The sequence below is a fragment of the Geobacillus sp. BMUD genome, assembly GCF_013096845.1.
GTDB lineage: Bacteria > Bacillota > Bacilli > Bacillales > Anoxybacillaceae > Geobacillus > Geobacillus vulcani.
On sequence record NZ_SDLA01000009.1, the window covers coordinates 1 to 57,671 of the forward strand.

General features: G+C 54.3%; 56 protein-coding genes (1 of these 56 running past the window's edge). 8 read left to right on the forward strand and 48 right to left on the reverse strand.

Annotation, left to right across the window (positions count from 1 at the left end; translation table 11 throughout):
* Positions 1–65: 65 nt before the first annotated feature.
* From ETC05_RS11160 to ETC05_RS18100, 4 genes are all read right to left on the reverse strand, one after another.
* The gene (locus ETC05_RS11160) at positions 66–1,250 is read right to left on the reverse strand and encodes an RNA-guided endonuclease InsQ/TnpB family protein (RefSeq protein ID WP_171661011.1); all 1,185 of its coding nucleotides are present in this window, start codon (positions 1,248–1,250) and stop codon (positions 66–68) included.
* A gap of 129 nt (positions 1,251–1,379) precedes the next feature.
* A complete protein-coding gene (locus ETC05_RS11165) occupies positions 1,380–2,753 on the reverse strand; it encodes a glycoside hydrolase family 1 protein (protein ID WP_171661012.1) in 1,374 nt (457 codons plus the stop codon).
* Positions 2,754–3,007: 254 nt separating this feature from the next.
* Positions 3,008–4,819: a YncE family protein gene (locus ETC05_RS11170; protein WP_171661013.1), complete on the reverse strand. Its 1,812-nt coding sequence runs from the start codon at positions 4,817–4,819 to the stop codon at positions 3,008–3,010.
* A gap of 113 nt (positions 4,820–4,932) precedes the next feature.
* Positions 4,933–5,055, reverse strand: coding sequence for a hypothetical protein (locus tag ETC05_RS18100; protein ID WP_256371119.1), 123 nt, complete (start codon positions 5,053–5,055; stop codon positions 4,933–4,935).
* A 370-nt stretch (positions 5,056–5,425) separates the two neighbouring features.
* Between ETC05_RS18100 and ETC05_RS11175 the strand changes: the two genes are divergently transcribed.
* From ETC05_RS11175 to ETC05_RS11195, 5 genes are all read left to right on the forward strand, one after another.
* Positions 5,426–6,115, forward strand: a complete 690-nt coding sequence (locus tag ETC05_RS11175) for a response regulator transcription factor (protein WP_033844128.1) — start codon at positions 5,426–5,428, stop codon at positions 6,113–6,115.
* Positions 6,112–7,116, forward strand: a complete 1,005-nt coding sequence (locus ETC05_RS11180; protein ID WP_171661014.1) for a sensor histidine kinase — start codon at positions 6,112–6,114, stop codon at positions 7,114–7,116. The genes ETC05_RS11175 and ETC05_RS11180 overlap by 4 nt, the downstream gene beginning before the upstream one ends.
* Before the next feature lie 94 nt (positions 7,117–7,210).
* Positions 7,211–7,966 (forward strand): ABC transporter ATP-binding protein, encoded by a 756-nt coding sequence (locus tag ETC05_RS11185; protein ID WP_171661015.1) that lies wholly within the window; start codon positions 7,211–7,213, stop codon positions 7,964–7,966.
* Positions 7,963–9,888 carry an FtsX-like permease family protein gene (locus tag ETC05_RS11190; RefSeq protein WP_171661016.1) on the forward strand — a complete coding sequence of 642 codons (1,926 nt, stop codon included), beginning with the start codon at positions 7,963–7,965 and terminating at the stop codon, positions 9,886–9,888. Before ETC05_RS11185 ends, ETC05_RS11190 begins: the two co-directional genes overlap by 4 nt.
* A 571-nt stretch (positions 9,889–10,459) precedes the next feature.
* Positions 10,460–10,636, forward strand: coding sequence for a hypothetical protein (locus ETC05_RS11195; RefSeq protein ID WP_171661017.1), 177 nt, complete (start codon positions 10,460–10,462; stop codon positions 10,634–10,636).
* Positions 10,637–10,773: 137 nt separating this feature from the next.
* Here ETC05_RS11195 and gndA read toward each other — a convergent pair whose 3' ends face one another.
* The 6 genes from gndA to mce all read right to left on the reverse strand — a co-directional run bounded on the left by gndA (position 10,774) and on the right by mce (position 16,544).
* The gene (gndA, locus tag ETC05_RS11200; protein WP_171661018.1) at positions 10,774–12,183 is read right to left on the reverse strand and encodes an NADP-dependent phosphogluconate dehydrogenase; all 1,410 of its coding nucleotides are present in this window, start codon (positions 12,181–12,183) and stop codon (positions 10,774–10,776) included.
* A gap of 156 nt (positions 12,184–12,339) precedes the next feature.
* Positions 12,340–12,531 (reverse strand): hypothetical protein, encoded by a 192-nt coding sequence (locus ETC05_RS11205; RefSeq protein ID WP_031408435.1) that lies wholly within the window; start codon positions 12,529–12,531, stop codon positions 12,340–12,342.
* An 82-nt stretch (positions 12,532–12,613) separates the two neighbouring features.
* Positions 12,614–13,099 (reverse strand): chemotaxis protein CheW, encoded by a 486-nt coding sequence (locus tag ETC05_RS11210; protein ID WP_031408433.1) that lies wholly within the window; start codon positions 13,097–13,099, stop codon positions 12,614–12,616.
* A 118-nt stretch (positions 13,100–13,217) separates the two neighbouring features.
* Positions 13,218–14,342: a tripeptidase T gene (locus ETC05_RS11215; RefSeq protein WP_031408431.1), complete on the reverse strand. Its 1,125-nt coding sequence runs from the start codon at positions 14,340–14,342 to the stop codon at positions 13,218–13,220.
* 229 nt (positions 14,343–14,571) lie between these two features.
* Positions 14,572–16,122, reverse strand: a complete 1,551-nt coding sequence (locus tag ETC05_RS11220; RefSeq protein ID WP_031408429.1) for an acyl-CoA carboxylase subunit beta — start codon at positions 16,120–16,122, stop codon at positions 14,572–14,574.
* Positions 16,119–16,544, reverse strand: coding sequence for a methylmalonyl-CoA epimerase (gene mce, locus ETC05_RS11225; protein ID WP_031408427.1), 426 nt, complete (start codon positions 16,542–16,544; stop codon positions 16,119–16,121). The genes ETC05_RS11220 and mce overlap by 4 nt, the downstream gene beginning before the upstream one ends.
* Before the next feature lie 150 nt (positions 16,545–16,694).
* On the opposite strand from mce, the gene prli42 reads away from it, so the two are divergent.
* A complete protein-coding gene (gene prli42 / locus ETC05_RS11230; RefSeq protein ID WP_156961392.1) occupies positions 16,695–16,787 on the forward strand; it encodes a stressosome-associated protein Prli42 in 93 nt (30 codons plus the stop codon).
* Positions 16,788–16,835: 48 nt separating this feature from the next.
* On the opposite strand, the gene ETC05_RS11235 is transcribed toward prli42, so the two are convergent.
* The 19 genes from ETC05_RS11235 to ETC05_RS11330 all read right to left on the reverse strand — a co-directional run bounded on the left by ETC05_RS11235 (position 16,836) and on the right by ETC05_RS11330 (position 39,474).
* A complete protein-coding gene (locus ETC05_RS11235) occupies positions 16,836–17,342 on the reverse strand; it encodes a L,D-transpeptidase (RefSeq protein ID WP_031408425.1) in 507 nt (168 codons plus the stop codon).
* Between the two features lie 69 nt (positions 17,343–17,411).
* Positions 17,412–18,386, reverse strand: a complete 975-nt coding sequence (locus tag ETC05_RS11240) for an aromatic acid exporter family protein (protein WP_031408423.1) — start codon at positions 18,384–18,386, stop codon at positions 17,412–17,414.
* Positions 18,387–18,651: 265 nt separating this feature from the next.
* Entirely contained in the window at positions 18,652–18,807 is a 156-nt protein-coding gene (locus ETC05_RS17700; RefSeq protein ID WP_193363901.1) for a hypothetical protein, read from the reverse strand.
* A gap of 68 nt (positions 18,808–18,875) precedes the next feature.
* Positions 18,876–19,049 carry an AbrB/MazE/SpoVT family DNA-binding domain-containing protein gene (locus ETC05_RS11250; RefSeq protein ID WP_156961391.1) on the reverse strand — a complete coding sequence of 58 codons (174 nt, stop codon included), beginning with the start codon at positions 19,047–19,049 and terminating at the stop codon, positions 18,876–18,878.
* Between the two features lie 215 nt (positions 19,050–19,264).
* Positions 19,265–19,702 carry a BrxA/BrxB family bacilliredoxin gene (locus tag ETC05_RS11255; RefSeq protein WP_031408422.1) on the reverse strand — a complete coding sequence of 146 codons (438 nt, stop codon included), beginning with the start codon at positions 19,700–19,702 and terminating at the stop codon, positions 19,265–19,267.
* 32 nt (positions 19,703–19,734) lie between these two features.
* Positions 19,735–20,883, reverse strand: a complete 1,149-nt coding sequence (gene meaB / locus ETC05_RS11260; RefSeq protein WP_171661019.1) for a methylmalonyl Co-A mutase-associated GTPase MeaB — start codon at positions 20,881–20,883, stop codon at positions 19,735–19,737.
* Positions 20,880–23,075 carry a methylmalonyl-CoA mutase gene (scpA, locus tag ETC05_RS11265; protein WP_171661020.1) on the reverse strand — a complete coding sequence of 732 codons (2,196 nt, stop codon included), beginning with the start codon at positions 23,073–23,075 and terminating at the stop codon, positions 20,880–20,882. Before scpA ends, meaB begins: the two co-directional genes overlap by 4 nt.
* On the reverse strand, positions 23,059–25,107 hold the full coding sequence (locus ETC05_RS11270; protein WP_171661021.1) for a methylmalonyl-CoA mutase family protein: 2,049 nt from the start codon (positions 25,105–25,107) through the stop codon (positions 23,059–23,061). Before ETC05_RS11270 ends, scpA begins: the two co-directional genes overlap by 17 nt.
* A 716-nt stretch (positions 25,108–25,823) precedes the next feature.
* Positions 25,824–27,275, reverse strand: a complete 1,452-nt coding sequence (locus tag ETC05_RS11280) for a sensor histidine kinase (RefSeq protein ID WP_051870816.1) — start codon at positions 27,273–27,275, stop codon at positions 25,824–25,826.
* 3 nt (positions 27,276–27,278) lie between these two features.
* Complete coding sequence (locus ETC05_RS11285) at positions 27,279–27,953, reverse strand: response regulator transcription factor (RefSeq protein ID WP_031408409.1); 675 nt, start codon at positions 27,951–27,953, stop codon at positions 27,279–27,281.
* Positions 27,950–28,927: a hypothetical protein gene (locus ETC05_RS11290; RefSeq protein WP_171661022.1), complete on the reverse strand. Its 978-nt coding sequence runs from the start codon at positions 28,925–28,927 to the stop codon at positions 27,950–27,952. The genes ETC05_RS11285 and ETC05_RS11290 overlap by 4 nt, the downstream gene beginning before the upstream one ends.
* A 121-nt stretch (positions 28,928–29,048) precedes the next feature.
* Positions 29,049–30,386, reverse strand: a complete 1,338-nt coding sequence (locus ETC05_RS11295) for a dihydrolipoamide acetyltransferase family protein (protein WP_171661023.1) — start codon at positions 30,384–30,386, stop codon at positions 29,049–29,051.
* Positions 30,387–30,559: 173 nt separating this feature from the next.
* The gene (locus ETC05_RS11300; protein WP_031408404.1) at positions 30,560–31,543 is read right to left on the reverse strand and encodes an alpha-ketoacid dehydrogenase subunit beta; all 984 of its coding nucleotides are present in this window, start codon (positions 31,541–31,543) and stop codon (positions 30,560–30,562) included.
* Between the two features lie 17 nt (positions 31,544–31,560).
* Positions 31,561–32,556, reverse strand: a complete 996-nt coding sequence (locus tag ETC05_RS11305; protein WP_171661024.1) for a thiamine pyrophosphate-dependent dehydrogenase E1 component subunit alpha — start codon at positions 32,554–32,556, stop codon at positions 31,561–31,563.
* Positions 32,557–32,625: 69 nt separating this feature from the next.
* Positions 32,626–34,047, reverse strand: coding sequence for a dihydrolipoyl dehydrogenase (gene lpdA / locus ETC05_RS11310; RefSeq protein ID WP_171661025.1), 1,422 nt, complete (start codon positions 34,045–34,047; stop codon positions 32,626–32,628).
* A 30-nt stretch (positions 34,048–34,077) separates the two neighbouring features.
* Positions 34,078–35,190: a butyrate kinase gene (buk, locus tag ETC05_RS11315; protein WP_171661026.1), complete on the reverse strand. Its 1,113-nt coding sequence runs from the start codon at positions 35,188–35,190 to the stop codon at positions 34,078–34,080.
* A 55-nt stretch (positions 35,191–35,245) separates the two neighbouring features.
* Positions 35,246–36,349, reverse strand: coding sequence for a leucine dehydrogenase (locus ETC05_RS11320; protein WP_031408396.1), 1,104 nt, complete (start codon positions 36,347–36,349; stop codon positions 35,246–35,248).
* A gap of 21 nt (positions 36,350–36,370) precedes the next feature.
* A complete protein-coding gene (gene yqiS / locus ETC05_RS11325; RefSeq protein ID WP_031408394.1) occupies positions 36,371–37,270 on the reverse strand; it encodes a phosphate butyryltransferase in 900 nt (299 codons plus the stop codon).
* A 140-nt stretch (positions 37,271–37,410) separates the two neighbouring features.
* A complete protein-coding gene (locus ETC05_RS11330) occupies positions 37,411–39,474 on the reverse strand; it encodes a sigma-54 interaction domain-containing protein (RefSeq protein WP_171661027.1) in 2,064 nt (687 codons plus the stop codon).
* A gap of 138 nt (positions 39,475–39,612) precedes the next feature.
* On the opposite strand from ETC05_RS11330, the gene ETC05_RS11335 reads away from it, so the two are divergent.
* Positions 39,613–39,861 (forward strand): DUF2627 domain-containing protein, encoded by a 249-nt coding sequence (locus tag ETC05_RS11335; RefSeq protein WP_031408390.1) that lies wholly within the window; start codon positions 39,613–39,615, stop codon positions 39,859–39,861.
* A gap of 75 nt (positions 39,862–39,936) precedes the next feature.
* Here the strand turns inward: ETC05_RS11335 and ETC05_RS11340 are convergent, their stop codons facing one another.
* Positions 39,937–40,665, reverse strand: a complete 729-nt coding sequence (locus ETC05_RS11340) for a glycerophosphodiester phosphodiesterase (protein ID WP_171661028.1) — start codon at positions 40,663–40,665, stop codon at positions 39,937–39,939.
* Between the two features lie 107 nt (positions 40,666–40,772).
* Here ETC05_RS11340 and ETC05_RS11345 point away from each other — a divergent pair, with 107 nt between their 5' ends.
* On the forward strand, positions 40,773–40,925 hold the full coding sequence (locus ETC05_RS11345; RefSeq protein ID WP_071880182.1) for a YycC family protein: 153 nt from the start codon (positions 40,773–40,775) through the stop codon (positions 40,923–40,925).
* A gap of 191 nt (positions 40,926–41,116) precedes the next feature.
* Here the strand turns inward: ETC05_RS11345 and spo0A are convergent, their stop codons facing one another.
* From spo0A to spoIIIAE, 18 genes are all read right to left on the reverse strand, one after another.
* Positions 41,117–41,938, reverse strand: coding sequence for a sporulation transcription factor Spo0A (gene spo0A / locus ETC05_RS11350; protein ID WP_171661029.1), 822 nt, complete (start codon positions 41,936–41,938; stop codon positions 41,117–41,119).
* A 393-nt stretch (positions 41,939–42,331) separates the two neighbouring features.
* Positions 42,332–43,627 (reverse strand): SpoIVB peptidase, encoded by a 1,296-nt coding sequence (gene spoIVB, locus ETC05_RS11355; RefSeq protein ID WP_171661030.1) that lies wholly within the window; start codon positions 43,625–43,627, stop codon positions 42,332–42,334.
* A gap of 276 nt (positions 43,628–43,903) precedes the next feature.
* Positions 43,904–45,625, reverse strand: a complete 1,722-nt coding sequence (gene recN / locus ETC05_RS11360; RefSeq protein WP_171661031.1) for a DNA repair protein RecN — start codon at positions 45,623–45,625, stop codon at positions 43,904–43,906.
* A gap of 127 nt (positions 45,626–45,752) precedes the next feature.
* On the reverse strand, positions 45,753–46,202 hold the full coding sequence (ahrC, locus tag ETC05_RS11365; protein ID WP_031408380.1) for a transcriptional regulator AhrC/ArgR: 450 nt from the start codon (positions 46,200–46,202) through the stop codon (positions 45,753–45,755).
* 54 nt (positions 46,203–46,256) lie between these two features.
* Entirely contained in the window at positions 46,257–47,105 is an 849-nt protein-coding gene (locus tag ETC05_RS11370; RefSeq protein WP_171661032.1) for a TlyA family RNA methyltransferase, read from the reverse strand.
* A 3-nt stretch (positions 47,106–47,108) separates the two neighbouring features.
* Positions 47,109–49,001 (reverse strand): 1-deoxy-D-xylulose-5-phosphate synthase, encoded by a 1,893-nt coding sequence (gene dxs / locus ETC05_RS11375; protein WP_171661033.1) that lies wholly within the window; start codon positions 48,999–49,001, stop codon positions 47,109–47,111.
* A 246-nt stretch (positions 49,002–49,247) separates the two neighbouring features.
* Positions 49,248–50,141 carry a polyprenyl synthetase family protein gene (locus tag ETC05_RS11380; RefSeq protein ID WP_031408373.1) on the reverse strand — a complete coding sequence of 298 codons (894 nt, stop codon included), beginning with the start codon at positions 50,139–50,141 and terminating at the stop codon, positions 49,248–49,250.
* Between the two features lie 3 nt (positions 50,142–50,144).
* A complete protein-coding gene (locus ETC05_RS11385; protein ID WP_171661034.1) occupies positions 50,145–50,375 on the reverse strand; it encodes an exodeoxyribonuclease VII small subunit in 231 nt (76 codons plus the stop codon).
* Complete coding sequence (gene xseA / locus ETC05_RS11390; protein WP_171661035.1) at positions 50,372–51,718, reverse strand: exodeoxyribonuclease VII large subunit; 1,347 nt, start codon at positions 51,716–51,718, stop codon at positions 50,372–50,374. Before xseA ends, ETC05_RS11385 begins: the two co-directional genes overlap by 4 nt.
* Before the next feature lie 12 nt (positions 51,719–51,730).
* Positions 51,731–52,585 carry a bifunctional methylenetetrahydrofolate dehydrogenase/methenyltetrahydrofolate cyclohydrolase FolD gene (gene folD, locus ETC05_RS11395; protein WP_171661036.1) on the reverse strand — a complete coding sequence of 285 codons (855 nt, stop codon included), beginning with the start codon at positions 52,583–52,585 and terminating at the stop codon, positions 51,731–51,733.
* Positions 52,586–52,644: 59 nt separating this feature from the next.
* Entirely contained in the window at positions 52,645–53,037 is a 393-nt protein-coding gene (nusB, locus tag ETC05_RS11400) for a transcription antitermination factor NusB (RefSeq protein WP_011231879.1), read from the reverse strand.
* 192 nt (positions 53,038–53,229) lie between these two features.
* On the reverse strand, positions 53,230–53,631 hold the full coding sequence (locus ETC05_RS11405; protein ID WP_031408363.1) for an Asp23/Gls24 family envelope stress response protein: 402 nt from the start codon (positions 53,629–53,631) through the stop codon (positions 53,230–53,232).
* A 10-nt stretch (positions 53,632–53,641) separates the two neighbouring features.
* Positions 53,642–54,997: an acetyl-CoA carboxylase biotin carboxylase subunit gene (gene accC / locus ETC05_RS11410; RefSeq protein ID WP_031408362.1), complete on the reverse strand. Its 1,356-nt coding sequence runs from the start codon at positions 54,995–54,997 to the stop codon at positions 53,642–53,644.
* A 15-nt stretch (positions 54,998–55,012) separates the two neighbouring features.
* Positions 55,013–55,546 (reverse strand): acetyl-CoA carboxylase biotin carboxyl carrier protein, encoded by a 534-nt coding sequence (gene accB, locus ETC05_RS11415; protein ID WP_031408360.1) that lies wholly within the window; start codon positions 55,544–55,546, stop codon positions 55,013–55,015.
* Positions 55,547–55,690: 144 nt separating this feature from the next.
* Positions 55,691–56,242 (reverse strand): SpoIIIAH-like family protein, encoded by a 552-nt coding sequence (locus tag ETC05_RS11420; RefSeq protein WP_031408358.1) that lies wholly within the window; start codon positions 56,240–56,242, stop codon positions 55,691–55,693.
* A 22-nt stretch (positions 56,243–56,264) separates the two neighbouring features.
* A complete protein-coding gene (gene spoIIIAG / locus ETC05_RS11425) occupies positions 56,265–56,903 on the reverse strand; it encodes a stage III sporulation protein AG (RefSeq protein WP_031408356.1) in 639 nt (212 codons plus the stop codon).
* 7 nt (positions 56,904–56,910) lie between these two features.
* Positions 56,911–57,522 (reverse strand): stage III sporulation protein AF, encoded by a 612-nt coding sequence (spoIIIAF, locus tag ETC05_RS11430; RefSeq protein WP_031408353.1) that lies wholly within the window; start codon positions 57,520–57,522, stop codon positions 56,911–56,913.
* A 10-nt stretch (positions 57,523–57,532) separates the two neighbouring features.
* On the reverse strand, positions 57,533–57,671 hold the end of the coding sequence (gene spoIIIAE / locus ETC05_RS11435) for a stage III sporulation protein AE (protein WP_031408351.1). The gene runs 1,025 nt beyond the window's last position; 139 of the gene's 1,164 nt are visible here — the last part of the coding sequence; its start codon lies beyond the right edge, outside the window; its stop codon occupies positions 57,533–57,535.

Sequence of the window (57,671 nt, forward strand, 5' to 3'; positions counted from 1 at the left end):
GTGGTGCTCCGAAGGCTTCAATTCCCCACTAACGAATGGGTACATGTCAATAACCGCTTTTCGTGCTAGGCTATTGACTTACCATATTTTTTTAAGTTTCTACTTGCGTTCACATCCCTGTCTATTTGATTTCCACATTCATCACATATAAACGTTCTTTCTGACAAAGAAAGTTTCTCTTTTACAGCCCCACAATGGCTGCAAGTTTTAGACGAAGGGAAGAATCGATCGGTAAGTATAAACTTGATCCCATTCCAAGCACACTTATATTCCATTTGCCTTTTAAACTCGTGGAATGTTTGTTCTTGGACGGCTTTCGATAGCTTTCTGTTCTTTACCATTCCATGAGTATTTAAGCTCTCCATGACTACATACTCTGGCTTGGTTTTCACCAAAGATGTAGTGATTTGATGAATATAATTGTGCCTGATGTGTTTCAGCCTTCGATACGTCTTTCGAACAAGGAATTCCAACTTCTTTATATTGTTTGTTTTTCTGTAACGGAATTCACCTCCTTCTGTTTTTATTTTATTTTTCTCATATTTCCTTGATCGCTTACGTTGCAACCGTTTCAGCCTTTTCTCCAACTTCTTCACTTTGTTTGATTTGTTTATATTGCGAAACTTCTGCCCGTTGCTAACGACAGCTAAATCTTTTACCCCTAAATCGATGCCTATGCCATCAGTATCATTTGGACTTTTGTTTTCGACTTGTTCTACTCCTACAGTGAGCCACCAGTTTATTCCATCAAACGTGATTCTTGGGTTGAGATATTTTATATTACTCCCTGTTGGGATTCTGTCTTTTTCAGCTAACTTAACATAGTTAAATTTCTGCCTATTCTTTTTCTTTGATGTGGTTAACTTTTCCAATTTTACATGCGTTTTTGTGATTTTTGTTTTTGCCGTATCTTGATAAAAACTTGGTTTGCTTCTCTTTTTTGACTTAAATTTTGGAAACTTCGTCCTGCCTTCAAAGAAGTTTTTGTACGCTTGACAGGCATCTTTAATTGCTTGTTTTGTTATATTGTTTGAATAATGATTAAGCCAATCATATTGTTTCTGCTTTTTTAATTGCGTCAATATTTTTCTCAATTCACTATCGTTTAAAAACGTTCCACCATTTTTATAGTTTTCTTGTTGTGTAGCCAATGCCCAATTGTATGCCCATCGGGATACACCTGCGCACTCAAATAACTTTGTTCTTTGCTTATTGTTTGGCAAAAGCATGACTTTATAAGTCTTGATCATCTTTTACTAACTCCTGAATCATTTTCTTGGCTTTACCTATGTCAGTTATAATTTCAAACCGATTTATCACCTATATACATAGTTTTTATAAATTGTATATAGAGTTTTACGAAATTTTATAAATTTATTTCAACTGTGTGTCACCTCCCCATTCGTGCGAATGACGCGCTGGAACCAGTAGAAGCTTTTTTTCTTATAACGTTTCAAATCGCGCAAGTTTTGATCATCGCGGTTGACGAAAATGACGCCGTAGCGCTTGCGCATCTCGCCTTGCGAGCTTAACAGATCGGTCGCTCCCCACATCAAATAGCCGATCACCTCGACCCCTTCTTCGATCGCCAGTTTCATTTGTTCAATATGGCGGCGCATATAGTCGATCCGCTCGTCATCGTCGACCGTGCCGTTCTCGTTTAGCTCCTCCTCAAGCCCGATGCCGTTTTCGGTGATGAAAATGGGCATCTGGTAGCGGGCGTACACGTCTTTTAAGGCAATCCGCAAGCCGAGCGGATCGATCGCCCAGCCCCATTTCGTCTTCGGCAAGTGGGGGTTCGGCGCAAGCCCTTTGATGATCCGCTCATCTTGTTCCTGATGGCGGACGATTTGGCTTTGATAGTAGCTAAATGACAAAAAATCGACCGTCTGCGTGCGCAGCAATTCCTCATCGCCTGCCTCAAGCGGCAAGCGGATCCCCTTTTTCTCCAGCCGATTCGTCACATAGCGCGGATAAACGCCGCGGGCGAACACATCAAAGAAGAAATCAATGAACAGCTCTTTCGCTTGCACGTTCGCCAAAGCGTCTTCCGGGCGGCATGTCGCCGGATACGTTGTCAAATACGTCGCCATCCCGCCGATCTTCGCCTCCGGAGCGATCTCGCGCAGCGCCTTCACCGCCTTGGCGTGGGCGAGAAAGACGTGATGGCAGACGCGGTAGGCAAACGCTTCCGGGTCTTCATCATCCGGGCAGATCGCCCCCCATAAATGCGGTTGTTCGAGCACTAAGTTTTGTTCGTTGAACGTCAGCCAATAGTTCACTTTCCCACGGTAGCGCGCAAACACGGTGCGCGCGTACCGCTCAAACAAGTCAACGACCTTCCGCGAGGCAAAGCCGTTGTATTTCTTCGCCAACGCCAGCGGCAAATCAAAATGGTACAGCGTAATGACCGGTTCGATGCCGTTCGCCCTCAATTCATCAAACACGGCGTCATAAAACGCCAAGCCCGCTTCATTCGGCTCCCCTTCCCCATCCGGAAAAATGCGCGTCCAAGCGATGCTCGTCCGGTAGGCGGTAAAGCCAAGCTCCTTGAACAAAGCGATGTCTTCTTTGTAGCGATGGTAAAAGTCAACCGCCACTTTCCAGTCGGAATGGCCTTCCGGAATCGAGCGCGCATCAACGATCGACAACCCCTTGCCTCCTTCATTCCACGCCCCTTCCGTCTGAAATGACGTCACCGCCCCGCCCCATAAAAAGCCATCGGGGATGATCGATTTGCGCTGTTGTGACATGGAACGACCCTCCTATCTGTGAACGGACGTGTTTTCGTGATTGAACGCCTTCAACACCATCCTTGCATGGCATCGTTTAAAACTAGACGACATGAGGCGACTGCATTTTGATGCGCCCTTGACTGCTTGTATGGTATCATTATAAAACTAGACGGGCGGAGGTGCGAGCCCGTCTAGACGTTGTGAACACGTTTTGGTTCGCTTCTTTTCCATGCCGTTCTGGCAAAGCACCCGTCTCTGCAAGCAACGGCGGTTTATCGAGACGGTTTTTGCTTAATCAAATAATGGTTGGCAGCCACGTTTCGATACGTGAAGATCATTCCATCATCCCCAGCCGCTGCAAGCAACGCTTCCGATGACAAATCGGCGATTTTCGTTCCTGTTGCCCGATTATAAATGGCTCGGCTGGTAATAATATATTGACGGCTCGCCGCCCGCAGCGGCTCCGAAAATTGTGCGGCCACCAATGCGCCAGAATGGGCTGGATGGATGCGCGCCGTTCCGTAAAAAATCTCCCCGCCGTTCATAAAAAAGGCATCGTCCCCTCCAGGGAGGGACAACAGTTCCGAAACATGCCAATCGGAAAGCCGCACCGCATACAAGGCGTGATCCGATGTTCCTTCCTGTCCGACATACAATACATTTTGTTTTTTGTCATACACAATCATCGGATTGATGAATGCCTTCGGGATCCGCCATTGTTTTTTCGTCTTCATATCATAAACGGCTACCGCTCCCGTCAATGTGCGGCTATTGTCGGTGAAGAAAATTTTCCCGCCCCCGATCGCCAATGTGCGCGGAGCAGCGATCAGCGGCACCGTTCCAAGAAACCGCATGGTTTTGGCGTCGTAAATCGCCACCTTCGTCGCTCCCGACAGCGCAACATACACCTTGCCGCCATCAATTTCTATATCCGTCGGCTGCGGTCCGGGATGAATTTCTTTCACTATTTTCATGTCGCTGGCGCGAATGACAAACAGTTTGCTGTCTTCAGCGGACAACACATACAACCATCCGGTCGATGAATCATAAGCCAAATGGGAAATCGGCACATTGGTGAAAGCATAATGGGACGATGGAACGTAATAGCTCTCATCGGCCGGCAATGGATATTTGTAAATTCGATTTTCCCCTTCTTTGATCAAGTACAAATTGTACTTCGCATCCATCAGCACATAGTTCGTCGGGAACGGGAGTGCGCTGACCTTGGCAGAGGTGTAACGGTCATACACCGCCTCACTTGTCACAACGTAGGTCCGTTGAACATCCAAAACAGGGCCGTTATAACAGTCGTGCACCATGTTGATATTTCCGGCATCAATGCGCCGACCCGCAAAAAACACATCGTTTCCGTCAACGAGGAGCGGATGGGTGGGCTCGCTGCCCCTCGGCCCTTGATACGAAACTCGCTTCACCACCTTCAAATCGGACAGGCGCAACACCGCTAAATCAGGAATGGCAAAATTGCGGCCGATGAAAGCAAGACCTCGCTTCTCATCGAACACCAACGTATTTTCCGCTGAAAAAACGGCAGAAAAGTTGGGGTCAGCAATCAGCCGGCTTGTTTGGCGTTTCGTTGCCAAATCCCACATATACATCTCATACGTCGTCTTCCCGCGCCCGTACCGCTCTCCGAAAGTGACGATTTTGTTGCCCAACAGGCCAAACGGCAATCCGCTATACGGGGCTCGTTGAATCAGCCGTTTCGTTTTGACGTCAAAAACGTCTATCGATGTTTCAGACGGCACATACAGCTTCCCGTCCCGCAAAAGAAGAGTGATCGACCGTTGGGCATATTTCCGCCATAAAGCGCTGTATGCCCGCAGAGAAACGGTTTCTTGCTTTTTGATCGACAATGTGCCGGCTTCAATAAACAATAACGTCCCTTTTTCCGTGAGCGCATAAATATACCCGTTTTGATCGTCCATAACCCAATCGAGCACGCGCCCAGGAAGCTGTTGCGTACGCGGTCCGGCCGCTTCCGCTTTAGCGGAAGGAGACACATAGACAAGACAGATAAACAAGAAGAGACAAAATAAACAACCTTTCCTGAATGTTGTTCCCATTCTACTCCCCCGTCAAACGATGATTTCTAACTTCGATCCATTCCTTGCGCATAGCATCGCGAAAACAATCAAGCGCCGCTATTGGCCCATTCCTGAACCATCCTTCATATCCATCATAGCCCATCGTTGTTCATCACTTCAAGCTCTTTTTGCCATACGCCCGCCGTTCGGCCGCACCCACCAACTGCCGCCAATCGCTGTTTTTTCATGAGTGGCAAGGCGACGAACATGATCATGTTTGTCCCTCATTGCTTTCCCATCTTCCGCTCTAGAAGGCTGGTGAAAAACAGCGGTTTCCTTTGATCGATGAATAAATGTGTGCAGTGTTGCAAGGTTTTTCTATTTGAGAAACAATGCCGGGAAGCGGTATGCACGATTTAATCACCGGTCTCCTAGAAGGGCGGTGAAAAACAGCAATGGCCCCTAGCCGACGTCGGATGACATAAAACGAGAAGCCGATGCCACAAGGTTTCTCCACTGGAGAAACAAGGCGGCGAAGCAACATGCTCCTTCAATCACCCGCTTTCTAGGCTTCTTTTCCCCCCGCGTTCAAACAAGTATAATGAAAACAGAGTGTTGAATCGAAACGAGTGTGGTGAGAGAAAATTGAACATTTTACTCATTGAAGACGACGCCACGTTGTTTCAAGAAATCAAACAACGTCTCGAACAATGGTCATACAACGTTTGCGGCATCCGCGATTTCAGCCGGGTGATGGAGGAATTTTCACACTGCCAGCCACACCTTGTCATCATTGACATCCAGCTGCCGAAATTTGATGGATTTCACTGGTGCCGCCAAATCCGCGCGCATTCGAACGTCCCGATCTTGTTTTTATCGTCGCGCGACCATCCGACCGACATGGTCATGTCCATGCAGCTTGGCGCGGATGATTACATCCAAAAGCCGTTTCATTTTGACGTGCTGATCGCGAAAATCCAGGCGCTGCTCCGGCGCGTGTACGATTACAATGCAGGCCCCATCCACCTGCAAACGTGGTGCGGCGCCACCATCGACTATGCCAAAAGCACGGTCACCAATGAACAAGGAACGGTGGAGCTGACGAAAAACGAACTGTTGATTTTAAAACATCTGTTGAACAAGAAAAACACGATTGTAACGCGGACAGAACTGATCGAACAGCTGTGGGAGGACGAACGGTTTATCAGCGACAACACGCTGACCGTCAATGTCAACCGGCTGCGGAAAAAGCTTGACGAACTGGGCTTGGGCCGTTTCATCGAAACGAAAGTGGGACAAGGGTATATGGCAAAGGAAGAGGGGATCGGCTCATGATCAAAGACTACTTGATGGAACGAAAAAGCTGGCTTGTCTTCTTTGTGTTCCTCGAGCTGTTCATTCTGTTTGTCGCTTATCTTGATCCGACGATTCCCTTTTCCTCCGCTCTTTATATCGTCTTTTTAACATCCATCCTCTTTGCCGTCTTTGCCATCATCCGTTGGAAAAAAGAAACGGCATTTTATCAACGGCTGCAAACGTACCATCTTGCCTTGGACCCCGCTTCCAGCCTCCAGGCGGCCAGTCCGTTCGAACGCATCGTTGAGCGCGCCATGGCCAGCCAAATGGACCAATGGAAACAGGAACTGACCGTATGCCGAACAGCGTTGGAACAAGAGAGAGATGAACTGCTGACATGGATTCACGAAATGAAAACGCCGCTGACGGCCATGCGGCTCATGATCGAACGAGTCGAGGAGGAAAACACCAAATCATCGCTCCTATACGAATGGCTGCGCATTCATTTGCTGCTTGATCAGCAGCTCCATCAGCGGCGGCTCCCTCACATGGAAAACGATTTATATATTGAACACGTCGAGCTCAAACCGCTTCTCATCAATGAAATCAAACCGTTGCAGTCATGGTGCATGCAAAAAGGCATCGGCTTTGATCTTCAATTGAACGTCCGCTCGGTGCTCAGCGATGCCAAATGGCTTTCGTTTATCATCCGGCAAATCGTGACGAACGCGGTGAAATATAGCGAGTCTTGCGACATTATCGTGAAAAGTTTTCTGGAAAACGGCCATATCCACTTGCAAATTCAAGATTTCGGCCGCGGCATTGATCCGAAGGACTTGCCGCGCATTTTTGACAAGGGCTTCACCTCCACTGCCGAACACCAAAACGAAGCGGCGACGGGGATGGGGCTGTATTTGGCGAAAAAAGCCGCCCAACCGCTTCTGCTTGACTTTCACGTCGAATCTTCACCGGGGCGCGGGACGGTCTTTACCATCGTATTTCCCCAGGAAAACGACCTGATCCGAATGCACGGCATGTGACAAAACTGTCACATGCTGTCTTGTTTTGTTCGACCAAACAAAGGAGAAAATGAACCATTTTGTTTATGATAGAAACGAAGGAGGGGGACAGGAGATGACGATACTCGAAGCAACCAACATCCGCAAAATCTACGGAACAAAGAAAAATCAACAAGAAGTGCTCAAAGGCATTGATTTGCGCGTGGAGGAAGGAGAGTTTCTCGCGATCATGGGCCCGTCGGGATCAGGGAAGACGACACTGCTCAACGTCCTTTCCTCCATCGATCGGGTGAGCGAGGGCGCGATTTTCATCAAAGGAAACAACATCGTCGCCATGAAAGACCGGGAGCTGGCGGAATTTCGCAAGCGCCATGTCGGATTCATTTTTCAAGAGTATCATTTGCTTGACACGCTGACGGTGAAGGAAAATGTCCTTTTGCCTTTATCGATTACGAAAACGCCCAAGCAAGAAGCGGAAAAGAAATTTGCCGAATTGGCGTCTGAACTTGGCATTATTGACATCCAAAACCACTATCCAAGCGAAATTTCTGGGGGGCAAAAACAGCGCGCGGCCGCGGCGCGGGCGTTCATCCATGAGCCGAACATCATTTTTGCCGATGAGCCGACCGGCGCACTCGATTCGAAATCAGCTTCCGATTTATTGCACAAGCTGCAAAAACTGAATCAACAACGGAAGACGACGATCATCATGGTCACCCATGATCCGGTCGCGGCCAGTTTCTCAAGCCGTGTCGTTTTTATTAAAGACGGACAATTGTATACGCAACTGTACAAAGGAACCGAAACGCAGCAGCAGTTTTTCCAAGCCATTATGCAAACACAAGGCGTGCTAGGTGGTGTTCGGCCATGAGCATGAAGCAACTCTTGTTCCGCAACTTGAAACAAAACATCCAACATTATTATTTGTACGTGTTTGCTTTGATGTTTGCTTCCGCCTTGTATTTCGCGTTCGTGACATTGCAGTACGACCCATCCCTTGATGCCATCAAAGGGGGAGTGAAAGGGGCGGCGGCCGTCCGCACGGGCGCGGTGCTTCTTATCGTGATTGTCGCCGTCTTTCTTTTGTATGCCAATGCCTTGTTTATCCAACGGCGCGGCCATGAGATCGCTCTTTTGCAGTTGATCGGCATGACGAAACGAAACATCTTTTTGATGCTGGCGGCCGAAAACGTCATTCTTTATTACGGCACGTTGATCATCGGCATATGGATGGGATTTGCCGCTTCCAAGCTGTTGATGATGATTTTGTTTAAAATCATCGATATTCCAGTCAAGGCGTCTCTTTCCTTTTCGGGCCGAGCATTGGTGCAAACGTTGATTGTGTTTAGCGTGATCGATGTCTTCATGATGGGGATGAACCGCTTGTTTCTCAAAAAACAGACGATTGTATCCTTGTTCCGCACGACATCGACAACCGAAGCAAAACATGTATCCGTATGGAACATGGTCGTGGGAATGGCCGGGATCATCCTCATCGGCAGCGGCTATGGTATATCGATGAAATTGTTTAGCAGCGACTGGAAGAGCGTTCAAGGCTTATTCATGGCCATGGCATTCATTTTAGGCGCGGTCATCATCGGCACCTACTTGTTTTTTAAAGGAACGATCAGCTTTCTCTTCCACCTATGGCGGAAGCGGAAAGGCGGTTATTTGTCGATCGACGACGTGCTTTCCATGTCATCGCTCATGTTTCGCATCAAATCAAATGCCTTGCTGCTCACCATCATCACGACCGTGTCGGCCATCGCGATCGGGTTGATTTCGTTAAGCTATATTTCCTACTATTCAGCCGAACAGGCCGCGCAAAACTACGTCGCCGCCGACTTTGCGTTCACGGACAAAAAAGATGCCGCCCGTTTTACGGCGGCGCTGCGATCTCATGATATTCGCTATCGGGAAACGATGATCGATGTCATTGAAGCACCGACTGATATTTCAATGATTTTAGACATCGCTGATCAAAGCCGGCTCCAGTTTCAGCCGTCCGCCGCGCCGCTATCGGTGATCAGCGACACAAGTACAGGCCGCATCGATGTCAAGCCCGGGGAAGCAGTGCTGACGGGATATCAGGACATCCTCCGCCAATTCTTGCCGTTTAAAGAAACGGGAACGATTCGTTTAGAAGAAAACGGCCGCATGGTCCCACTTCATTACCTTGGGATGAAAAAAGGCTATTACGTCAACTACCATTTCACGCACGGCATGCCCACCGTCGTCGTCGATCAAACGATGTTTGCTCGCTTGCAAAAAGAAACCGATCCACAAACGAAAAAGGTGCATATCGGAATTCACCTGACTGACGAAACAAATATCGAGCGGGCTGATCAGCTGTTTCAACGCATGGAGTTTTCCTCCATCGCCGATTCGCGCCTGATCATGAGCCGCCATCAAAAACAGACATTCGGATTGATCATGTTTGTTGTCACCTTTTTAGGGCTCGCCTTTTTGGTCACCTCCGGCTGTATTCTTTACTTTAAGCAAATGGGCGCCGGCGAAGAAGAGCGGCCGAATTACACCATTTTGCGCAAACTCGGATTCACCGAAAAAGACTTTTTCAGGGGCATCCGACAGAAACAGCTGTTCTACTTTGGGGTTCCGTTGCTTCTTGGATTGTCTCACAGCTATTTTGCCGTCCGTTCCGGCTGGTTCTTTTTCGGCACCGAACTGTGGACGCCGATGTTGACGGTGATGGCGATTTACACGGTCTGCTATTCGCTGTTTGGCATGTTGGCTGTACGTTATGACAAACAGCTGCTTCGTGAGGCGCTATGAGCTTAGAACGGGGCTCGTGCAGAATGTAGCACCTAGAAGGCTGGTGAAAAACAGTGGTTTCCTTTGATCGATGAATAAGTGTGTGCAGTGTTGCAAGGTTTTTCTAGTTGAGAAACAATGCCAGGAAGCGGTATGCACGGTTTAATCACCAGTCTCCTAGAAGGCTGGTGAAAAACCGCTGATTCCCTTCAACAATGGGGGAACGCATGAAAATCGGGACCGATGCAACAAGGTTTTTCTAGTTGAGAAATGAGATGGCAAAGCCGTATCCACGAGTAAATCCCCGGTCTCCTAGAAGGCCGGGGAGAAAAAGATCAGGTTGTCCCCTTTCCTTGATCATCGGCTCATCGATCCATGAGGCATGGACCTCCTTGTCGGCAGTTGGTGGTACATCGATTCCAACCGAGGAGTCCGGTTCATGTCTCTTTTTTGTTTAATTGTCAATGTATGTTAGCCAATTTGCTCATCTACAGGTTTAAAAATGGGAATAAAGGCTCTTGTTTTTTAAAAATTTTCCAATAAAAATTCATTGTAAGTATATTAAGGGGAGATAGAGGGAGAACTTCTCTTCATGAATCGAAAAAAACGATTTGCCTTATTTCTCGCCGTGCTGATGATCATGTTCTTTTTCATCTACATGTTTGAAGAACAAGTGCTGCGCTTTTTAGACTACAAAGCGGTCAAATTGACGATACTGATCTCTTTAATCACGATTATTGTCGGCGATGCCATTTATCGACGCACGTAATCAGATGCCCAGCGTGAACGGAAAGGTCCGCCGGGCGACGATGTCGGGCAACTTACATGCAGTGTCAACGGTTGGAGAGAAGTTTCATCAAGCGCCAAAAACCCTTAGAACCTCATGCGGCTCTAAGGGTTTTTTGCTTACTTCAACCATTCCGTATGGAAAATGCCTTCCTTATCGACGCGTTCGTACGTGTGGGCGCCGAAGTAGTCGCGCTGCGCTTGAATTAAATTGGCCGGGAGCACCGCGGTGCGGTAGCTGTCATAGTAGGCGAGGGCGCTGGCGAATCCTGGCACTGGAATGCCGCGCATCGCCGCCGTGGCGACGATTTCGCGGAGCGCGTCTTGATAGCTTTCGACGATGTTTTTGAAGTACGGATCCAAGAGCAAGTTCGACAGCTCCGGATCGCGGTCGTACGCCTCTTTAATTTTTTGCAAAAATTGCGCACGGATGATGCAGCCGCCGCGGAAAATCATGGCGATGTCGCCGTAGCGCAAGTTCCAGTTGTATTCCTCAGACGCCGCTTTCATTTGCGCAAACCCTTGGGCGTATGAGCAAATTTTGCTCATATAAAGCGCGCGGCGCACCGCTTCGATGAAGTGGGCGCGGTCGCCTTCAAACGGCTTCACCGCCGGGCCTGCCAGCACTTTGCTTGCTTTCACGCGCTCGTCTTTCATCGCCGAGATGAAGCGGGCGAATACCGACTCGGTGATGATCGGCAGCGGCACGCCTAAATCGAGCGCGTTTTGGCTCGTCCATTTGCCCGTTCCTTTTTGCCCGGCCTTGTCCAAAATGACATCAACAAGCGGCTTTCCTGTTTCTTCATCGATCTTCGTGAAAATGTCAGCGGTGATTTCGATTAAATAGCTGTTCAATTCGCCTTTGTTCCAGTCGGCAAACACTTCGTGCAGTTCAGCGGCGTCCATGCCGAGCACATGTTTGAGCAGGAAGTATGCTTCGGCGATCAGCTGCATATCGCCGTATTCGATGCCGTTATGCACCATTTTCACGTAATGGCCGGCGCCGTCCGGACCGATGTACGTCGTGCACGGCTCGCCGTCGACTTTGGCGGCGATGGCTTCAAAAATCGGGCGTACGAGCTCATGCGCTTCTTTTTGTCCCCCCGGCATGATCGATGGGCCTTTCAGCGCCCCTTCCTCACCGCCGGACACCCCTGTGCCGATAAAGTGAATGCCGAGTTCAGCGAGCTCTTTGTTGCGGCGCTGGGTATCTTTAAAGTACGTATTGCCGCCGTCAATGACAATATCGCCTTTTTCCAGATGCGGCTTCAGCTGTTCGATCGTCGCGTCCGTCGGCGCTCCCGCTTTCACCATCAGCAAAATTTTCCGCGGTTTTTCCAAGGCGTTGACGAATTCTTCGATGCTGTATGTACCGACAATGTTTTTTCCTTTCGCTTCTTGCAAAAACTCATCCGTTTTTTCGCGCGAACGGTTGTACACCGCCACCGAATAGCCTTTGCTTTCGATGTTGAGCGCCAAGTTTTTCCCCATGACCGCCAGTCCGATGACGCCGATTTGCTGTTTCACCATTGTCCAACGTCCCTTTCCGTTTTGGTTTGTTCATCAAACAACATACCATACGTTTACACTTGCCTGCAAGTTTTTCTAAACCGATTTAGGAACGGGGCGGCAAGACGGGCTTTGTTTGGCATGTTCATACGAAAAGGGGCGTAACGCCCCTCATGCTTAGTAGCCTCCATAGTGCGGGAAGCCGTACGGCGAAAACGGATAGTGGCCATCATGCATCCCGTATGGAAAGTGGTGATAGCCGCCATATCCCCCGTACCAATAAGGATAGTAGCCATACGGATAGTGGCCGTAGCCGCCATAGTAAGGCGGATAAAAGCCGCCCGGATACGGGCCAAACGGTCGAACCATGGAATGCGCCTCCTCTTCATCGGTTGAAGTTCATTTCCATGGTTAGGATATGCGCGGAAGAAAAAACGGTATAGGCCAACACCTATATTGCCTCATTCTCTTGGGCAGCCGCTCGGGCAGCGGCCACTTGCGCACGAATCTCTTCCGCCTCATCCAAATGGGCAAACAAGACGCGCGGGTCAAGCACGGTCAACAGCCGGTCCTCTTGCGTCGCCATCCCGACAAGATACGGCGTGCGCTCCGCGGACATCAGTTGAAGCGGTTTAATCGCCCCAGACTCAATATCAGCGATTTCCTTTGCCTCATCGACGATAAACGCCACTGACAAACCATCAACCGCAGCCACGACAAGGCGCGTCTGGTCCGTTTCTTCGATGGCCCGGCCGTACAACAGCTTCCGCATATCAAGCACTGGCATGAGCTCGCCGCGGATGCGCACGACGCCGGCCATATAGTCCGGCATATGGGGCACCGCGGTCGGCGCCGTCATTTTTTCAATGGAGACGACATACGCGATCGAAACGGCGTACTGTTCCCGCTCAACGCGAAAGACCACATATTTGTCCATTCCCCTGTCACCTCTCTCATGATTGACATCGTGTCTGCTTTTTTTATCGGCCGATTCCGGCTGAATGTTCAGCGGATTTCGGCGTCCGAAGAAAAAAGAGCATCCGTCCTCGGGATGCTCACTCAGCATTGGCGACTTCTTCGACAATGGCGATGACCATTTCCGTCAGTTTGACCAACTCTTCAATCGGCATCCGCTCGTTCGTCGTATGGATTTCTTCATAGCCGACAGCAAGGTTGACCGTCGGAATGCCGAAGCCGGCAATGATATTGGCATCGCTGCCGCCGCCGCTTCGCTGCAGCTCGCACGGCCGGCCGATTTTCGCCGCCGCCCGTTTGGCAATTTCCACAACATGGTCGCCGTCTCCGAATTGAAAGCCTGGATACATCACCTCCACCTCGACATCGGCGCGACCGCCCATTTCCGCGGCAACCGTTTCAAACGCCTCTTTCATCTTCGCCACTTGGGCTTCCATTTTTTCTGGGACGAGCGAGCGGGCTTCCGCTAAAATATCGACGCGATCGCAGACAATGTTCGTTTGCGTGCCGCCTTCGAAGCGGCCGATGTTGGCCGTCGTCTCCTCATCGATGCGGCCGAGCGGCATTTTCGCGATCGCTTTGGCCGCGATCGTAATGGCGGACACCCCGCGCTCGGGAGCCACACCGGCATGAGCGGTTTTGCCGTGCACGACGACTTTCAGCTTCGCCTGCGTCGGCGCGGCGACGACGATGTTGCCGACTTTGCCGTCGCTGTCCAACGCATAGCCGTATTTCGCTTTGAGCAACGACGGATCGAGCGCCTTCGCCCCGACGAGCCCCGACTCTTCCCCGACCGTGATGACGAATTGAATCAAGCCGTGGGGGATGTGTTGCTCTTTCAACACCCGAATCGCCTCCAACATCGCCGCCAAGCCGGCTTTGTCATCGGCGCCTAAAATTGTCGTTCCGTCGGTGACGACATAGCCATCGCGAATCGACGGTTTTACCCCTTTGCCCGGCACGACCGTATCCATATGGGATGTGAAGTAAATCGGATCGACTCCGTCTTTCGTCGCCGCCAGCGTGCAAATCAAGTTGCCGGCGCCATGCCCTGTTTTCGCGGCCGCATCGTCTTCGATCACCTCAAGGCCGAGCGCTTCAAACTTTTGTTTCAGCACCTTGGCGATCTCACCTTCATGCTTCGTTTCCGAATCGATTTGCACGAGCTCCAAAAATTCGTCGACAAGACGTTGCTCGTTCACCATCCGCATTCGTCCTCCTATGTATAGTTTCCCTTTTCAGTATACCGGAATCTCTCGCCCAACACCAAACTGGACGCTGAGCAGGAGGCGGCGGACCCCTTGTCCCCGTCTTTCGTTGCCAAAGAGAAAAAAACAATCCCATCCATAAGAAAAATGCTGCCTGCTATTTTATAGGCATTCGTAATGACAAAGAAGGCGCTCCATCGCTTTTGGAGACGCCCTCTTCGATCGCTTACAGCGGAATGTTGCCATGCTTTTTCTTCGGCCGCTCTTCATGCTTATGACGAAGCATCTCGAGCGCTTGGATGAGCTTGATTCTCGTGTCGCGCGGGTCGATGACGTCATCGATCATGCCGTATTTGGCGGCGACGTACGGGTTGGCGAATTTCTCGCGGTATTCGGCAATTTTTTGCGCCCGCGTTTCTTCCGGATTCGGGCTGTTTTCAATTTCGCTCGCGAAAATGATGTTCGCCGCCCCTTGCGGCCCCATGACGGCCACTTCGGCGTTCGGCCACGCATAGACGACATCGGCGCCGATCGATTTGCTGTTTAAAGCGACGTACGCACCGCCGTACGCTTTGCGCAAAATGACGGTGATTTTCGGCACCGTCGCTTCCGAGTAGGCGTACAAAATTTTCGCCCCATGGCGGATGATGCCGCCGTGCTCCTGCTTGACGCCCGGGAAAAAGCCGGTGACGTCCTCAAACGTAATGATCGGGATGTTGAACGAATCGCAAAAACGGATGAACCGCGCCGCCTTGTCGGACGAATCGATGTCCAACCCCCCGGCCATAAACTTCGGCTGATTGCACACAAGCCCCACCACCTCGCCTTTGATGCGGGCAAAGCCGATCACGATGTTTTTCGCAAAATCTTTTTGCACTTCCATAAACGATCCGTCATCAACGACGTGGGCGATGACATGGCGCACATCGTACGGGCGGACGGCGTCAATCGGCACGACATCGGCCAAATCGGGCCGGTAGTCGTCCCCGTCCGGAATCGGGCCAAACGGTGGCTTTTCGTTATTGTTTGACGGCAAATAGCCAAGCAGCCGCCGCACCTCGGCGAGCGCCTCCTCTTCATTCGCCGCCGCAAAGTGGGCGTTGCCGCTGATCGTGTTGTGCACGCGGGCGCCGCCTAAATCTTCGGCGCTGATTTTCTCCCCGGTCACCGCTTCAATCACTTTCGGGCCAGTGATGAACATTTGGCTCGTTTTTTCGACCATGAACACAAAATCGGTGATGGCCGGCGAATAGACGGCTCCACCGGCGCACGGCCCCATGATGACGGAAATTTGCGGAATAACCCCGGAGTAAATGGCGTTGCGGTAAAAAATGTGCCCGTACCCGTCCAGCGACAAGACCCCTTCTTGAATGCGGGCGCCGCCCGAATCGTTCAAGCCGATGACCGGCGCCCCGGTTTTCGCCGCCAAATCCATGATGTTCGTGATTTTTTTTGCATGCATTTCCCCAAGCGCCCCACCGAAAACGGTGAAATCTTGCGAAAACACAAACACCGTGCGGCCGTTGATCTTCCCGTAGCCGGTGACGACCCCATCGCCCGGCCCCTTCTTTTCCCCAAGGCCAAAATCGGTGCAACGGTGCTCGATGAACGGATTGAGTTCGACAAACGTTCCTTCGTCCAAAAGCAAGTCAATCCGCTCGCGCGCGGTCAGCTTCCCTTTCGCGTGCTGCTGTTCGATTTTCTCGTCGCCGCCGCCCAGTTCAATCTCACGTCGGCGGTCATACAGTTCGTTGATTTTGTCGTACATGTCGCTCATCGGTGTCCCTCCGTTTGGTTCGTTCGCTCGCAAAGTTCATACAACACGCCGCCGGTCGATTTCGGATGCATGAAGGCGACGAGCGCCCCACCGGCGCCGCGTTTCGGCGCATCTTGAATCATGCGGATGCCGTGCTCCTTCAGCTCACGGATGCGCTCGGTGATGTCCTCGACGCCAAGCGCCACGTGATGGATCCCTTCACCGCGCTTTTCGATAAATTTCGCCACCGCGCTCTCTGGCGACAGCGGCTCGAGCAACTCCAGTTTCGCCTCTCCGGCCTGCAAAAACGCCACTTTCACCTGCTCCGACTCGACTTCCTCGATGCCAAGAAACGGCAGGCCGAGCACATCCGTATAAAACGGAAGCGCTTTCTCGATCGAGCGGACAGCAATGCCGATATGGTCGACTTTTTTCACTTGCATCGTCTGCAACCCCTTTGCTGCAAAATGATCCATCCAACCATGTATGATTCGCCGTTTCGACAAAAAATCCTGCTTTTTGTTTTTCCTTGTCCGCCCTGCTGTTTGCCGTTACAATAAACGTAGAACAGCGGACGGAAGGAGGACGGACCGTTGTCGCGCAAAACACAAAAATTCATTGTCTATTTGATGCTCATTTGCATGCTGCTGACGACGCTTCTTGCCGGCATCAGCATGTGGTTTTAACCGCACTCCGTAAAAAACGCAAGCTCCAAAACCGGAAGCTTGCGTTTTTCATTCGACGGCGCCGTATCGTTTGGCAATGGCGTAAAACGATTCGTTGCTGCGAAGAATGAGCACGTTGGCGCCAATCGACACCCGTTCGTACAGCTGCTCAACATGGCGGTTGTGCATGCGCACGCAGCCTTGCGAAACGTAGCCGCCGATCGACGCCGGGTTGTTCGTACCATGAATGCCGTAGATGCGCCCGTCCGTCCCGCGCGCGTTAAAGCCGATCCACCTTGTGCCGAGCGGATTGTTTGGCGCTCCGCCCGGGATGTTCTTTTTCCGATAATACGGGTTTTTCGCCTTCACCGTCACGGTAAACAGTCCTTCCGGCGTCAGTTCGGCATTCACCCCCGTTGCCACCGGATAAACGGCTTCGATGCGGCCGTCGCGGACGAGCGCCAGTTGATTGAGCGCTTTGTTCACAATCACAAGCGGCTTCGCCTCCGCCGCCGCCTGAAAAGGCGCCGCGAACACCACAGCCATCGCCAGACAAATGACCAACCAAATTCGCATCATCAGTCCATCCTTTGTTTGAGCGTTTGGCCATAGTGTGCGCCAAAACGGATGGACATATGCCCTGTATCATGCCTTAAGCCGCTGCTGTTTTGGTTCGTTTCCGGGATGAAATTGGCTTTTGATGATTAAATATCGCTCCAATTCGCGCACTAAATGAAACAGCGCCGCCCGCTCTTCAAACTGCTCGCGGGTCGTTGGCAGCGGCATCTCCTTAAACTGCTCGCGCATCTCGGCAAGACGCCGCAAAAACCGATCGGCCGTATTTCCCGGGTGGATGGCGTCGCTTAATTCGTCGATAAAATTGGCGATCATCATCCGCTGCTCAACCGTGTACGTCAGCGACGTCACAAGTGGAAGCATATGCTCGATGATTTCCAGCTGCCGCTCACGCATGCGGAAGTAGCGGACGTATTCATCTTCGTTCCTCCATAGTTGGTTGTCGGCGTGGCGCATCGCTAGCTTTTTGGCCTGCTCAAGCATCTCCGCGGCAAGCGGCAGCTCCTTCCCATCCCAATCGAGCTCATTGGTGCGCAAATAGCGCACGATTTCTTTTAAAATGATGCGAAACAAATCCTCGACAATGCGCTGGTACTCTTTGAGCTGCTTCTCGGCGCTCGGCATGTACATGTTGACGATGAGCGCCACCCCGATGCCGACAGCGACCAACAGCAGCTCATTGACGACCCATTCCCATGTGATCTCCTTGGCCGCATACAAATGCAAAATGATCACCGAGCTAGTCGCAATGCCTTCGTTGACTTTCAGCCGGACGGTCACTGGAATAAACACTAACAGCAGCAGCCCGATCGTCCACGGATGGTAACCGAAGACGGCAAAAAACAACGCCGCAAACCCGATCGCGACAACGCACGCCGCCAAACGGGCCCGCGCGGTCTCAAGCGACCGCTTTTTCGTCACTTGAACGCACAAAATGACGATAATGCCGGCAGAAGCGAAGTTGTGAAGGCCGATAAACTGAGCGATGGCGATCGCCAGCGCCGCCCCGACCGCCGTTTTCAACGTCCGATAGCCGATTTTCATCGCGCCGTCTCCTTTGCCAATGGTTGCCGACTTCATTGTACCGATGACGGCGCTTTCGATGCAAGGAAAAACGGACAATCTTCGGCTCACGCGCCCTGCATCCTGAAGCCCATCTGCCCCAACCGCCGCGGAGGGGCAAAAAAAGACGGCTGTCCGCTCATGTGGGATAGACCGTGCTAGACACAAAAAAGAGGCACGTTTTATGAGCAGGCGTTCTCATCAATCGTCTTTCCATCGCGCTCGATTTCCCGCCGGATCGTCTCGTTCAGCACGGCGAAAAAAGCACGTCGCATGAGTAAACGCCGACAATGTCGTCAATATACTCCGCCACTTGCTTCGACGCGGCAATGACGTTTTTCAAATACAACAGCAACCGAAACGCATGCTGGTGCAATAGTCTAATCAATTCCTGCTCATCCATGCCACCGTTCTCCTTTAGCCATTGTCTTAAATAGATCTATGCCTTCGAAAACGGCGCTCGGTTCGTCTTCATATAACGCTGCAGCTCTTCGTAAAAATTTTCACATTATCCGCTAGCTCAATCAGCACTTCATTTCCAATTCCTAATTGCTCATAAAAATCTTTAGGGATTGTAATTTGTTTTTTACTTGATACAGCAATGCGCTTCACACGTTTTTTCTTGTCATCTGGGAGTTTGTCCATCGGTACCTTCTCCTTTGTCATCGAATCTGATGGTACCATATTATTCCTCTCTTTCCTGAAACATAACCAAATTTCTTGGTTGCTTTACTAACCATCATAACACGGAGCGAAAGCAAACACAATGATTGGCCCCTGCTTTTGTCCAATGTTCATGAACATCATCTCCACCAATCATACAAACACCCGAAGCCTTCTTTGGCTTCGGGTGTTTCCATTCACACTTCCTCACAATATTCGTCAAACAGCGCCTGCAGCTTTTGCACGACCGCCACCGGCTCGTGCCCCTCGATGTCGTGGCGGTGGAGCATGGCGCACAATTTCCCGTCTTTTAGCAGAGCGAACGACGGCGAGGACGGCGGCTCGCCGACAAAATACTCTCGCGCGCGGGCCGTTGCTTCTTTGTCTTGGCCGGCAAAGACGGTCACCAAATGATCCGGACGCTTGTCGTAGTGGACGGCGTGGGCCGCTGCGGGACGGGCGATGCCGCCGGCGCAGCCGCACACGGAGTTGATGAGGACAAGCGTTGTGCCCGGACGGCGAAACGCGTCGTCGACGTCTTCCGGCGTGCGCAGCTCTTCAAATCCGGCTTCGACCGCTTCGCGCCGCGCTTGTTCGACGATGTCGCTATAGAGTGGAAATTGAAATTGGAACATCGTGACACCTCCTTCGCTTTCCCTTTATCATATCATAGTTCGCCGCTCCGCTTCCGCTCATACGCCTCGATCAGCTCTTTGACGGCGGCGGTGACCGGCTTGGCGCCGGAAATGACGCTGTTCTCGAGCATTGGAAGCTTTTCTTTCACGATCGGGTCGGTGAAAAAGCGCGTTTCGATATATTCTTTGATCATGGCGTGCATCCAGTCTTTTTGCTGCTGGCGGCGGCGGTCGAAAAAGACGCCGGATCGCTTCGTCGTCTCGACGAACGTTTCGATGACGCGCCACATGTCGGCGATCCCTTCGCCCAGCAGCGCCGAGCACGTGTACGCTTTCGTCTCCCAGCCGGGCGTGGCCGGGCGCAGGTAATGGAGAAACTGGTTGTATTCTTTTTGCGCCGCTTTCGCTTTTTCTTTATTATCGCCGTCCGCCTTGTTGATGACGATGGCGTCCACAAGCTCCATGATGCCGCGCTTCATCCCTTGCAGCTCGTCGCCGGCGCCGGTTAACGCCAACAGGAGGAAAAAGTCGACCATCCCGCGGACGACAAACTCGCTTTGCCCGACGCCAACCGTCTCAACGAGGATAATGTCATAGCCGGCCGCTTCGCACAGCATCATCGTCTCGCGCGTTTTCCGGTGCACGCCGCCAAGCGCCCCGCCGGATGGCGACGGACGGATGAACGCAAGCGGATGTCGGGCGAGCGTCTCCATCCGCGTTTTGTCGCCGAGGATGCTGCCGCCGGTCAACGAGCTCGTCGGGTCGACGGCCAAGACGGCGACGCGGTGCCCTTGTTCGCACAAAAACGTCCCGAACGCTTCAATGAACGTGCTTTTCCCCGCCCCCGGCACCCCGGTGATGCCGATGCGGATCGAGCGGCCGACGTGCGGGAGCAGGGCATGAAGCACGTGCTGGGCAAGATCGATATGACGAGCCGCATTGCTTTCGACCAACGTAATCGCCTGCGCCAAAATCGTGCGGTCGCCGGCGAGCACCCCTTGGACGTACTCGTCCACCGACCGCTCTTTCCGCCTCACGATCCGCTTTGGCGCCGGCGGGCGTTCGGCGTGCACGTACGACGACGCGCTCTCGCCGTCCGCCCATTCCGGGCGGCGCGGCGGCCCATCCGAAGCCGCGCTCTGGGCGCTTGTCTGTTCCCATCGTTTCTCTTCGCCGTTCATTCGCTCACGTCCTCATAGCCGAGCCGGGCGTAAATTTCATCGAGCACTTTGTCCGCCGCTTCCGGAATGACCGTGCCTGGCCCGAAGATGGCGGCGGCGCCGTGTTCATACAAGAACGCGTAATCTTGTGGCGGGATGACGCCGCCGACGATGACTAAAATATCGTCGCGGCCGAGTTTTTCGAGCTCCGACACAAGCTGCGGCACGAGCGTCTTATGTCCGCCGGCGAGCGAGCTGATGCCAACCGCGTGCACGTCGTTTTCGACCGCCTGACGCGCCGTTTCTTCCGGCGTCTGGAAGAGCGGGCCGATATCGACGTCAAACCCTAAATCGGCAAACGCGGTCGCGATCACTTTCGCCCCGCGGTCATGGCCGTCCTGCCCCATTTTCGCAATCAAGATGCGCGGACGGCGCCCTTCAAGTTCGGCGAATTGCTCCACCCGTCGCTTCACCCGCTCGAGCTGCGCTTCGTTTTTGTATTCCGAACTGTAGACGCCGCTGATCGAGCGGATGGCGGCGCGATGGCGTTTCGCCACTTTTTCAATGGCGTACGAAATTTCCCCGAGGGTGGCCCGGACGCGCGCGGCTTGGACGGCGAGCTCAAGCAAGTTCCCTTCGCCCGTTTCCGCCGCTTTCGTAATCGCCTCCAGCGCCGCTTCGACCTGCTCGTTGTCGCGCGTCGCCTTCAGCTCGTTCAGCCGCTCGATTTGCCGCTTTCGCACGGCGGTGTTGTCCACTTCCAAAATGTCGATCGGCTCTTCTTTTTCCGGACGGTATTTGTTCACCCCGATGATCGTTTCCACCCCTGAATCGATGCGCGCTTGGCGGCGGGCCGCTGCTTCTTCGATGCGCATTTTCGGGATGCCGGTTTCGATCGCTTTCGCCATCCCGCCTAAGCTTTCGATTTCTTCAATATGCGCCCACGCCCGCTTCATCAGTTCGTTCGTCAACGTCTCGACGTAATACGAACCAGCCCACGGGTCGATCGTCCGGCAAATGCCCGTCTCTTCCTGCAAGTACAGCTGCGTATTGCGGGCGATGCGCGCCGAGAAATCGGTCGGCAAGGCAATCGCCTCATCGAGCGCGTTCGTATGGAGCGACTGCGTATGCCCCATCGCCGCCGCGTGCGCTTCGATGAGCGTGCGCACGACGTTGTTGAACGGATCTTGCTCGGTCAAGCTCCAGCCTGACGTTTGCGAATGCGTCCTTAGAGCGAGGGATTTCGGATTTTTCGGGTTGAACGTTTTCATCATTTTCGCCCACATGAGGCGCGCGGCGCGCAGTTTCGCCACTTCCATAAAGTAGTTCATGCCGATCGCCCAGAAAAACGACAGCCTCGGAGCGAACGAATCGATGTCAATGCCCGCCTTCAAGCCGGTGCGCACGTACTCAAGCCCGTCCGCGAGCGTATACGCCAGCTCCAAATCAGCCGGCGCCCCGGCTTCTTGCATATGGTAGCCGGAAATGCTGATGCTGTTGAATTTCGGCATGTATTTGGCCGTATAGGCAAAAATGTCGGCGATGATGCGCATCGACATCTCCGGCGGGTAAATGTACGTGTTGCGCACCATATATTCTTTCAAAATATCGTTTTGGATCGTGCCCGACAGTTTGTCTTGCGTCACTCCCTGCTCTTCGGCGGTGACGATGTAAAACGCCATGATCGGGAGCACCGCCCCGTTCATCGTCATCGACACCGACATTTGGTCGAGCGGGATGCCGTCAAACAAAATTTTCATATCGAGCACCGAATCGATGGCGACCCCTGCTTTGCCGACGTCGCCGACGACGCGCGGATGGTCAGAGTCATAGCCGCGGTGCGTCGCCAAGTCAAAGGCGACCGACAGCCCTTTTTGCCCCATCGCCAAGTTGCGCCGGTAAAACGCGTTGCTTTCCTCCGCCGTCGAAAAACCGGCGTATTGGCGGATTGTCCACGGCCGCACGACATACATCGTCGGGTACGGTCCGCGCAAGTACGGCGGCAGCCCGGGCATATAATCAAGAAAATCGAGCCCATCGATGTCATTCTTTGTATAAAGCGGCTTCACGGCAATGTGTTCGTTCGTCTGAAACAACAGTTCATCGATCGACGCTTGCACGCGCCGCTCCACCGCGTCTCTCCACTGTTTCTCCTCCACATCGGCCGCTGCCGCGGAAAGCGTCATCTTTGTAAAATCAACGTACTTCGCCATCCAACGCCACCCCTCTTTCCGTGAGAAACGCCACGATCACATCGTACGCGTTCGAACCGAGATGAATTGCCCCATCCACACCCGCATCCGCGTACGTTCTCTCGAGCTCTTCCGGCGGTTTTCCGGCGACATACAGCTTCGCGTTCGGCTTGGCTTGCTTGAACCCCTCAGCCAACGCCGGAACGAACCCCGGGTAGTCGTCATCCGCGCCGCACACGATATAATGCGTCCCGTTCGTGTTCCGCACCCATTCGACCGCTTCCTCGACCGAGGCAAAGCCGTCGCTTCGCTCAGCCGCCACCCCGCCGGCCGCAAACAGCCCGGCGATGAAATCGGCGCGCGCCTGATGGCGGACAAGCGGCCCGATATTGATCAAGTGAACGGAAAGCCGGCTTCCCGTGCGCTCCGCATGCTCCTCGGCCGCCTTCCGCAGCTGCTCAAACGGCTCAGCCAAACGCCATGCGCGAATCGGCGCGATGGCCGCCGCCTCCTTCCCATCGGCCAGCGCCGCTGCCATTTCCCGAGCGGTTGCTCGACGGCGGGCCGCACGAATCATCGTTTCCATCCACTTTCCGCCGACAAGCGTGCTGCGAATATCGGCCACCCGCTGTTCATCCAACGGCAGCACCATGTTCACTGCGGCTTGCTTCGGCTTTTCGATCGGCGTTTCCTCCAAATTGGCGTACACGTTCGTGCCGACGATTTTTTCTTTCCGCTGTTTGACGCGCTCAAGCCGCCGCTTCGCAATCGCCTCCACTTCCCCCTGCACGAAGCTGTCTTGAAGCGCTTGTTTCATGCCGCCTTTTTCCTCCACCTGCTGAAACAGCTTCCACGCTGCTTCGGAAAGGTTCGCCGTCAATGTCTCCACATAATACGAGCCGCCCGCCGGATCGATGACTTGGGCGAGATGCGCCTCTTCAAGCAAAATGAGCTGCGTGTTGCGGGCGATGCGCCGCGAAAACGCATCAGCGAGCCCGATCGCTTCGTCAAACGGCGACACATGCACGCCATCGGCGCCGCCGACAACGGCCGCAAACGCTTCCGCTCCGGCGCGAAGCATATTCACATACGGATCGTACACCGTTTTTGTAAAGGGCGACGTGCGCACATGCAATTCGATGCGCCGTGATGATTCGCTGCCGCCAAACGCTTCGATCACTTGCGCAAACAACCGCCGCGCCGCCCGCAGCTTGGCGATTTCCATGAAAAAGTCGGCTCCGACCGCCAGTGACACTTGCATCCTTGTCGCGATGTCATCAATCGTCAAGCCCCGGTCCAGTCCGGCGCGGATGTACTCGACGGCCGCCGCCAACGAAAACGCGAGCTCCTGCACGGCGTTCGCCCCGCCGTTATGGTACGGCTCGCCGCGCACGAAAATCGTGCGAACGGCAGGCATTTGTTCCGTCGTCCACTTCGTCACTTCCGCCATTTCATCATACAGCCGCTCAAGCGAACACGGGAGCGTCCCCTGTTCCGCCCAAGCGCCGAGCGGATCCATGCCAATGGCGCCGCGCACGCTCGATAGCGGGACGCCCCGTTCCTTGAAATAAGCGGCCAAAAGCGCCAAAAACGGAAGCGACCGCACCCCGGCGTCCACACGGAGCGAATAGCGGTCAAGCGGCACGCCATCCAACATCGCGGCCACATCCTCAACCGACTCGACGGCAAACGGCAGCCGCCCGAGAGCGAAATGGATTTCCGTCTGTCCCCGCGCTAAGTCATGCTTCACCGCCTCGTTCCAGTCGGACGGGCTTGCCGCCGAAATCTCTTGGCTCACCTTCCACGGCTCGCCCCGATACCCTTCCGGCCGCGCCCCGCGCACGTACTGACCAAAGCCCGGATACTGCTCCAGCGGGCCGAGCGCCTCTACATCGCGGCGCGTATAAAGCGGTTTCACCGCTATGTTTTCGTACGTCATCGTCACAAGCCGCTCGAGCGGCTTGCCTTTCAGCGACCGTTCCGCTTCCCGCTCCCACTCCTCCATCGGTGGAGCCGGAAACGCCGCTTCCTTCATCTTCGCGACATCGCTCATTTCCCCATCCCCTTTCGCGTCTTTCTGCCAAAAAAGAAACCGCTTTCGTTTTTCCACCTGAAAACGAGCCACACCCGATGGCGCCTCACGCCAACCGAATGAAGCCGCGCTTTGGTGGGAAAAAACGGGTTCTATGTTTATTGTAGTACATCGGCCGCGTTTGGGCAATGAACAAAACACCTTGTTCCTGGCTGTTGGCAAAGGGGAGCTGCGCACAAAACCGCGAAGGTGCGCTTTTGTTTCCGACCACATGATTCAACCGAAGAGTCGTTCCCTGAACGTTCCCCATCAACCGCCAATGCCGCGTTCGTTGCGTTGGGCCGTCAAATGAATGCGACATCGGCTGGCGAAACCTAGAAGGCTGGGGAAAAACGGCTGATTCCCTTCATCAATGGGAGAATGAGCGAAAAGCAGGACCGATGCAACAAGGTTTTTCTAGTTGAGAAATGACATTGCAAAGCCGTATCCAAGATTAAATCACCAGCCTTCTAGGCAACATCACCGCCTAGCGGAAAGGTCAACCCGTTTGTTCATTGGAAAATGTTTCGCAAATCGATGAACAAATCCTCCCATACATGAACGGGAACGGTGTCATCACGGCTGTACACTCCGCACCTCGCACCGTTTTCCTTCCGGCCATGTCGCATACTCTTTGTAGGTCATCGGGGCCTGTTCCTTTTCTGGTGAACCCATTTCCTCCACCTGCCTCCTAATTTTTATATTGATGATACACCATCCGTTCCTTTGTCTTGAACGTATGTTTCTTCCCCTTCCCCAACGAGCGGCAGGCGGACAGATACCGTCGTTCCGCGGCCGAGGTCGCTGTCGAACTGAATGGCGCCGCCATGAAGGGCGACGATTTGCTTGACGATGGCCAGCCCTAAGCCGGTGCCGCCTTCTTTGCGGGTGCGGGCGCGGTCGACGCGGAAAAAGCGCTGGCCAAGAAGCGGGAGCTGGTCTTTCGGGATGCCTTTTCCCGTGTCTTCGATCACGAGTTCTCCTTCTGCTTCCGACAGGCGGGAAAGCCGCACCGTCACCGCGCCGCCTTCCGGAGTATAGCGGATGGCGTTGTCAAGCAAGTTGCGCACGACTTGTTCGAGCCGATCGGCGTCGCCGTTGACGATGACGTCATAGTCCAACCCGCATGACAGTTTGATCCGCTTTTGCGCGGCGATCGGTTCGTACATGGCGATGACATCTTCGATCACTTGAGCGAACGCCACCGGCGCGCGCTCGAGCGGCACGCTTTGCCCTTCAAGGCGCGCCAAATCGAGCAAATCGCGGACAAGCCGCTCCATCCGTTCCGTTTCGCGGTGGATGAGGCGAAGGTACGCCTTTTCTTCTTCTTTCGTTTTCGCAAGGCCAGCCAGGAGCGCTTCGCTGTACCCTTTCATATAGCTGAGCGGTGTGCGCAATTCATGCGAGACGTTCGCTAAAAACTCGCGTTTCCGCTCGTCTTCTTTAGCGATGGCGTCGGCCATTTGGTTGAACGCCTGCACCAGGCGTCCGATTTCATCATCACTCCGCACTGGGATGCCCGCTTCGTAGCGTCCTTCCGTCATGCGCTCAGCAGCCCGTTCCATCGCCTGCAGCGGCTCGACCATTTGCCGCACCATCCGTCGGCCGACAACCAAAAGCGCGGCGGCGAATGCGGCGGCCAACGGCCAAAACGCGGCGGCTGCCCGTTTCGTCGCTTCTTGGACGTCGGCTAACGGCAAATACAAGTAAATCGCTCCTTCAAGCCGCTTGCCGTCCAAAAGTGGAACAACAACCGCCATCACGCGGCGGCCAAACCGCTTTTCGTAGCCGGTTTTGACAACCGGCTTCCCGGCTAGCAGCGTTTCCCGGTCGCGGCCGCTCACGAGCGCGTCATAGTGGACCGGAAACGGAAAGCAGGCGCTCAGTTCGCGCGGGTTGTCGATCAATAGGATGGTGGCCGTCGATTTTTCGTCATACCATTCGATTTGCCGGCGGTATTCCCGAGCGATCGCCCCGCCCCGATAGTCACGGGCGAGGCTCGTCCCTTCCGCGATCAACGTTCGTTCGACTTCTTTCATGTACACCGTCCGGTAAAAATAATTCAAAAGGCCAAAGGAAAACGCCAACGTCGCCACGACCGCGGCGCCGATCGACAGCCATACTTTTTGCCCTAAGCGGAGCCGTTTCATTTCTCATCCCTCAAATTTGTAGCCGATGCCCCAGACGGTTTGAATGTGGCGACCGGCGTCTTTCATCTTCATGCGCAATGTTTTCACATGAGTGTCAACGGTGCGGGCGTTTCCGGTGTAATCATACCCCCACACATGGACGAGCAAGTCATCGCGGCTGAACGCTTGCCCACGGTGTTTCGCCAAAAACAGCAACAGCTCAAACTCTTTCAACGTCAATTTCACCGGTTCGCTGCCAACGGTCACGGTTCGTCCTTTTTCGTCAATAACGAGGTCGCCAAACTGCAGCCGCCCGTCGTTCTCGCGCCCGCGCCGCACCCGGCGCAGCACCGCCTCGAGACGGGCGATGAGCTCTCCCGGGCTGAACGGTTTGACGATGTAATCGTCGCCGCCTAGCTTGAACCCTTTCACTTTATCCCATTCTTCGCCAAGCGCAGTCAAAAACAAAATCGGCACGTCCGACTGCTCACGAATGCGGGCGCAGACGGCGAAGCCATCCTGTTTTGGCATCATAACGTCCAACAGGACGGCATCGACCGAATGTTGGGAAAGCAGCGCCAGCGCCTCCTCCCCATCTTCCGCTTCCAAACAGCGAAAGCCGGCGTTTTCTAAATACATGCTGACCAACAGACGCATTTCTTCTTCATCATCCACGATTAAAATGGTTCGTTCGCTCATGTTCGTCCCTCCCGAATGAGCAGCTGCAGCGGACCGTCGCCCGTCTTCCAGCGGGCGAGCGGCCGCAGCGTCGCTTCATCGACCACGATGATTTCATCGCTGTCATAACTCGCGATATACAAACGGCCTCCTGCCGCTTCCATGGCAAACGGATTGGCGCCGACAGAGACAGAGTCAAGCCGCTTCCCGCTTGGCAAAACCTGATAAACCGTGTTCGAGCCATGGCTTAGCACAAACACGCCGCGGTCTGTTTCAACAAAATCGACCGGCATCACCGGCGCGGCGATCGTCCGGAGCAAGCGGCCGTCTTGCAGCGAGTAGACATGAATGTTCGTTTCCACACGGCTTCCGCTGCCGTGCCCGCCGACCCACAGCTCCCCTTGCCGCTCGCGCACCACTCCACCTAAGGCAAATTTCGGCACGGCAAACGAACGGATGACGCGGCGGCGGTCCGCATCGATGATCCACGCCCGTTCGTCTTGAAAATCGATCACATACAACCTCGTTCCAGCGCGATTGACAAGCAGCGTCATCGGGGAGCATCCGACCGAAAGGCGGGCGATCTCTTTCCCGTCCCGGCTCACAACGCGCACCGCGCGATGTTTGCTGTCGCCAAAAAACCACGTGCGGCCATCCGGGGATGGAGCAGCACTCACAATGCCGCTCCCCGTTTTCCACTCAGCCAGCGGCTTCCCGGTCGCAAGGTCGTACCGGTAAACGCCGTCAAGATCTCGCCCGTACAAAAGCAGCGTCCGGCCGTCCGCGCTCAACGCCCCACCTTGAAACGGTTCGTTGATGTTCCAACGGGCGACCTGGTCGCCATGTTTCGCGTTCAAAAAGGTGACCGTTTCCCCTTTGACCTCAAGGCTGATGACGACGGAAAGCGAATCAGCCACCGGGGGAAACGACGGATGGGCACAGCCGCTTAGCAGAAAAAAGCAACCTAACAGCATCCACACGCTCGCTCGTTTCATCTCGTTTTTCTCCTCCGCACGTTCGTTTCTGCCCTCATTATACCTCACATTTGTGAAAGAAGTTTGAAATCGCGCCATGCAAAAACCCCCACCGCCTAATCGATGGCGATGGGGGGAAACGTTAATAAATCGGCGTGTTGTCTTTGTTCATGTTTTCCAAAATCGCTTTGACGCGGGCGAGGAAGCGGCCGCAAATGAGGCCGTCCAAGACGCGGTGGTCAAGCGACAAGCATAAGTTGACCATGTCGCGGATGGCGATCATGCCGTTTTTGACGACCGGGCGCTTGACGATCGTTTCGACTTGCAAAATGGCCGCTTGCGGGTAGTTGATAATGCCCATCGACTGCACGGAGCCGAACGCGCCGGTGTTGTTGACGGTGAACGTGCCGCCTTGCATGTCCTCCGGACGAAGTTTGCCGGCGCGCGTTTTCGCCGCCAGTTCGGCGATTTCGCGGGCGATGCCTTTGATCGTTTTTTCGTCGGCGTGCTTGATGACCGGAACGAACAAAGCGTCATCGGTCGCGACGGCGATCGAAATGTTGATGTCTTTGCGCTGAATGATTTTATCGCCAGCCCAAACGGAGTTCAGCTGCGGGAATTCTTTCAGCGCTTGGGCGACCGCTTTGACGAAGAAGGCGAAATACGTCAAATTGAAGCCTTCACGCCGCTTGAACTCGTCTTTGATCGCATCGCGGTAGGCGACAAGGTCGGTGACGTCGACTTCGACCATCGTCCACGCGTGCGGCGCTTCGTGTTTGCTGCGGAGCATGTTGGCGGCGATCGCTTTGCGCACCGGGGTGACCGGAATTTCGATGTCGCCCGCTCCCGCTTCGATCGTTGGCGGCGCTGGCTTCGGCGGCGCGGCTTGTGCGGCCGCGGCAGACGGTTGAACGGTTGCGGCGGCCGGAGTCGGCTGTTCCGCTCGCGGCTCGGCTTTTGGCGCCGCTTGTTCCGCCGCCGGTGCCGCTCCCGCTTTCGGAATTTGGCCGGACTCAATCAGCTTCAGCAAATCTTTGCGCGTCACCCGCCCGCCAAGGCCGGTGCCTTCGACTTGTTCGAGGTCAATGCCGTGTTCTTGCGCCAAGCGGAGCACGGCCGGCGAATAGCGGCCGTTGTTGGCCCGGCCGGCCTTTTTCGGCGCCGCTGGCTTCGCGTTGTCTTCCGCTTTCGGCGCTTCCTCCGCCGGCTTCGCTTCCGAGCTTGGCGCGGCGACTTCGCCTTCGACTTCGATCGTGCAAATCGGCGCGCCGACCGGAAGCGTTTCTCCTTCTTTGGCGATCAATTCGCGAATGACGCCGGCAAACGACGACGGAATTTCCGCGCTCACTTTATCGGTGATCACTTCGGCGACCGGATCGTATTTGTTCACTTTGTCGCCCGGGGAAACGAGCCATTTGCTGATGGTGCCTTCGGTGACGCTCTCCCCGAGCTGAGGCATCGTCAATTGTTCGATGGCCACATCGATACCCTCCTATCTCTGTTGCAATGTCTTCTATCTCTGTTGCAATATCTCCGCCGTGACGTCTCCTCGCCGCCTAGGGTTGGCTTCGGGACATTTTAGCGGGATGCACCTTGGCCGACATCCCGCGCTTTCCCGCTGCCGAAGGGCCGGAGACGTCTTTTGTTTATAGGTTAAAATGCCGCCAGTTCACGCATCGCTTTTTCCACTTTTTCCGGGTTGACCATAAAGAACTTTTCCATCGTCGGCGCGTACGGCATCGCCGGAACGTCCGGACCGGCGAGGCGCATAATCGGCGCGTCGAGGTCAAACAGGCAATGTTCCGCAATAATGGCGGCGACTTCGCTCATGACGCTGCCTTCTTTGTTGTCTTCGGTGATGAGCAACACTTTTCCGGTTTTGCTTGCCGCTTCGATGATCGCTTCTTTATCGAGCGGGTAGACGGTGCGCAAATCGAGCAGATGGACGGAAATGCCGTCTTGGGCGACGCGTTCGGCCGCCTGCAAGGCAAAATGGACGCACAGCCCGTACGTGATGACGGTGATGTCCTCGCCTTCACGCTTGACGTCCGCCTTGCCGATCGGCAGCACATAATCATCCTCCGGCACTTCCCCTTTAATGAGGCGGTAGGCGCGTTTATGCTCGAAAAAGAGCACCGGATCTTCGTCGCGAATGGCCGCTTTGAGCAGCCCTTTCACATCGTACGGCGTCGACGGCATGACGATTTTCAGCCCCGGCTGATTGGCAAAAATCGCTTCCACCGACTGCGAGTGGTACAGGGCGCCATGCACTCCGCCGCCGTACGGGGCGCGGATGACAATCGGGCAGTTCCAATCGTTGTTCGAGCGGTAGCGGATGCGCGCCGCTTCAGAAATAATTTGGTTGACCGCCGGCATGATGAAATCGGCAAACTGAATTTCGGCAATCGGACGCAGACCGTACATCGCCGCGCCGATGCCGACGCCGACGATCGCCGACTCCGAGAGCGGTGTGTCGATGACGCGCTCTTCGCCGAACTGCTCGTACAATCCTTGCGTCGCTTTGAACACTCCGCCTTTCCGGCCGACGTCTTCCCCCAGCACAAAGACGCGCGGGTCACGCTCCATCTCTTCGCGAATGGCCATCGTCACGGCATCAATATAGGAAATCACAGGCATCGTCAAGTCCCCCTCCCTTACTCCTCAGCATACACGTAGCGAAGCGCATGCTCCGGCTCGGCATACGGCGCTTTTTCTGCATAGTCGGTGGCATCGTTCACTTCCTTCATGACGCGCTCCTGAATGGCTTCATCTAACGCGTCCGTCAAGACACCGACCTCTTTTAAATAATGGGCAAACGAGATGATCGGGTCTTTGGCGCGCGCTTCGGCGAGCTCTTCTTCCGTCCGGTAGACGCGGTGGTCGTCGTCCGATGAGTGCGACGTCAGGCGGTATGTCACCGCTTCGATGAGCGTCGGCCCTTCGCCGCGGCGGGCGCGGTCGGCCGCTTCCTTGACGACGCGGTACACTTCGAGCGGATCGGTGCCGTCAACCGTATAGCCCGGCATGCCGTAGCCAACGGCGCGGTCCGATACGTTTTCGCACGCCAATTGTTTGGAAATCGGCACGGAAATGGCGTACTTGTTGTTTTCGCACATAAAGATGACTGGAAGTTTATGAACGCCGGCAAAGTTCGCCCCTTCATGGAAATCGCCTTGGTTCGACGATCCTTCGCCGAACGTGACGAAGGCGACAAAATCTTTCTTTTCCATTTTCGCCGCCAAGGCAAAGCCGACGGCGTGCGGCACTTGCGTTGTGACAGGCGAGGAGCCGGTGACGATCCGGTTTTTCTTTTGCCCGAAATGGCCCGGCATTTGCCGGCCGCCGGAGTTCGGGTCTTCCGCTTTGGCAAACGCGGCCAACATCAATTCCGTCGGCGTCATGCCGAACGTCAACACGACGCCCATATCGCGATAGTACGGCAGGACGTAATCTTTCGTCCGGTCAAGAGCGAACGCCGCGCCGACTTGCGCCGCTTCCTGCCCTTGGCACGAGATGACGAACGGAATTTTCCCGGCGCGGTTTAACAGCCACATCCGTTCATCGAGCTTGCGGGCGAGAAGCATCGTTTCATACATTTCCAACACCGTGTCATCGCTTAATCCGAGTGCTTGATGACGGTTTTGCGCCATCGCAACAACCTCCCTTAGATTCACATAGTCAACCAATGATCACGCGCCGCGCGCATACGGCGAAATCGGTTAAAAATGAATAGCTTTGCCATCGACCGCCAGCGCCGCTTCCGCCAAGGCCTCTGACAGCGTCGGGTGCGGATGGATCGCATGGGCCACTTCCCACGGAGCCGCATCGAGCACGCGGGCGAGCCCGGCTTCGGAAATCAAATCGGTCACGTGCGGGCCGACCATATGGACGCCAAGCAGATCGTCCGTGTTCCGGTCGGCGACGAATTTGACAAACCCTTCCGCCTCACCGAACACTAGCGCCTTGCCGATCGCTTTAAACGGAAATTTGCCGACTTTGACGTCATAGCCTTTCGCTTTCGCTTCTTGCTCGGTTAAGCCGACCGCCGCCGCTTCCGGGCGGGTGTAAATGCAGCGCGGCACCATCGTATAGTCAATCGGCGCTGGGTTGCGCCCGGCTAAATGTTCAATGGCGACGATCCCTTCATGGGCGGCGACGTGGGCGAGCTGCAAGCCGCCGATGACATCGCCGATCGCGTAAATGTGCGATTCTTTCGTTTGGCCGAACGCGTTCGTTTGAATATACCCCTTCTCGACGACAATCTCAGTGTTTTCGAGGCCGATCCCCTCAATGTTCGCCTGCCGCCCGACGGAAACAAGCATCTTGTCGGCCGTAAACGTTTTCCGCTCGCCTTGATGCTCCGCTTGGATCGTGACGCCGTTTCTTTTCTCGAGCGTTTCCGGCAGCACTTTCGCTCCGGTGACGATGTTGACGCCGCGGCGGCGGAGCAGTTTTTCCATTTCTTTTGACACATCTTCATCTTCTGTCGGCAAAATGCGGTCGGCATACTCAAGCACAGTGACATCCACGCCGAAATCGTTCAACATCGACGCCCATTCCATGCCGATCACGCCGCCGCCGACAATCAAGATGGACGATGGGAGCGCCTCCATTTGCAGCGCTTCATCGGACGTCATCACGAATTCGCCATCCGGCTCCAGCCCCGGCAGCGTGCGCGGACGCGAACCCGTGGCGATGACGACAAATTTCGGAACGAGCATTTCGTTTTCGCTGCCATCGTTCATTTCGACCGACACCGTCCCTGGCAGCGGGGAAAAGATCGATGGGCCGAGCAGGCGGCCGATGCCGGCATACACATCGATTTTCCCTTTTTTCATCAAATGCTGCACGCCTTTGTGGAGCTGCTCAACAATCGCTGCCTTGCGCGCCTGCACTTTGGCGAAATCCAAGCGCACGCCGTCGGCGATGACGCCAAACGCCTCGCCGTTTTTCGTTTGCGCGTACACTTCCGCACTGCGGAGCAGCGCTTTGGACGGAATGCAGCCAGCGTGCAGGCATGTGCCGCCAAGCTTCCCTTTTTCCACAACGGCCGTTTTCAACCCGAGCTGCGAGGCGCGAATGGCGGCCACATAGCCGCCCGTACCCCCGCCGAGAATGACGACATCGTATTCTTTTGCCATTTTGCCTTCCCCTTTCTGTCCGTTGCCGCATCAACGCCGGGCCGGAACCGGCGAAACGACCTCGCCTGGATAGACTTTTTCCTCTTCTTCGCCGCGCAGAACGCGAAGCGCGCCTTCAGCGAGCGCCTGCAGTTCGTTTTCGCCCGGATGGACGATGACATTGGCGATCCATTGGACGCGGCGGGTGATCTGTTCCACAAACGATTTGCCGTACGCCAATCCGCCGGTCAAAATGATAGCGTCGACTTTGCCGGAAAGCACGGCGCTTGCCGCACCGATTTCTTTCGCCACTTGGTACGCCATCGCCTCATACACAAGCTTGGCCTTTTCATCACCAGCTTCGATCATGTTTTCCACTTTGACGGCATCGTTCGTGCCGAGGTAGCCGACAAGCCCGCCTTGGCCGACGAGCATGCGCATCACTTCCTCACGGTAGTATTCGCCCGAGAAGCATAAAGCGACCAAATCGCCGGCTGGCACCGTCCCGGCGCGCTCCGGGCTGAACGGGCCTTCGCCGTCAAGGCCGTTGTTGACATCCACCACTCTTCCTTGCTTGTGGGCGCCAACCGTAATCCCGCCGCCCATATGAGCGACGATCAAGTTGAGTTCGTCATACCGTTTGCCCAGCTGTTTGGCGACGCGGCGCGCGACCGCTTTTTGGTTTAGCGCGTGAAAAATGCTGCGCCGCTCAATGAGTGGAAACCCGCTGATCCGGGCGATCGGCTCAAGTTCGTCGACGACGACCGGGTCGACGATAAACGCCGGAATGTTGAGCGCTGAGGCGATTTCATGCGCCAAAATGCCGCCGAGGTTGGACGCGTGCTGGCCGGAATATCCGCGCCGCAAATCTTCAAGCATCGTCTCATTGACGCGGTACGTTCCGCCTTCGATCGGGCGGAGGAGCCCGCCGCGGCCGCAGACAGCGCTCAACTTCGATAAATTGATCCCTTCTTCATCCAGCGCTTGCAAAATCGTTTGCTTGCGGAATTCATATTGGTCCGCGATCGTTTTATATCGCCGAAGCACGTCCGCCTCATGGCGGATCGTTTTTTCCAGCAATGGCCGTTCGTTTTCAAAGACGCCGATCTTCGTTGAAGTCGAGCCTGGATTGATCGTTAAAATGCGAAACTTCTGCTCTTGCATCGTTGCTGTCCCTCCATTATCCGTCGCGGGGCGGAAGGCCGCCCCTTTCCCGCCTTCAGCGAGCGCGGCGGCGGCTTAAAATATGATGGCCGTTTTGCAAAAATTGGCTGCGCGCTTTGCGCATCGTTTCAATCCGTTCTTCGGCCATCCGGTCGGCGGCCACATACGTTGGGATGTTGTCGCGCTTGGCGATCGCGAACACTTTTTCGATGTTGTCATAAATTTGCTCGATTTTTTTCATCGCCCGTTCGCGGTTGTAGCCGTACAGCTCATCCGCGACGTTGATGACACCGCCGGCGTTGATCACATAATCCGGTGCATAGACGATGCCCATTTCATGGATCATATCGCCATGGCGCGGCTCTTTCAGCTGGTTGTTCGCCGAGCCGGCGATCACCTTCGCTTTCAGCTGCGGAATCGTTTGGTCGTTGATAATGCCGCCGAGCGCGCATGGGGCGAAAATGTCGCACTCCACACCGTAAATGTCGTTCGGATCGACCGCTTTCGCCCCGAATTCCTCGACTGCGCGCGCCACCGCTTCCTTGTTGATGTCGGTAACGATGAGTTTCGCTCCTTCTTCGTGCAAATGGCGGCATAAATGGTAGGCGACATTGCCGACTCCTTGGACGGCGACGACTTTTCCTTCGAGCGAATCGCTGCCGAACGCTTCTTTCGCCGCCGCTTTCATCCCGCGATAGACACCGTAAGCGGTGGCCGGCGACGGGTTGCCGGATGAGCCGAATTCCGGCGAAATGCCGGTGACATAGTCGGTTTCTTGATAGATGATGTCCATATCGGCAACGGTCGTGCCGACGTCTTCCGCCGTGATGTAGCGGCCGTTCAGCCCTTGAATGAACCGGCCGAACGCGCGGAACATCGCCTCGTTTTTATCTTTGCGCGGGTCGCCGATGATGACCGTCTTGCCCCCGCCTAAATTAAGGCCGGCGGCCGCATTTTTGTACGTCATGCCGCGGGCGAGGCGCAAGGCGTCTTCAAGCGCTTCTTCTTCCGAATTGTACATCCACATGCGCGTCCCGCCGAGCGCCGGGCCGAGCGTCGTGTCATGAATGGCAATGATCGCTTTCAGCCCTGACTCTTTATCTTGGCAAAACAGCACTTGCTCATAATCGTAAGCTTCCATATATTTGAACAATTCCATCTCAGATGGCCTCCTTCTTTGTCATTTCGCTGCTGAACAGATGGCAAGGGCGAGCGAATACAATTTGCTTTCCGCTGAGTCGGCGCGCGATGTCAAGACGATCGGCGCCTTCGCCCCGGCGATGACGGCGCCGACTTTGGCTTTGGCAAAATAGACGAGCGACTTGTACAGCATGTTGCCGGATTCAATGTCCGGCACAAGCAAAATGTCAGCCTGTCCGGCCACTTGGCTTTCAATCCGCTTATGTTTCGCCGCCGCCATCGACACCGCGTTGTCTAACGCAAGCGGTCCGTCAAGCAGGCAATGTTCGATTTGCCCCCGCTTTTGCATCATCGCGAGCGCGGCTGCGTCGACAGTCGCCGGCATAGCGGGATTGACCGTCTCCACCGCCGCCAGCGCCGCGACTTTCGGGCGCTCGATGCCGATGGAACGCGCGATGATGACGGCATTGTTCACAATTTGCACCTTTTGTTCCAAATCCGGAGCGATGTTCATCGCCGCATCGGTGACGATGACAAGCCGGTCAAACGCCGGCACTTCAAACACCGCGACATGGGACAACACCTTTCCGGTGCGCAGCCCGTACTCTTTGTTCAAGACGGCTTTCAGCAGCGTTGCTGTCGGCACATGCCCTTTCATCAACGCATCCGCCTCGTTCAAATGGACGGCGCGCACGGCGAGCTCCGCGGCTTGCCCGGTCGAATTCGCATGAACGACATCGACGTCGGAAAAGCGGGTGCATCCTTTTTCCTTCAACAGCCGTCCGAGCCGCTCCCGATCGCCATAGAGCACAAAGCGTCCGAGACGGTGTTCAAGCGCCATCGCCACCGCTTCGATCACTTCTTCATCTTCCGCCGCCGCCACGGCCACCGTCCGGCCTTGGCCTTGTCTTGCTTCTTCCACTAACGATTCAAGCTTCATCATCTGCACCAACCTTTTCTGCAAATCGTGCGGCATGATCTTTTCATGCAAAAACTGTGCCAACTAAAAATAACTGAAAGCGCTTTAAAATACACTACCTTCACAAATAGGTATGTGCAATATTTTTCATTGTGTGCAAATTATTGCGTGCTATTTTTGTCAAGTCCGTATTTCTCCAGCTTGTAATATAAGTTGCGCACCGAAATGCCAAGCGCCCGGGCAGCCGCCGTTTTATTGCCGTGATGGCGGCGAAGCGCCTGCTCGATCAAGCCCGCTTCGTATTGGCCCATCATTTCCTCAAGCGGCCGAATCTCCTCTTCCGTTTCCACTCGATGCGCCGGCGCCGCCGATGGCGCGGCGAGCGGCGGCAAATGCGTCGCATCGATCATTACCTCATGAAATTTCATAAAAATCATCGCCCGCCCGAGCACGTTTTCGAGCTCGCGGACATTGCCGGGCCAATCGTAGGCGAGCAGTCTCGCCATCGCTTCATCCGTCACCCCTTCGACGTTGCGCCCGTAATCTTGGTTCAGTTTCTGGATCAAATGCCGGCAAAGCGCTGGAATGTCTTCCTTGCGGGCGCGCAGCGGCGGAATATAAATCGGCATCCGATTGAGCCGATAGTATAAGTCTTCGCGAAATGCACCTTCGGCAATCGCTTTTTCAAGATTGACGTTCGTGGCGGCGATGACGCGGACGTTGATCGGGATTGGCTTCGTCCCGCCGACGCGAACGATTTCCCGCTCCTGCAAAACGCGGAGCAGCTTCGCCTGCGTGCTGGCCGACAGCTCGCCGATTTCGTCAAGAAAAATGCTGCCGTTGTTTGCTTCTTCAAACAACCCTCGCTTGCCGCCGCGCCGCGCACCGGAAAACGCTCCTTCCTCATAGCCAAACAGTTCGCTTTCTAATAATGTTTCCGGAATGGCCGCGCAATTCACGCGGATAAACTTGTTATACTTTCGGTCGCTCGCGTTGTGAATGGCGTGAGCAAACAACTCCTTGCCCGTCCCTGATTCCCCGCGCAACAAAATCGTCGCCGGCGTTTTCGCCGCCAGTTTCGCCTGCTCGATCGCCACCTTCATCTCCTCTGATTCACCGACAATATCCGCAAATGAATATTTCGCCTCGAGCGTGCGGATGATTTGCCGCGCTCGATTGAGCTCCGCCGTCAGCCGCTGAATTTCTGACACATCATGAATAACGCCGACGCTTCCTTTCAATACGCCATCAACGATGATCGGCGCGACATTGACGATGACATCCCGATTTTTCGGACCGACTTTCATGCGCGCCCCGCGCACCGGGCGGCGCGTTTTCAATACTTGCATGTGCATGCTTTCCCCTTCCGCGATGTCGGCCGTCGCTGGCTTGCCGATGACGTCTTCCTCCGTCAGGCCGGTGAGCCGGGTATACGCCGGGTTGATCAAAATGCCGTTCCCGTTTTCATCGACGACAGAAATCGCCTCTTCCGACGAGTGGATGATGGCTTCAAGCATCATGCGGACTTCTTTTAAGTCCGTAATTTCTTCCGCCAAAGCAACCAGTTCAGTAATGTCTTTAAACACGGCGAGTGCGCCAAACAGCTTGCCATTGTCATCGATGATCGGGATGCGGGTGGTGATCAATTTTTTTCCATTGGCCAGCTCCACTTCCTGATGAAATTCGGTCTGCCTCGTTTTCAGCACGCGCGGCAAGCCGCTTGACGGCAAAACATCCAAAATATGTCTGCCAATCACCTCGTCTTTGTCCACTCCAAGAAGCTCCGCCGCGCTTTGATTCATATCCGTAATGTAAGCATATTCATCTACGACAATCATGCCGTCATGGGCCGAATGAAAGATGAGCGCGCGCCGGGCCGCTTCACTTTTCAACTCGGCGATAAGGGCTTCTTTTTCCTCAACAAGCTCGGCCATCATCTGCGCGACCGCGCTCGGAACAATATTCGCCCCCTCAGGCGCCCGGTGGCGGATTTCTTCCAGAACATCCGCCCTGCCTGTCGTTTCAATGATCAAATCAAGCGGTTGGGCCATCCATGGACGCCAGTCGCTCGCGGCGGAAATCCCCCATTTTTGCGCCAGCTGCACCCCCGGAGCGTGTTCATCTACATCCACGACCGCCACGACTTCGAATCCTGATGCCCCATGGAGCAGCTTCAACAGCGATGTCCCACGCGAGTCAGCGCCAATGATGATCACTTTCTTCATATTCGTCCACCACGCTTTATCCTATGCCAGTTTTTGCAGACACTTCTATCATACTTGATCGGTTCTTTCCTTGACAAATCGGCAATACACGCTATGATAGTCGATAAGGCCACTCTTTTTGGAAAGGAACGCGACGCCATGGAGCGAATGATTGCGCTGTTGATTTTAGTCATTCCCGGGCTTGGAGCGGCGCTTGGCATCAAGTGGATGCGCGATGCGTTGTTTGGCATCAGCGGGCCGTTGTTTTCTGCCTTATGGCTGCAATTTCTCGCCGGGCTCGCGCTGTTTGCGGTCGGGCTGGCGTTTATCGGGGGATTTTTGCTGCACCGCGACCGGAAGCGAAACAAGGTGCAGGCGCGTTTTCAACGAAAACGAAAAACACCTTGACTCGGAACGTTGATGCCTATTGCATTGGAAAACATCCATTTTAAGGCAAACCAAAAAACGCCTTAACGTCTCTCGTTAAGGCGTTTTCTCTTTCCATTGCTTCGCTTGGCGCGGGTAGTCGGTGAAGACGGCGTCAACGCCATAAGCAAACATCGTTTTCATCACGTTTCGCTTATTCACCGTAAACGGGCGGACCGCCACCCCGCGCCGCCGCGCTTCGGCGGCAAATTCCGCCGTCACCGTCCGATGGTGTGGATGCACCCCGTCGGCGTTCATCGCCCGCACATACGTCCATGGGTCATACAGCGGCTCGATGTACAAGAGTGCCGTCTCGATTTCCGGTGCAAGCTTTCGGCAAAGGCGCATGCTATTATGGTTGAACGATGACAAAATCGTCCGCTTTTCAAGCCCATAGCGGCGCACGAGGGCGATCGTTTTTTGCTCGAGCTTTTCGTAAGCGATCAAGCTGTTTTTCAGCTCGATGTTGACCACCATTCGTGTTGATGACAACCAAGCGAGCACTTCCTCAAGATGCGGAATCGGACAATGGCCATGCTTGCCGTCCCACATGGCCGCCGCGTTCAAACGGCGAAGCTCTCGGTACGTCATGTCTTTCACCCAGCCGTTTCCATTTGTCGTCCGATCGACCGTTTCGTCATGAATGACGACTACTTCGCCATCTTTTGTGAGCTGCACATCGAGTTCAATGCCGTCCGCTCCCGCTTTTTCCGCCTCGATGAACGCCGCCATCGTGTTTTCCGGGTGTGTCCCTGCCGCCCCGCGGTGGGCAAAAATCAATGTCATTTTGTTTTCTTCCCTTCACATTCATTCGCCCTTCAGCCAACAAGCTGGCCGAAGCCGGCGGTGGTCGGTTATACTATTGTAATACTATGAACAAATGAGGTGAGATGATGCAACCGTTAAGAATTTCACTGGAAACAGCGCAAAAGCTGGCCAAAGCGCTCGGCGTGCCGATCGAGCAGATCATGCATATGCCGCCGCACATTCTCATGAACAAACTGCTTGAATTGGAGAAGAAAGAAAAAGAAAACGGCTCTTCTTAATCGCCTTGCCTTTGGAAGGCGAAGCCGCCCATTCCGCCGGTGCCGCTTTTGCCTGCCCCTAGCAGGAGCAAGCCGTTATACGGTTGATCAACTTTGCGCAATATCAACCGCAAAGAACTTGGTCACCCGCAAGAAAAGACGCCCCATCCGCGGGGCGTCTTGCCGATGCAGCACCGTTTTCTCATTGCTACTTACGACGCTTTATGCTCGAGCCGCAACTTATCAGCCACCATGGCGATGAATTCAGAGTTGGTCGGCTTCGCCTTCGAGACGCTCACCGTATAGCCGAACAACGAGGAAATCGATTCGAGGTTGCCGCGGCTCCAAGCGACTTCGATCGCATGGCGAATGGCGCGCTCGACGCGGCTGGCCGTCGTATTGTATTTTTTGGCGATGTCCGGATACAACACTTTCGTAATGGAGCCAAGCAGTTCGATATCGTGATACACCATCGCGATCGCTTCACGCAAATACAAATAGCCTTTAATATGCGCCGGGACGCCGATTTCATGAATGATGCTCGTAATGCTCGCATCCAAGTTTTTCGGCTTGTTATCGCGCGCTTGATAGGCGGAAGCCGCCGGTTTTTTGATGACCGGCGTCGTTTTGCCATGAATTTGCCGAATATGATGGACCAAATTCTCCATGTCGAACGGTTTTAAAATAAAATAGGAAGCGCCAAGTTCCACCGCCTTTTTCGTGACATCCTCCTGGCCGAACGCCGTCAACATAATGACGCTCGGCTGATGCTCATAACCTGCGCGGACTTTCTCAAGCACAGCCAACCCATCCAAGTGCGGCATAATGATGTCCAGAAGCAAAATATCCGGCCGCTTTTCCTCAAGCATATGAAGGCAGTCTTGGCCGTTATACGCCATGCCAACTACCTCCATGTCCGGCTGGCTCGAGATGTATTCGTCAAGCAATGTCACCAATTCGCGGTTATCATCGGCAATGCACACCTTAATGCTCAAAACGATCGTCCTCCCCCACTTGTTCTTGCTATGTAACATTCCGTTAACCTACATTCGACAGCAACAGCAAAAAATCCTTTTATTTTTCAAGAAATAAAAATTATAACAAAAAATGAGCTTATTAGACAATATTCGTTTTGAAAAACGAGGCGTTTGTCGAAAAATCTTTACACATTTCATTTTAACGGATGTTTCACCAAATATCTATGCCAAACCAGCAAAATTTTTGCCGCCTTTTTGAAAAATTTTTACTGGCAACCTCATGCATATGGCAAAATCAATTAAGCCGCTCATAGCATTTCGCATTGGTCTTGAGATGATCAGGAAGAGATGAATGGTGATCAAATAAATAATCGTTCATCCTTTCACCAAATTACAAATATACACAAGAATATCGAATGTTGGCTGCCAGGAAAAAGCGAGCCGACGTGATCAGCTCGCTTTCTTTTGTCTACCGTATAGATCGATGCCTGCCTCTTGCAGCATCCACTCAATGTGGACGCCATAGCCGGATGTCGGATCGTTCACGAAAACGTGCGTCACTGCACCGACGAGTTTTCCGTCCTGGATGATCGGACTGCCGCTCATCCCTTGGACAATCCCCCCCGTTTTCTTTAACAGGCGCGGGTCGGTCACGCGGATCACCAACCCTTTTGTTGCCGGGAATTTTTGTGGAATGGTGCTGACAATTTCCACATCAAATTGTTCGACTTTATCGTTTTCCACGACCGTCAACATTTTTGCCGGTCCTTCTTTCACTTGGCTGGCGAGCGCGACAGGAATCGGCTTGGTGAATGGTCCGGCTGGCAGTGGTTTGATCAGCTTGCCAAAAATGCCAAACGGGCTGTTGGTGGTGATCGTGCCGATCACTTCTTCACCGTCGGAAAAGCGGGCTAATTTTTCACCTGGATTGCCGCTCGTCCCTTTTTCGATCGATGTAACGGTCGAACGCATAATTTGCCCGTTTTGCACGACAATCGGCTTTTTCGTATCCATGTCAGAGATGACATGGCCAAGTGCGCCATAGGTTTTCGATTTAGGGTCATAAAACGTCATCGTCCCAATGCCGGCAGCCGAATCGCGAATGTACAGACCGATGCGGTACACATCGTCATGTTTGTCTCGCAGCGGAACGAGCTTCATCGTCATGGAGTGCTGATCGCGCAGAATTTTTAGATGAAGCGGTTTTCCAGTTTTGCCGGCCTCCTCAATGAAAGGGGAGAGGTCGCTCATGTTTTCGATTTTTTGGCCGTTAATGCCGATAATGATGTCGCCGACTTGAATGCCGGCTGCCTCTCCCGGCGATTTTTTCCCGTTTTCGGTTTCGACAAGGTGGTAACCGACGACAAGAACGCCGACAGTGTTGAGCTTGACACCGATCGATTGCCCGCCGGGAATGACTTTGAGCGTCGGCAGCACATTGACATCCACTTGCTTAATCGGCATTCCGGCAACTTGCAACACCATCGTTTCATGTCCGCGGCGTTTCGCCTTTACAGACAGAGAACCGTTTTTTCGCTCAATGTTGAGCGTTTCGGGAGCGTTTCGGTCATTGACGGCCGCTTGCACGGGAAGGGAAGCGGCAGGAAATTCAACCGCATCGCCTTCAAACAGGACAAGCTGCTTTGGAATTTGCCAATATTCCTTCAGCGGTTTGGAAAAAGCCATGGCCGTCAATACGCCAAGGAGAAGCACTCCTGCGATTTTTCGCGCCGTTTCTTTATTCAATGTCGTCCACTCTCCTCGCTCCCGCCTACACCATACAAAAACGGTTACAGTTTTAATTTTGCCTGAACCGGGGAAAATATAATCGCCACGCCGATAAAAAAGCTGTCCGGAATTGGATGGACTTGCATCCGGACAGCCGCGCGGCTCTTTGCTTATCTCTTTATGAAACACCGTAGCTCCCTTTAAGGAAAGCGGGCGCCAAGGCAGAACAGGCAGGCGGAATCAGCCCGCTTTGAGAGGGATGCGCTTCCCCTCGACAAACAGAGGAAACAGGAATCAATGTTTCATTTTCGCCGCCAGCTCCAACAATTCTTTCGCATGACGCTTCGTCAATTCCGTCATCTCAACACCGGAAATCATCCGCCCGATTTCCTTCACTTTCTCCTCTTCATCGAGTTTTCTCACGACCGTTTTTGTTCGCTCTCCGTCCGTCTCTTTGGCGATCAACAAGTGCGTGTCCGCCATCGCGGCGACTTGCGGCAGATGGGAAATGCAAAGCACTTGCGACTGGCTGGCGATGCGGTAAATTTTTTCCGCCATCGCCTGGGCAACGCGTCCGCTGACGCCGGTGTCGACCTCATCAAAAACAATCGACGTCACTCCTTGATGTTTGGAAAAAATCGTTTTCAACGCCAGCATAATGCGCGACAGCTCACCACCGGAAGCAACTTTGGCAAGCGGCTTCAACGGCTCGCCGACATTCGTCGAAATGTAAAACTCGATGACATCGATGCCGTCTTCCTGAAATTTAACCGGCACGCCGTCGACCAACGGGGCGTCAAGCGATCCCTCGCGCTTGGCAAATACGATGTCAAATTTCGTTTTGTCCATGTATAAGTCTTTCAGTTCTTGATGAATGCGCTCGATCAAGCGCCGGGCATACGTTTGCCGAACAGCGGTGACGTTTTTCGCCTCTGTGAGCAACTCGTCCGTCACCAAAGCGAGCTGCTGCTTAAGTTCATGCACATGCGTTTCGCGATTTTCGATTGTCTCGATTTCCTCGGCGATCGTCTCGGCATAGTGCAAAATATCGGCGATCGTCGCCCCGTATTTCCGTTTGAGCTGTCCGATTTCCGCGAGGCGGCTTTCAATGGCATCGAGCCGCGCTGGGTCGTACTCCATCTCCTCAATTTGATCGCGCAGCTTATACATGACTTCCTCGAGCAAATAGTAGCAGTTCGCCGTCGTTTCATGCGCGTCTTTGAGCGCTGCGTCCATGCCCGCAACGTCATCGAGATGGCGCATCGCCTCCCCGACGGAATCAAGTCCGCGCCCATCGCCGGCCAGCGCCTCATAGCTTTTCTGCAGCGCGGTGTAAATTTTTTGAAAATTGACAATGCGCACTTTTTCTTCCATCAACCGCTCGTCCTCGCCCGGCTCGAGTGCCGCCTGCTCGATTTCGCGCAACTGAAACGTCAGCAAATCAAGCCGATGCGCCATTTGCTGCTCATTTTCACTCAGCTTTTTTAATTTGTTTCCGAGCGCCTCATACCGCTCATAAACGGCGCGGTAGCGGGCAAGCGCCTCTGCCGCCTCTAGGCCGCCGAACTCGTCTAAAAGCGGCAGATGACGGGACGGATCCATCAGTTCTTGATGTTCATGCTGGCCGTGAATATCAACAAGCGTCGTCCCGATGTCGCGCAACACCGCCGTGGTGACGAGCTTGCCGTTAATGCGGCAGACGCTTTTGCCATTGGCTAAAATATCGCGGCGCAACACGATCATGCCGTCGCTGGCGTCGATGCCAACGTCCGCGCATTTTTGCCAACACGGATGGCGGTCATCATCAAGCAAAAACAACCCTTCGATTTCCGCCTTTTCCGCTCCGAAGCGGACAAATTCAGCGGAGCCGCGTCCGCCGATCAACAAATGAATGGCGTCGATGATGATCGATTTGCCGGCTCCCGTTTCGCCGGTTAACACCGTCAGCCCTTTGTCGAACGACAGCGAGAGCGACTCGATAATGGCGAAATTTTTAATCGACAGCTCGGCGAGCATTTCACCACTCCTTGCCTGTCCGATTGATTCTCCTTTTGATTATAGCACATATGTTCGAATTCGCAAGCGAGGACCGTCCCCGTCGTTCCGTCCTTGAACGCAGAACGGAAGCTGGGCCGGTCCTCGACTAGAGCATAGACAACAGCTGGTCGGACACTTTTTTCGCATCTTTTGGCGTCCGGCAAATGATTAGGCACGTATCGTCGCCGCAAATCGTACCGACGATTTCGTTCCAATCCAAGTTGTCGAGCAAGACGCCGACGGCATGGGCGTTGCCCGGCAACGTCCGCAAGACGAGCAAGTTGCCCGTTCCGTCAAGCTTCACAAACACATCAACAAGCGCCCGTTTCAGCTTTTGCAACGGATTGAAGCGTTGGTCGGACGGAAGGCTGTACTTGTAGCGGCCGTTGGCCATGGGCACTTTGACGAGCTGCATCTCTTTAATGTCGCGCGAGACGGTCGCCTGAGTGACGTTAAAGCCAGCTTCTCTCAGCCGATCGACAAGCTCGTCTTGCGTTTCAATGTCATGGTTCATAATGATTTCGCGAATTTTAATATGCCTTTGCCCTTTGCTCACATTGCGCCACCTCCCCGCTTGCAACATGCCACGCTGTGTTTCATCCCGCCGGCGCTATTCGCCGTTCGCTTCTGTCCTCCCGGCGCGCAGGCGGGCATGCGCCTCGCGCACTATATAAGCGATCGGTGTCGGCAATCGGTTTTCTCCTTCACGACTTTCCCCCGAATAAACGGCGTGAAGCAAAAACTCAATGTTGCCGTCACCGCCGGTGATCGGCGAATACGATAAGTGCAAAACATCAAATCCTTCAGCACATGCGAACCGAATGATCGACTCAAGCACGTCTTCATGAACAGCCGGATCGCGCACGATCCCTTTTTTGCCGACCTTTTCCTTGCCGGCTTCAAACTGCGGCTTGACGAGAGCAATCACATCGCCGCCCGGCACAATGACCGTCTTGACGACCGGCAAAATAAGCCGCAGCGAAATAAACGAGACATCGATAACGGCTATTTCCGGCAGCCCTTTCGTAAACTGATCCGGCGTCACGTAGCGGAAGTTCGTTCGCTCCATCACGACGACGCGCTCGTCTTGACGCAGCTTCCAGGCAAGCTGGTTGTAGCCGACATCGACAGCATACGACAGCTTCGCCCCGTGCTGCAAGGCACAGTCGGTGAAACCGCCGGTCGACGCGCCGATGTCAAGAACAATTTTATTTTCCAGGCGAATGTGAAACTCCCGCAACGCTTTTTCCAGTTTCAATCCACCGCGGCTGACGTACGGAAGCGGGTTGCCTTTCACCTCAAGCGAAATGTCAATCGGCACTTTTTCCCCGGGCTTATCGAGTCGAACGTCGTTGGAATAGACAAGCCCGGCCATGATCGCCCGCTTCGCCTTTTCCCGCGTTTCCGCCAGCCCGCGTTCAACAAGCAGCACATCGAGCCGTTCTTTTTTCCCTTTCATGTCTCAAGCCCTTTTCTGTTTTCTTGGCACCATCATTTTGATGCGGTCGATGACATGGGTCGGCGTCAGCCCGATTTCATTGAGCAGCTCGCTGACGCTTCCATGTTCGATAAAGCGGTCCGGGATGCCCATCCGTTCGATGACCGCTCCGTGATAACCATGGTCGTGAGCAAACTCCAGCACAGCACTGCCAAAGCCGCCTTGCAGCACCGCCTCTTCGATCGTTAGGATCGGCAGGCGGTTCTCAAGCAGTTCGTGAAGCATTGCTTCATCCATCGGCTTCAAAAAACGAGCGTTGACGACTTTCACCGATACGCCATCTTTCGCCAGCTCGTCAGCCGCCTTAAGCGCCATTGAAATCGTCGTGCCAAACGTCAAAATCGCCGCATCGCGACCGTCGCGCAACACTTCCCATGTGCCGATGGGAATTTCTTTCAGCTCCTCATCAAGCGGCACGCCAAGCCCGTTGCCGCGCGGAAAACGCATGGCGATTGGCCCGTCGTCATAGCGAAGGGCGGTGTACACCATGTGCTGTCCTTCGTTTTCGTCTTTTGGCATCATCAACACCAAGTTCGGCACATGACGCAAAAAGGCGATGTCAAACACCCCTTGGTGCGTTTCGCCGTCCGCCCCGACCAACCCAGCGCGGTCAATGGCGAAAAAGACATTTAAGTTTTGTCGGCATACATCATGAACGACTTGGTCATAGGCTCGTTGCAAAAACGTCGAATAAATGGCCAAAAACGGTTTCATCCCTTGCGTCGCCAATCCAGCCGCGAGCGTTGTCGCGTGCTGCTCGGCGATGCCAACATCAAACATCCGATCTGGGAACTCGCTGGCGAACCCTTCCAACTTCGAGCCGACCGGCATCGCCGGCGTAATCGCGACAATGCGCGGATCGGTGCGGGCGAGCCGGCGCACCGTTTCGCTGACCAACGCGCTCCATGACGGACCGGCCTCTTTCGTTTTGACAAAAGCGCCCGTTTCGATTTTGTACGGCCCGGTCCCATGCCACGTGCCGACTCTGTCGTTTTCCGCCGGACTGTATCCTTTCCCTTTTTTCGTGATGACATGCACAAGAACCGGACCTTTCATCTTCTTCGCGTAGCGCAAGTTTTCAAGCAAATCCTCAAAATCGTGGCCGTCGACCGGACCTAAATACGTAAACCCAAGCTCTTCAAAAAAGACGCCGGAAACAAGCAAATATTTCAAGCTGTCTTTTAGCCGCTCGGCGGTCGCCGCCAGCTTGCCGCCAACCGCCGGGATGCGCTTGAGCAGCATCTCCAGTTCGTCTTTCACCCATTGGTATTTGCCGGCGGTGCGCAGCCGGCCGAGGATGTTGTGCAACGCACCGACGTTCGGGGCAATCGACATTTCATTGTCGTTCAAGATGACAATCATATCCGTTTTTTCATGCCCGATATGGTTGAGCGCCTCCAGCGCCATGCCGCCGGTGAGCGCCCCGTCGCCGATGATCGGCACGATGTATTCATCCGTCCCTTTCAAATCACGGGCGATCGCCATTCCCATCGCTGCAGACAGCGACGTTGAGCTATGGCCCGTTTCCCACACGTCATGCTCGCTTTCGCTCCGTTTCGGGAACCCGGACAGCCCCTTGTATTGGCGGAGCGTGTCGAATTGGGCGGCGCGGCCGGTCAAAATTTTATGCACGTATGACTGATGTCCGACATCCCAAATGAGCTTGTCTTTTGGGCTGTCAAACTCGCGGTGGAGAGCGATCGTCAGCTCGACGACCCCTAAATTCGGACCGATATGCCCGCCGGTTTTCGACAGCTTCTCAATTAAAAACCGCCGGATCTCGGCGCTTAACTGCTTCAGCTCAAGGATGGACATGTTTTTGACAACGCGTGGATGGTCAATTTTCGTCAAGTCCAACGAAGATCACTCGCTTTCATTTCGTCGTTTTCCGAGCCGGTTCTCCTCCATCACAGGTAGTATTATTATACATGATCCGGCGCGAAAAATCGACTTTCCCCGCCAACGCAGCCCGTCACCACTAGAATGCGGTTCGTGATGGATAGAAAACTTGTGGCGGCCGCCCGGCGGAAAACAATCAAAAAAACAGGGCCGCCTCCGCCCCGAAGGAAAGCGAACAACGGGAACAAGAGGCCGCCGCCCCCATCAATGGTCGCGGACCGCGACAAGCTCGCAAATGTAGGCAAGGGCAGCACCATCCACCCCAGCCTGCCGCAAATAGCGCTTCGCAGCATCAATATGAAACGTCAGCTTCTCTCTGGCGCCATCAAGCGAGAGCAGCGCCGGATACGTTGCTTTCTTGTTATCGTGGTCGCTGCCGACTCGCTTGCCGATTTTCTCTTCGGTCCCTTCAATGTCCAAAATATCGTCGCGAATTTGAAAGGCGAGACCTAAATGAGCAGCAAACTCATCGAGCTCGCGCATCTGCCGGTCGTCGGCGCCGCCGAGCAGGGCGCCGGCGTGCACGCTGTATTGCAGCATTTTTCCCGTCTTATGGCGGTGGATGTATTCCAGTTCCGCCAGCGCCAGCGTTTTTCCTTCCGCCTCCATATCAGCCGCCTGTCCAGCAACCATGCCTTCCGGTCCGGCCGCTTTCGCCAGCTGTTCGATAAGCTGCAGCCGGACGGAAGGCGGCACGCGATCATCATCGATTTCGGCGATCAGCTGAAAGGCATACGTCAACAAAGCGTCGCCGGCCAAAATGGCCATCGCCTCACCGAACACTTTATGGTTCGTCGGTTTGCCGCGCCGCAGATCATCGTTGTCCATGCTTGGCAAATCATCGTGAATGAGCGAGTACGTATGGATCATTTCAATGGCGCAAGCGACCGGCAGGCCGATCGCCGGGTCTTTGCCAAGCGCTTGGACCGTCGCCAGCAACAAAAGCGGGCGAATGCGTTTGCCGCCGGCCTCCAGCGAGTAGGACATCGCCTTTTTCAGCGTCTCCGGTCCACGAAGCCGCGCCATATAGTAAGAAAGCGCCGCCTCGACTGCCCGTTTTTGTTCGTTGAGAAACTGTTCAACCGAAAGCTGCGCCACCTGTCACTCCTCCTCCGGCGAAAAAGGGACAAGCTCGCCGTCTTCACGGAGCATGTACTCCAACTGTTTCTCCACATGCTGCAATTTATCATGGCAAAGCTTGGATAGTTTTATGCCTTCTTGGAAGAAGGCGATCGCCTCCTCAAGCGGCACGTTCCCTTCCTCGAGCTTTTCGACAATTTTCTCCAGTTTTTTCATCGCCTCTTCAAACGTCATCTCTTTTTCTTCACTCATACCGTACTCTCCTCCACTCCCGTCACTTGGCAACGAACTCGTCCATCTTGAACTTGGACGGAAAGATGTTCACCGACCCGAAGCTGCCCGATTCGTTTCACAAGCTCGCCGTGCTCGTTATATACGAGGCTGTAGCCGCGCTCCATGACGCGAAGCGGACTGAGCGCTTCAAGACGCGCAACGTTGGCGCAAAAGCGGAACCGATGGCGCTCCAACACGGTGCGCGCCGCTTTTTCCAGCGCGTTGGCGGCCGCCTTTTGCCGTTCTTTCATCCGCTCGAACTCTGCGGCCGGATGATGCCGCCATAGTCTCATATCAAGCTCATGCAACCGCTGGCGCTGTTGATCTACAAGCCGCTCACGGCTGCGGCCAAGCCGCTCAAGCAGCGCATCAAGCTGCTGCTCTTTTTGTTCGTAAAGCCGTTCCGGATAACGAAAGGCATACGATGCCTGCAGACGGCGGAGCTTCTCCTGCTCGGCGGCAAGCCGCTCTTTCATGGCGCGGATAAGCCGCCATTTCCGCTCGGCGAGCCGCTCAGCGAGCTCCCCAACATGCGGCGCCGCCATCTCGGCTGCTGCCGTCGGCGTCGGCGCCCGCAAATCGGCGACAAAATCGGCAATCGTAAAATCCGTTTCATGGCCGACAGCGGAAATAATCGGAATTTTTGAGGCAAAGATGGCGCGGGCGACGATTTCTTCATTGAACGCCCAAAGTTCTTCGATCGAGCCGCCGCCTCGGCCGACAATCAGCACATCCACCTCTCCGAACGCATTCGCCCGCTCGATGGCACGCACGATCGACAGCGCCGCCCCATCCCCTTGAACGAGCGCTGGAAACAAAATGACTTTGGCAAGCGGATAGCGGCGGCGAATCGTCGTCATAATATCGCGCACCGCCGCTCCAGTCGGTGATGTGACAACGCCGATGCAACGAGGAAAGGCCGGAAGCGGCTTTTTATGGACTGGGGAAAACAGCCCTTCCGCTTCGAGCCGTTGCTTCAGCTGTTCGTAGGCTAAATAGAGGCTTCCGACGCCTTCCGGCTGCATTTCTTTGACATAAAGCTGATAGTTGCCGTTCGGTTCATAGACGGAAATTTCCCCGCGCGCCAGCACGTTCATCCCGTCTTCAGGACGAAACGGCAAATGTTGGTTGTAGCCGGCAAACATGACGGCGGCAATGCGCCCTTGGCTGTCTTTCAACGTAAAATACATATGACCGCGCGAATGCTGCTTAAAGTTCGAAATTTCGCCCTTCACCCATAGATCGCGCAAATGCGGATCGACATCGAACTTGCGTTTGATGTACTTCGTCAACGCCCCGACCGTCACATATTTGACTTCCACTGATCCTTGTCCTCACTTTGCAGCCAGCTGCCGGGCCGCTTCCATCGTGTTGTGCAAGAGCATCGTAATCGTCATCGGCCCGACTCCGCCCGGCACCGGCGTAATATAGCCAGCCACTTCTTTCACCGCATCAAAATCGACATCGCCGCACAATTTGCCATTCTCAAGCCGGTTGACGCCGACGTCGATGACGACCGCCCCGGGTTTGATGTGTTCCGGGCCAATGAGGCGCGCCTTGCCGACAGCGACGATCAAAATGTCCGCCTGCCGAGTGATGGCGGCCAAATCCGGCGTTTTCGAGTGAGTGTAGGTGACGGTGGCATGTTCGCGCAAAAACAGCTGGCCAACTGGTTTGCCGACGATGTTGCTTCGGCCGACGACGACAACGTGCTTGCCGGCGATGTCAATGCCGGCCGATTGCACCATCACTAAAATGCCATGCGGAGTGCACGGGAGAAACGCCCGTTGGCCGATCATCATTTTTCCGACATTGATCGGGTGAAACCCATCGACATCTTTTTCAGGTGCGATCGTTTCAATAACCGACCATTCACAAATGTGATCCGGCAGCGGCAGCTGCACTAAAATGCCGTGCACCGCTGGATCGACGTTTAACTCTCGGATTTTGGCCAGCAGCGTTTCTTCGTCGACCGCCGCCGGAAACGTGTAAAGGAACGAGCGAATGCCGACCTCGGCGCACGCTTTTTGTTTTCCTTTTACATACGAATGCGACGCCGGGTCGTCGCCGACTAGAATGACGGCCAGCCCCGGCTCAACGCCGTCCGCTTTCAACTGTGCGGCTTCATCCGCCAATGCGGCGCGAATCGTTCTCGCCATCTCCGTTCCGCTAATGATTTGTGCTGTCATCGTGTTTCGTTCCCCTCTCCTCGTTCATCGTTCGATATCCGCCCGCGATGCAGCCGGTTTTATTTTTGCAGCGCCGCCTTCACTTTCGAAAGCACGCCGTTGACAAAACTTCCGGATTTCCAATCGCCGAATTTTTTCGCCAGCTCGACCGCCTCATCGAGGCTGACGCTTACCGGCACATCATCGGCGTATTTCATCTCGTACGTCGCCATGCGCAAAATGGCGCGGTCAACGTTGGCGACGCGTTCCAGCGTCCATTTTTCCAAATTGGCGCGCAACAGCTCGTCAATCTCCTCCTGATGCTCGACGACGCCAAAGACGAGCTGGCGCAAAAACGGGTCGATGTCGCCGCCGCCCGTGACATTGTGGAGCGCCTCATCTGGAGGAATGCGTCCGACATCGATTTGAAACAGCGCCTGCAGCGCCTTTTCCCGTGCTTCATGCCGCTTCATGGCGGTCCCCCTTTCCAAAAAAACGAACATTCACAATGAAATCATATCATATTTTTCGGAAAAAGCCAGCCTTTTCCCACCAATCATTCGCGCTGCCGTTGGCTGCGCCACAACGGCCTCGTTCATTACAATAACAAACTTTGGCCAAAAAAACAAAAAGGCAGCCGCCGAAAAAGCAGCTGCCTTGCGAGATCACTGTTCGACCACACCTTGTTCCTGCTTGCCGCCCTCAAACTGGACGCCGACGATATGAACGTTCACTTCGCTCGCCTCGAGGCCGGTCATGTTCCAAAGCGCCTGGCGCACATTTTCCTGCACCTTTTTCGCCACGTTCGGAATCGATGCGCCAAACTGGACGAGGCAATAAAGATCGATGACGACGCCGTCGTCGCGCAAATCAACCTTGACGCCTTTTCCATGGTGTTTCTTTCCAAACCGCTCGGCGACGCCGGCGGCAAAATTGCCGCGCATTTGCGCGATGCCGTCGACCTCTGATGCGGCAATGCCTGCGATCACCTCGATCACTTCCGGTGCAATTTCCACCTTGCCGAGCGCCGGATACGCTTGTTCTGTCTCAAAGACATGCTCAGACATAAGGCACCTCCTATTCTGCCTTCATAATATCATATAACTCCAAAAACTTCGTATTAAACTCGCCGCTTTGGAACTTTTCATGTTCCATTAATTTTATGTGAAACGGAATCGTCGTATGAATGCCTTCGATGACAAACTCCGAAAGCGCTCGTTTCATGCGGGCGATCGCTTCCTCGCGCGTCGGCGCGTGAACGATCAGTTTGGCGATCATTGAATCGTAATACGGCGGAATCGTATAGCCTGGATAGGCGGCCGAATCGACGCGCACGCCCGGCCCCCCAGGCGGCAAGTACATGGCGATTTTCCCCGGCGACGGCATAAAGTTTTTCGCCGGATTTTCCGCATTGATGCGGCATTCGATCGCCCAACCGTTAAACGTAACGTCGTCTTGGGTGATCGACAGCTTTTCGCCAGCGGCGATGCGGATTTGCTCCTTGACCAAATCGACGCCGGTGATCAGTTCGGTGACCGGATGCTCGACTTGAATGCGCGTATTCATCTCCATGAAGTAAAATTGCTTGTTCCGGTGGTCATAAATAAATTCAACCGTGCCGGCGCCGGTGTAGTTGACCGCTTTTGCCGCCTTGACGGCCGCCTCGCCCATCTTCCGACGCATCTCGTCATCAAGCGCCGGTGACGGCGCCTCTTCAACGAGTTTTTGCAGCCGGCGTTGGATCGAGCAGTCGCGCTCGCCGAGATGGATCGTATTGCCGTACGAATCGGCAAGCACTTGAATTTCAACATGGCGGAAATCTTCGATATATTTTTCAATATAGACGCCCGGGTTGCCGAACGCCGTCGCCGCTTCCTGCTGGGTGATGTTGATGCCTTTGACGAGCTCGTCTTCATTGCGGGCGACACGGATCCCTTTCCCGCCGCCTCCGGCCGTCGCTTTGATGATGACCGGATAGCCGATCTCTTGGGCAATCGCCCGCGCCTCGTCAAGGCTTTCGATAACCCCGCGCGACCCGGGCACAATCGGCACCCCCGCCTCGCGCATCGTCTCACGGGCGATGTCTTTAATGCCCATTTTTGCAATCGCTTCCGGACTTGGGCCGATGAATGTGACATTACACTCGCGGCACAGCTCGGCAAACGCTTCGTTTTCCGCTAAAAACCCATATCCCGGATGAATGGCGTCGCAACCGGTCAATGTGGCGACGCTCATAATGCTGGTAAAGTTTAAGTAACTGTCTTTGGAAGCAGTCGGCCCGATGCAGTACGCCTCATCAGCCAACTGCACGTGCAAGGCATCGCGGTCGGCTTGCGAAAAGACAGCGACCGTCTCAATGCCGAGCTCGCGGCAGGCGCGGATGATGCGGACGGCGATTTCTCCGCGGTTCGCCACCAACACTTTTTTGATCATCGTCCGTTCTCTCCCTTATTCAGGCTTGACTAAAAACAACGGTTGGCCGTATTCGACGAGCTGGCCGTTTTGCACAAGCACCTCGACAATTTCGCCATCGACTTCCGCTTCAATTTCGTTAAACAGTTTCATCGCCTCAATGATGCAAACGACCGTGTCTTTTTTGACTTTGTCGCCCGGTTTGACATACGGCGGCTTGTCCGGCGCCGGCGCTGCGTAGAACGTGCCGACCATCGGCGAAGTAATTTGATGCAAATTGCTTTCAACAGCTGGCTTTGCCTCTTTGACCGCCGGCGTTTCCGCTTTCGGAGTCGGCGCTTCCGGGGCCGGCGCTTGAACGGGAGCAGCTGCCGGAGCTGGTTCCACCGCCGTCGAAGCGGCAGGCGCCGGCTGTGCGACCGCTGTCTGGGCGGCCGCAGCCGGTGTAGCGGCAACAGCACTCGTTCCTTTTTTCATATGTACTTTGGTTTCGCCTTGCTCATATACAAATTCGTCGATCGAGGACTGGTCAACCAAGCGGATCAATTCGCGGATCTCTTGAATTTTCATCGATCTCACACCTTTCTCCAAGTATCGTGCAGCCCGTTCCTGGCAGGCGGTGCTCAAACGTGTTCATAACGATTATACACACAACCGTAGGACAAACAAAAGACTTTTCCGCAAAAAAAGAAGCTGCCCTATCGAGCAGCGCGTTTATCCAGCCGGCTGAAACTCAACCGTCACGTATTCAGCATCAGGTATTTCTTTTTTCACCATATGAATGACTTCATTCGCTGATTTCGCTGAACTTTGTTTCGCTTTGATCGTCACGCGCACTTGGTTGTCATCGGCGCGCACGAGCACGTCTTCATAACCGCCTTTCGATTTGATGAGCGTCTCCAACGTTGCTTCTTTTTCGGACAATGCCTGCAATTTTTCAATTTTATCGAGCGCTTCATTCTTTTCTTCCGCCGTCGCGTTCGCTGAAGCGACGATGGCGTTCAGTTCATCGCGCAGCCGGCTCCGTTCATCCTCAATTTTCATGCGCAGCGCCGTAAACAAGTCGTCGCCCGTTTCGCCAGATGCGGACGGTTTTTTCGCCTCTTCGACGGCGACGCTCGGCTGATCGGTTGTTTTTTCTGGTTTCTCGTTGGCGGTAAATGCCGGGCTGTTGTTCATGTTTTTTGGCGCCGTCACGTAATAGACCGACAACACAACGACCAAGCTCAACATCGTCAACAACCATACGGTTTGTTTTTTCAACATGCCGACTCCTCCCCTTACCCGGTCATTTTTTCGGCAAGACAGCGACGCGGTAGCTCGGAACGTTTAACACGCGCGTCACCGCCTCGACGATCCATTTTTTGATTTGCAAATTATCCGCCCCTTTGGCGACAACGAGCACACCACGGATGTCCGGCTTTTTCGTGGCGACGACAAGCGGCGTTTCTTCTTCGCCGTTGTGAATGATGATCACTTCTTCATTGGTCGACTCGTTTTCGATCGTCCGCTTCCCGCCTTCCTTGTCGCTCTCTTCCGTTGTTTGCTGCTGGGTCGAACGCTTTTTCTCATACAGTTTCAGCTCCGTGGAATCGAGATTCACAACAACAGTGACATCATCGACCCCTTCGATCGCCTCAAGCGCGGCTTTCAATTCTTTTTCGTACCGCTCCTCATAGGCGGCGATCACTTTCTCTTTCGTTTCCTTGCTTGCCAGGAATGCCGGCTCGGCTGGAGCGGACGGCTGCCTGGTGGAAGGCTTCGCTTCGGCTTCCTTTCCGCTGTTTGCCCAATGACTTGCCGCCATCAAGGCGACGCCGGCCAACAACAGGACGACGACGTACGAAAACGGCCATTTTTTCTGTACTCCTTCTCCTTGCCCGTCTTTGGGCGATGGAGAAAAGAGCCGTTTGATGAGCGGCAACATCCCCCCTCTATTCCCTCCCTTTAAATTGCACGTGAATTTTATCTTCATCGATTTCCCATCGGCCGGCAAGAAAGGCGCGCACCTCTTCTGCCAGCGAAGCATCGCCTTCCGGCAAAGCCGGCGGCTTCGTCGTATCGATGACAACCGGTTCCACCGAACCAGCTGACCTCTGTTTCGAAAGAACGACCTCAATCGTCTTGATGTCATCCGGCATGCGCCAGTCGTCGCCTGGGTTAGCGTAAACGTTGACATCCGCTTTCAGTCCATACTTTTCCATCAACTCCTCATTGGCATCGTTTTCGAGCTGGACAGCCATTTGTTTTAAAATATATGCGCGTTGCGAGGCTTGTATTTCTTTTTTCTGCTGTTCGATTTGATTTTTTATCGCCTCTTCTCCTTTACGGCCGTTGGAAAAATGGACGAGCGCCGACGCCATGAGCTGCTCGGGATCAACGGAAGCGAGCCGGAGCACCGGAGCGAGCATCACCAGAACGAGCATAAGCCCAACAGCCATTTTCACGTATTTTTGCATCGTCCCCGACGGCAGCAAAAAATCGATGATGACAGCAAACAACAAAAACAAGATGATGTTTGTCCCCCACTCAATGACTAGCTGCATAGCGCTCCTCCTAGCGGACCATCATCGTAATGTTCCCGGCCATCACCATGACGGTGAGGCTCAAGAAAAACATGAGCGACACAATGAGCAGCGCCGCCAGCACGTAGGCGATGCTTTTGCCGATGATGTTAAGGCACGAAAGCACCGGT

What these genes read in the sequence shown, in the direction of transcription:
- ETC05_RS11165 (WP_171661012.1), bottom strand. Translation starts at nt 2,753, where the DNA reads ATGTCACAACAGCGCAAATCGATCATCCCCGATGGCTTTTTATGGGGC.
- lpdA (WP_171661025.1), bottom strand. Translation starts at nt 34,047, where the DNA reads ATGGCAAAAGAATACGATGTCGTCATTCTCGGCGGGGGTACGGGCGGC.
- recN (WP_171661031.1), bottom strand. Translation starts at nt 45,625, where the DNA reads ATGCTCGCCGAGCTGTCGATTAAAAATTTCGCCATTATCGAGTCGCTC.
- ETC05_RS11370 (WP_171661032.1), bottom strand. Translation starts at nt 47,105, where the DNA reads ATGAAAGGGAAAAAAGAACGGCTCGATGTGCTGCTTGTTGAACGCGGG.
- ETC05_RS11330 (WP_171661027.1), bottom strand. Translation starts at nt 39,474, where the DNA reads ATGAAGAAAGTGATCATCATTGGCGCTGACTCGCGTGGGACATCGCTG.
- ETC05_RS11185 (WP_171661015.1), top strand. Translation starts at nt 7,211, where the DNA reads ATGACGATACTCGAAGCAACCAACATCCGCAAAATCTACGGAACAAAG.
- ETC05_RS11160 (WP_171661011.1), bottom strand. Translation starts at nt 1,250, where the DNA reads ATGATCAAGACTTATAAAGTCATGCTTTTGCCAAACAATAAGCAAAGA.
- ETC05_RS11300 (WP_031408404.1), bottom strand. Translation starts at nt 31,543, where the DNA reads ATGCCTGTGATTTCCTATATTGATGCCGTGACGATGGCCATTCGCGAA.
- ETC05_RS11280 (WP_051870816.1), bottom strand. Translation starts at nt 27,275, where the DNA reads ATGAAACGGCTCCGCTTAGGGCAAAAAGTATGGCTGTCGATCGGCGCC.
- ETC05_RS11190 (WP_171661016.1), top strand. Translation starts at nt 7,963, where the DNA reads ATGAGCATGAAGCAACTCTTGTTCCGCAACTTGAAACAAAACATCCAA.
- ETC05_RS11220 (WP_031408429.1), bottom strand. Translation starts at nt 16,122, where the DNA reads ATGAGCGACATGTACGACAAAATCAACGAACTGTATGACCGCCGACGT.
- spo0A (WP_171661029.1), bottom strand. Translation starts at nt 41,938, where the DNA reads ATGTTACATAGCAAGAACAAGTGGGGGAGGACGATCGTTTTGAGCATT.
- meaB (WP_171661019.1), bottom strand. Translation starts at nt 20,883, where the DNA reads ATGAACGGCGAAGAGAAACGATGGGAACAGACAAGCGCCCAGAGCGCG.
- ETC05_RS11240 (WP_031408423.1), bottom strand. Translation starts at nt 18,386, where the DNA reads ATGAAAATCGGCTATCGGACGTTGAAAACGGCGGTCGGGGCGGCGCTG.
- ETC05_RS11210 (WP_031408433.1), bottom strand. Translation starts at nt 13,099, where the DNA reads ATGGACAAATATGTGGTCTTTCGCGTTGAGCGGGAACAGTACGCCGTT.
- scpA (WP_171661020.1), bottom strand. Translation starts at nt 23,075, where the DNA reads ATGGCGAAGTACGTTGATTTTACAAAGATGACGCTTTCCGCGGCAGCG.
- accB (WP_031408360.1), bottom strand. Translation starts at nt 55,546, where the DNA reads ATGAAAATTCAAGAGATCCGCGAATTGATCCGCTTGGTTGACCAGTCC.
- folD (WP_171661036.1), bottom strand. Translation starts at nt 52,585, where the DNA reads ATGACAGCACAAATCATTAGCGGAACGGAGATGGCGAGAACGATTCGC.
- yqiS (WP_031408394.1), bottom strand. Translation starts at nt 37,270, where the DNA reads ATGAAGCTTGAATCGTTAGTGGAAGAAGCAAGACAAGGCCAAGGCCGG.
- ETC05_RS11255 (WP_031408422.1), bottom strand. Translation starts at nt 19,702, where the DNA reads ATGTTCCAATTTCAATTTCCACTCTATAGCGACATCGTCGAACAAGCG.
- gndA (WP_171661018.1), bottom strand. Translation starts at nt 12,183, where the DNA reads ATGGTGAAACAGCAAATCGGCGTCATCGGACTGGCGGTCATGGGGAAA.
- ETC05_RS11385 (WP_171661034.1), bottom strand. Translation starts at nt 50,375, where the DNA reads ATGAGTGAAGAAAAAGAGATGACGTTTGAAGAGGCGATGAAAAAACTG.
- ETC05_RS11170 (WP_171661013.1), bottom strand. Translation starts at nt 4,819, where the DNA reads ATGGGAACAACATTCAGGAAAGGTTGTTTATTTTGTCTCTTCTTGTTT.
- ETC05_RS11205 (WP_031408435.1), bottom strand. Translation starts at nt 12,531, where the DNA reads ATGGTTCGACCGTTTGGCCCGTATCCGGGCGGCTTTTATCCGCCTTAC.
- ETC05_RS11215 (WP_031408431.1), bottom strand. Translation starts at nt 14,342, where the DNA reads ATGGTGAACGAGCAACGTCTTGTCGACGAATTTTTGGAGCTCGTGCAA.
- ETC05_RS11305 (WP_171661024.1), bottom strand. Translation starts at nt 32,556, where the DNA reads ATGGCGCAAAACCGTCATCAAGCACTCGGATTAAGCGATGACACGGTG.
- ETC05_RS11180 (WP_171661014.1), top strand. Translation starts at nt 6,112, where the DNA reads ATGATCAAAGACTACTTGATGGAACGAAAAAGCTGGCTTGTCTTCTTT.
- buk (WP_171661026.1), bottom strand. Translation starts at nt 35,190, where the DNA reads ATGCAAGAGCAGAAGTTTCGCATTTTAACGATCAATCCAGGCTCGACT.
- ETC05_RS11345 (WP_071880182.1), top strand. Translation starts at nt 40,773, where the DNA reads ATGCAACCGTTAAGAATTTCACTGGAAACAGCGCAAAAGCTGGCCAAA.
- ETC05_RS11270 (WP_171661021.1), bottom strand. Translation starts at nt 25,107, where the DNA reads ATGAGCGATGTCGCGAAGATGAAGGAAGCGGCGTTTCCGGCTCCACCG.
- ETC05_RS11285 (WP_031408409.1), bottom strand. Translation starts at nt 27,953, where the DNA reads ATGAGCGAACGAACCATTTTAATCGTGGATGATGAAGAAGAAATGCGT.
- ETC05_RS17700 (WP_193363901.1), bottom strand. Translation starts at nt 18,807, where the DNA reads ATGGATGAGCAGGAATTGATTAGACTATTGCACCAGCATGCGTTTCGG.
- ETC05_RS11420 (WP_031408358.1), bottom strand. Translation starts at nt 56,242, where the DNA reads ATGTTGAAAAAACAAACCGTATGGTTGTTGACGATGTTGAGCTTGGTC.
- ETC05_RS11405 (WP_031408363.1), bottom strand. Translation starts at nt 53,631, where the DNA reads ATGTCTGAGCATGTCTTTGAGACAGAACAAGCGTATCCGGCGCTCGGC.
- mce (WP_031408427.1), bottom strand. Translation starts at nt 16,544, where the DNA reads ATGCAAGTGAAAAAAGTCGACCATATCGGCATTGCTGTCCGCTCGATC.
- ETC05_RS18100 (WP_256371119.1), bottom strand. Translation starts at nt 5,055, where the DNA reads ATGATCATGTTCGTCGCCTTGCCACTCATGAAAAAACAGCGATTGGCG.
- ETC05_RS11320 (WP_031408396.1), bottom strand. Translation starts at nt 36,349, where the DNA reads ATGGAATTGTTCAAATATATGGAAGCTTACGATTATGAGCAAGTGCTG.
- spoIIIAG (WP_031408356.1), bottom strand. Translation starts at nt 56,903, where the DNA reads ATGTTGCCGCTCATCAAACGGCTCTTTTCTCCATCGCCCAAAGACGGG.
- nusB (WP_011231879.1), bottom strand. Translation starts at nt 53,037, where the DNA reads ATGAAGCGGCATGAAGCACGGGAAAAGGCGCTGCAGGCGCTGTTTCAA.
- ETC05_RS11250 (WP_156961391.1), bottom strand. Translation starts at nt 19,049, where the DNA reads ATGGACAAACTCCCAGATGACAAGAAAAAACGTGTGAAGCGCATTGCT.
- ETC05_RS11195 (WP_171661017.1), top strand. Translation starts at nt 10,460, where the DNA reads ATGAATCGAAAAAAACGATTTGCCTTATTTCTCGCCGTGCTGATGATC.
- accC (WP_031408362.1), bottom strand. Translation starts at nt 54,997, where the DNA reads ATGATCAAAAAAGTGTTGGTGGCGAACCGCGGAGAAATCGCCGTCCGC.
- spoIIIAF (WP_031408353.1), bottom strand. Translation starts at nt 57,522, where the DNA reads ATGCAGCTAGTCATTGAGTGGGGGACAAACATCATCTTGTTTTTGTTG.
- ETC05_RS11340 (WP_171661028.1), bottom strand. Translation starts at nt 40,665, where the DNA reads ATGACATTGATTTTTGCCCACCGCGGGGCGGCAGGGACACACCCGGAA.
- ETC05_RS11290 (WP_171661022.1), bottom strand. Translation starts at nt 28,927, where the DNA reads ATGAAACGAGCGAGCGTGTGGATGCTGTTAGGTTGCTTTTTTCTGCTA.
- ETC05_RS11235 (WP_031408425.1), bottom strand. Translation starts at nt 17,342, where the DNA reads ATGCGAATTTGGTTGGTCATTTGTCTGGCGATGGCTGTGGTGTTCGCG.
- ETC05_RS11335 (WP_031408390.1), top strand. Translation starts at nt 39,613, where the DNA reads ATGGAGCGAATGATTGCGCTGTTGATTTTAGTCATTCCCGGGCTTGGA.